At 72.0% G+C, this 55,952-nt stretch carries 55 protein-coding genes (1 of these 55 only partly in view); 21 read left to right on the forward strand and 34 right to left on the reverse strand.

All coding sequences use genetic code 11. From position 1 onward, the window contains the following. Nucleotides 1–106: 106 nt before the first annotated feature. Nucleotides 107–868 carry an isoprenyl transferase gene (locus AC07FT_RS03430; protein WP_254738713.1) on the reverse strand — a complete coding sequence of 254 codons (762 nt, stop codon included), beginning with the start codon at nt 866–868 and terminating at the stop codon, nt 107–109. Between the two features lie 238 nt (nt 869–1,106). Here AC07FT_RS03430 and mgrA point away from each other — a divergent pair, with 238 nt between their 5' ends. Beyond that, the gene (mgrA, locus tag AC07FT_RS03435; protein ID WP_479173957.1) at nt 1,107–2,102 is read left to right on the forward strand and encodes an L-glyceraldehyde 3-phosphate reductase; all 996 of its coding nucleotides are present in this window, start codon (nt 1,107–1,109) and stop codon (nt 2,100–2,102) included. A 189-nt stretch (nt 2,103–2,291) separates the two neighbouring features. On the opposite strand, the gene AC07FT_RS03440 is transcribed toward mgrA, so the two are convergent. Further along, nucleotides 2,292–3,038: a prepilin peptidase gene (locus AC07FT_RS03440; RefSeq protein WP_479173622.1), complete on the reverse strand. Its 747-nt coding sequence runs from the start codon at nt 3,036–3,038 to the stop codon at nt 2,292–2,294. A 66-nt stretch (nt 3,039–3,104) separates the two neighbouring features. On the opposite strand from AC07FT_RS03440, the gene AC07FT_RS03445 reads away from it, so the two are divergent. After that, entirely contained in the window at nt 3,105–3,521 is a 417-nt protein-coding gene (locus AC07FT_RS03445; RefSeq protein ID WP_479173624.1) for a DUF192 domain-containing protein, read from the forward strand. A 90-nt stretch (nt 3,522–3,611) separates the two neighbouring features. Beyond that, a complete protein-coding gene (locus tag AC07FT_RS03450) occupies nt 3,612–4,022 on the forward strand; it encodes a cold-shock protein (RefSeq protein ID WP_471194166.1) in 411 nt (136 codons plus the stop codon). A gap of 92 nt (nt 4,023–4,114) precedes the next feature. On the opposite strand, the gene AC07FT_RS03455 is transcribed toward AC07FT_RS03450, so the two are convergent. The 13 genes from AC07FT_RS03455 to AC07FT_RS03515 all read right to left on the reverse strand — a co-directional run bounded on the left by AC07FT_RS03455 (nt 4,115) and on the right by AC07FT_RS03515 (nt 15,947). Continuing rightward, nucleotides 4,115–4,618 (reverse strand): universal stress protein, encoded by a 504-nt coding sequence (locus AC07FT_RS03455; RefSeq protein ID WP_479173626.1) that lies wholly within the window; start codon nt 4,616–4,618, stop codon nt 4,115–4,117. Nucleotides 4,619–4,625: 7 nt separating this feature from the next. Then, nucleotides 4,626–5,876, reverse strand: a complete 1,251-nt coding sequence (locus AC07FT_RS03460; RefSeq protein WP_479173627.1) for an SLC13 family permease — start codon at nt 5,874–5,876, stop codon at nt 4,626–4,628. Between the two features lie 146 nt (nt 5,877–6,022). Continuing rightward, nucleotides 6,023–6,667: an OmpA family protein gene (locus tag AC07FT_RS03465; protein ID WP_479173629.1), complete on the reverse strand. Its 645-nt coding sequence runs from the start codon at nt 6,665–6,667 to the stop codon at nt 6,023–6,025. Further along, a complete protein-coding gene (locus AC07FT_RS03470; RefSeq protein WP_432010554.1) occupies nt 6,664–7,254 on the reverse strand; it encodes a hypothetical protein in 591 nt (196 codons plus the stop codon). Before AC07FT_RS03470 ends, AC07FT_RS03465 begins: the two co-directional genes overlap by 4 nt. A gap of 47 nt (nt 7,255–7,301) precedes the next feature. Beyond that, entirely contained in the window at nt 7,302–7,997 is a 696-nt protein-coding gene (locus AC07FT_RS03475; protein ID WP_479173631.1) for a pilus assembly protein TadG-related protein, read from the reverse strand. 8 nt (nt 7,998–8,005) lie between these two features. After that, the gene (locus AC07FT_RS03480) at nt 8,006–8,170 is read right to left on the reverse strand and encodes a hypothetical protein (protein ID WP_432010552.1); all 165 of its coding nucleotides are present in this window, start codon (nt 8,168–8,170) and stop codon (nt 8,006–8,008) included. Between the two features lie 273 nt (nt 8,171–8,443). Beyond that, a complete protein-coding gene (locus AC07FT_RS03485) occupies nt 8,444–9,337 on the reverse strand; it encodes a DUF5936 domain-containing protein (RefSeq protein WP_432010551.1) in 894 nt (297 codons plus the stop codon). A 29-nt stretch (nt 9,338–9,366) separates the two neighbouring features. Then, on the reverse strand, nt 9,367–10,305 hold the full coding sequence (locus AC07FT_RS03490) for a type II secretion system F family protein (RefSeq protein WP_479173633.1): 939 nt from the start codon (nt 10,303–10,305) through the stop codon (nt 9,367–9,369). A 6-nt stretch (nt 10,306–10,311) separates the two neighbouring features. After that, on the reverse strand, nt 10,312–11,691 hold the full coding sequence (locus AC07FT_RS03495) for a TadA family conjugal transfer-associated ATPase (protein WP_432039668.1): 1,380 nt from the start codon (nt 11,689–11,691) through the stop codon (nt 10,312–10,314). Beyond that, nucleotides 11,688–12,113 (reverse strand): TadE/TadG family type IV pilus assembly protein, encoded by a 426-nt coding sequence (locus AC07FT_RS03500; protein WP_479173635.1) that lies wholly within the window; start codon nt 12,111–12,113, stop codon nt 11,688–11,690. Before AC07FT_RS03500 ends, AC07FT_RS03495 begins: the two co-directional genes overlap by 4 nt. Nucleotides 12,114–12,486: 373 nt before the next feature. After that, a complete protein-coding gene (locus AC07FT_RS03505) occupies nt 12,487–14,268 on the reverse strand; it encodes a CpaE/TadZ family protein (RefSeq protein ID WP_479173636.1) in 1,782 nt (593 codons plus the stop codon). Nucleotides 14,269–14,288: 20 nt separating this feature from the next. Then, nucleotides 14,289–14,993 (reverse strand): Flp pilus assembly protein CpaB, encoded by a 705-nt coding sequence (cpaB, locus tag AC07FT_RS03510; RefSeq protein ID WP_479173638.1) that lies wholly within the window; start codon nt 14,991–14,993, stop codon nt 14,289–14,291. 42 nt (nt 14,994–15,035) lie between these two features. Beyond that, entirely contained in the window at nt 15,036–15,947 is a 912-nt protein-coding gene (locus tag AC07FT_RS03515) for a hypothetical protein (protein ID WP_471194186.1), read from the reverse strand. Nucleotides 15,948–16,192: 245 nt separating this feature from the next. On the opposite strand from AC07FT_RS03515, the gene AC07FT_RS03520 reads away from it, so the two are divergent. Further along, nucleotides 16,193–17,200, forward strand: a complete 1,008-nt coding sequence (locus AC07FT_RS03520) for a chitinase (RefSeq protein WP_479173640.1) — start codon at nt 16,193–16,195, stop codon at nt 17,198–17,200. 26 nt (nt 17,201–17,226) lie between these two features. Here AC07FT_RS03520 and AC07FT_RS03525 read toward each other — a convergent pair whose 3' ends face one another. Both AC07FT_RS03525 and AC07FT_RS03530 read right to left on the reverse strand, forming a co-directional pair. Beyond that, the gene (locus AC07FT_RS03525; RefSeq protein ID WP_479173642.1) at nt 17,227–18,510 is read right to left on the reverse strand and encodes a lipase; all 1,284 of its coding nucleotides are present in this window, start codon (nt 18,508–18,510) and stop codon (nt 17,227–17,229) included. 117 nt (nt 18,511–18,627) lie between these two features. Next, nucleotides 18,628–19,491 carry a S1 family peptidase gene (locus AC07FT_RS03530; RefSeq protein ID WP_479173644.1) on the reverse strand — a complete coding sequence of 288 codons (864 nt, stop codon included), beginning with the start codon at nt 19,489–19,491 and terminating at the stop codon, nt 18,628–18,630. Nucleotides 19,492–19,635: 144 nt separating this feature from the next. Between AC07FT_RS03530 and AC07FT_RS03535 the strand changes: the two genes are divergently transcribed. Then, nucleotides 19,636–20,988, forward strand: coding sequence for a M14 family metallopeptidase (locus AC07FT_RS03535; RefSeq protein ID WP_479173645.1), 1,353 nt, complete (start codon nt 19,636–19,638; stop codon nt 20,986–20,988). Between the two features lie 87 nt (nt 20,989–21,075). Here the strand turns inward: AC07FT_RS03535 and AC07FT_RS03540 are convergent, their stop codons facing one another. The 4 genes from AC07FT_RS03540 to AC07FT_RS03555 all read right to left on the reverse strand — a co-directional run bounded on the left by AC07FT_RS03540 (nt 21,076) and on the right by AC07FT_RS03555 (nt 25,099). Next, entirely contained in the window at nt 21,076–22,548 is a 1,473-nt protein-coding gene (locus AC07FT_RS03540) for a GntP family permease (protein ID WP_479173647.1), read from the reverse strand. 231 nt (nt 22,549–22,779) lie between these two features. Continuing rightward, on the reverse strand, nt 22,780–23,193 hold the full coding sequence (locus AC07FT_RS03545; RefSeq protein WP_254738014.1) for a RidA family protein: 414 nt from the start codon (nt 23,191–23,193) through the stop codon (nt 22,780–22,782). Beyond that, nucleotides 23,190–24,029, reverse strand: coding sequence for an IclR family transcriptional regulator (locus tag AC07FT_RS03550; protein ID WP_471194199.1), 840 nt, complete (start codon nt 24,027–24,029; stop codon nt 23,190–23,192). The genes AC07FT_RS03545 and AC07FT_RS03550 overlap by 4 nt, the downstream gene beginning before the upstream one ends. After that, entirely contained in the window at nt 24,026–25,099 is a 1,074-nt protein-coding gene (locus tag AC07FT_RS03555) for a sugar kinase (protein WP_479173959.1), read from the reverse strand. The genes AC07FT_RS03550 and AC07FT_RS03555 overlap by 4 nt, the downstream gene beginning before the upstream one ends. A gap of 181 nt (nt 25,100–25,280) precedes the next feature. Here AC07FT_RS03555 and AC07FT_RS03560 point away from each other — a divergent pair, with 181 nt between their 5' ends. The 4 genes from AC07FT_RS03560 to AC07FT_RS03575 all read left to right on the forward strand — a co-directional run bounded on the left by AC07FT_RS03560 (nt 25,281) and on the right by AC07FT_RS03575 (nt 30,645). Next, nucleotides 25,281–26,582 (forward strand): amino acid deaminase, encoded by a 1,302-nt coding sequence (locus AC07FT_RS03560; protein WP_479173649.1) that lies wholly within the window; start codon nt 25,281–25,283, stop codon nt 26,580–26,582. Nucleotides 26,583–27,172: 590 nt separating this feature from the next. Next, nucleotides 27,173–28,786 (forward strand): N-acyl-D-amino-acid deacylase family protein, encoded by a 1,614-nt coding sequence (locus tag AC07FT_RS03565; RefSeq protein ID WP_479173650.1) that lies wholly within the window; start codon nt 27,173–27,175, stop codon nt 28,784–28,786. Between the two features lie 141 nt (nt 28,787–28,927). Next, nucleotides 28,928–30,139, forward strand: a complete 1,212-nt coding sequence (locus AC07FT_RS03570; protein ID WP_479173652.1) for a pyridoxal phosphate-dependent aminotransferase — start codon at nt 28,928–28,930, stop codon at nt 30,137–30,139. 95 nt (nt 30,140–30,234) lie between these two features. After that, nucleotides 30,235–30,645: an SCO4983 family protein gene (locus AC07FT_RS03575; RefSeq protein WP_479173653.1), complete on the forward strand. Its 411-nt coding sequence runs from the start codon at nt 30,235–30,237 to the stop codon at nt 30,643–30,645. 75 nt (nt 30,646–30,720) lie between these two features. On the opposite strand, the gene AC07FT_RS03580 is transcribed toward AC07FT_RS03575, so the two are convergent. After that, nucleotides 30,721–32,562, reverse strand: a complete 1,842-nt coding sequence (locus AC07FT_RS03580) for a phosphoenolpyruvate carboxykinase (GTP) (protein ID WP_479173655.1) — start codon at nt 32,560–32,562, stop codon at nt 30,721–30,723. Between the two features lie 255 nt (nt 32,563–32,817). Here AC07FT_RS03580 and trhA point away from each other — a divergent pair, with 255 nt between their 5' ends. Next, entirely contained in the window at nt 32,818–33,519 is a 702-nt protein-coding gene (gene trhA / locus AC07FT_RS03585; RefSeq protein WP_479173656.1) for a PAQR family membrane homeostasis protein TrhA, read from the forward strand. Between the two features lie 69 nt (nt 33,520–33,588). Then, nucleotides 33,589–34,215, forward strand: coding sequence for a TetR/AcrR family transcriptional regulator (locus tag AC07FT_RS03590; protein ID WP_471194213.1), 627 nt, complete (start codon nt 33,589–33,591; stop codon nt 34,213–34,215). 696 nt (nt 34,216–34,911) lie between these two features. Here the strand turns inward: AC07FT_RS03590 and AC07FT_RS03595 are convergent. Further along, nucleotides 34,912–36,948 carry a thioredoxin domain-containing protein gene (locus AC07FT_RS03595; RefSeq protein ID WP_479173658.1) on the reverse strand — a complete coding sequence of 679 codons (2,037 nt, stop codon included), beginning with the start codon at nt 36,946–36,948 and terminating at the stop codon, nt 34,912–34,914. Nucleotides 36,949–37,103: 155 nt separating this feature from the next. Between AC07FT_RS03595 and AC07FT_RS03600 the strand changes: the two genes are divergently transcribed. Continuing rightward, entirely contained in the window at nt 37,104–40,379 is a 3,276-nt protein-coding gene (locus AC07FT_RS03600) for a tetratricopeptide repeat protein (protein ID WP_479173660.1), read from the forward strand. A 91-nt stretch (nt 40,380–40,470) separates the two neighbouring features. Here AC07FT_RS03600 and AC07FT_RS03605 read toward each other — a convergent pair whose 3' ends face one another. Further along, the gene (locus AC07FT_RS03605) at nt 40,471–40,743 is read right to left on the reverse strand and encodes a hypothetical protein (protein WP_471194687.1); all 273 of its coding nucleotides are present in this window, start codon (nt 40,741–40,743) and stop codon (nt 40,471–40,473) included. Between the two features lie 7 nt (nt 40,744–40,750). After that, complete coding sequence (mca, locus tag AC07FT_RS03610) at nt 40,751–41,623, reverse strand: mycothiol conjugate amidase Mca (RefSeq protein WP_471194219.1); 873 nt, start codon at nt 41,621–41,623, stop codon at nt 40,751–40,753. 95 nt (nt 41,624–41,718) lie between these two features. Between mca and AC07FT_RS03615 the strand changes: the two genes are divergently transcribed. After that, entirely contained in the window at nt 41,719–42,129 is a 411-nt protein-coding gene (locus tag AC07FT_RS03615; protein WP_471194221.1) for a DUF4307 domain-containing protein, read from the forward strand. Between the two features lie 238 nt (nt 42,130–42,367). Continuing rightward, a complete protein-coding gene (gene greA, locus AC07FT_RS03620) occupies nt 42,368–42,865 on the forward strand; it encodes a transcription elongation factor GreA (protein ID WP_254737979.1) in 498 nt (165 codons plus the stop codon). A 130-nt stretch (nt 42,866–42,995) separates the two neighbouring features. Here greA and AC07FT_RS03625 read toward each other — a convergent pair whose 3' ends face one another. The 3 genes from AC07FT_RS03625 to ilvA form a co-directional block, all read right to left on the reverse strand. Then, a complete protein-coding gene (locus tag AC07FT_RS03625; protein WP_471194223.1) occupies nt 42,996–43,859 on the reverse strand; it encodes an ABC transporter permease in 864 nt (287 codons plus the stop codon). Continuing rightward, nucleotides 43,859–44,905, reverse strand: coding sequence for an ATP-binding cassette domain-containing protein (locus AC07FT_RS03630; RefSeq protein ID WP_479173664.1), 1,047 nt, complete (start codon nt 44,903–44,905; stop codon nt 43,859–43,861). The genes AC07FT_RS03625 and AC07FT_RS03630 overlap by 1 nt, the downstream gene beginning before the upstream one ends. A 236-nt stretch (nt 44,906–45,141) precedes the next feature. Next, nucleotides 45,142–46,305, reverse strand: coding sequence for a threonine ammonia-lyase (gene ilvA, locus AC07FT_RS03635; RefSeq protein WP_479173961.1), 1,164 nt, complete (start codon nt 46,303–46,305; stop codon nt 45,142–45,144). Between the two features lie 500 nt (nt 46,306–46,805). On the opposite strand from ilvA, the gene AC07FT_RS03640 reads away from it, so the two are divergent. From AC07FT_RS03640 to AC07FT_RS03650, 3 genes are all read left to right on the forward strand, one after another. After that, nucleotides 46,806–47,354, forward strand: coding sequence for a MarR family winged helix-turn-helix transcriptional regulator (locus AC07FT_RS03640; protein WP_471194227.1), 549 nt, complete (start codon nt 46,806–46,808; stop codon nt 47,352–47,354). Between the two features lie 113 nt (nt 47,355–47,467). Next, nucleotides 47,468–47,983: a sigma factor-like helix-turn-helix DNA-binding protein gene (locus AC07FT_RS03645; protein ID WP_432010529.1), complete on the forward strand. Its 516-nt coding sequence runs from the start codon at nt 47,468–47,470 to the stop codon at nt 47,981–47,983. Continuing rightward, nucleotides 47,980–48,231, forward strand: coding sequence for a hypothetical protein (locus tag AC07FT_RS03650; protein WP_254737969.1), 252 nt, complete (start codon nt 47,980–47,982; stop codon nt 48,229–48,231). Before AC07FT_RS03645 ends, AC07FT_RS03650 begins: the two co-directional genes overlap by 4 nt. 55 nt (nt 48,232–48,286) lie before the next feature. Here the strand turns inward: AC07FT_RS03650 and AC07FT_RS03655 are convergent, their stop codons facing one another. Next, the gene (locus tag AC07FT_RS03655) at nt 48,287–49,444 is read right to left on the reverse strand and encodes a cystathionine gamma-synthase (RefSeq protein WP_479173667.1); all 1,158 of its coding nucleotides are present in this window, start codon (nt 49,442–49,444) and stop codon (nt 48,287–48,289) included. 117 nt (nt 49,445–49,561) lie between these two features. Between AC07FT_RS03655 and AC07FT_RS03660 the strand changes: the two genes are divergently transcribed. Both AC07FT_RS03660 and msrA read left to right on the forward strand, forming a co-directional pair. Beyond that, nucleotides 49,562–50,659 carry a hypothetical protein gene (locus AC07FT_RS03660; protein ID WP_479173669.1) on the forward strand — a complete coding sequence of 366 codons (1,098 nt, stop codon included), beginning with the start codon at nt 49,562–49,564 and terminating at the stop codon, nt 50,657–50,659. Nucleotides 50,660–50,745: 86 nt separating this feature from the next. Beyond that, nucleotides 50,746–51,405, forward strand: a complete 660-nt coding sequence (gene msrA / locus AC07FT_RS03665) for a peptide-methionine (S)-S-oxide reductase MsrA (RefSeq protein WP_479173671.1) — start codon at nt 50,746–50,748, stop codon at nt 51,403–51,405. Nucleotides 51,406–51,875: 470 nt separating this feature from the next. Here the strand turns inward: msrA and AC07FT_RS03670 are convergent, their stop codons facing one another. The 3 genes from AC07FT_RS03670 to AC07FT_RS03680 all read right to left on the reverse strand — a co-directional run bounded on the left by AC07FT_RS03670 (nt 51,876) and on the right by AC07FT_RS03680 (nt 53,513). Further along, nucleotides 51,876–52,712, reverse strand: coding sequence for a poly-gamma-glutamate hydrolase family protein (locus tag AC07FT_RS03670; protein ID WP_479173673.1), 837 nt, complete (start codon nt 52,710–52,712; stop codon nt 51,876–51,878). A gap of 142 nt (nt 52,713–52,854) precedes the next feature. Then, nucleotides 52,855–53,169, reverse strand: a complete 315-nt coding sequence (locus AC07FT_RS03675; RefSeq protein ID WP_479173675.1) for a hypothetical protein — start codon at nt 53,167–53,169, stop codon at nt 52,855–52,857. Further along, nucleotides 53,166–53,513 carry a hypothetical protein gene (locus AC07FT_RS03680; RefSeq protein ID WP_479173677.1) on the reverse strand — a complete coding sequence of 116 codons (348 nt, stop codon included), beginning with the start codon at nt 53,511–53,513 and terminating at the stop codon, nt 53,166–53,168. Before AC07FT_RS03680 ends, AC07FT_RS03675 begins: the two co-directional genes overlap by 4 nt. A gap of 254 nt (nt 53,514–53,767) precedes the next feature. On the opposite strand from AC07FT_RS03680, the gene AC07FT_RS03685 reads away from it, so the two are divergent. Then, complete coding sequence (locus AC07FT_RS03685) at nt 53,768–54,118, forward strand: hypothetical protein (protein WP_479173962.1); 351 nt, start codon at nt 53,768–53,770, stop codon at nt 54,116–54,118. A 30-nt stretch (nt 54,119–54,148) separates the two neighbouring features. Here the strand turns inward: AC07FT_RS03685 and AC07FT_RS03690 are convergent, their stop codons facing one another. Both AC07FT_RS03690 and AC07FT_RS03695 read right to left on the reverse strand, forming a co-directional pair. Further along, nucleotides 54,149–54,454 (reverse strand): hypothetical protein, encoded by a 306-nt coding sequence (locus AC07FT_RS03690; RefSeq protein WP_479173678.1) that lies wholly within the window; start codon nt 54,452–54,454, stop codon nt 54,149–54,151. A gap of 59 nt (nt 54,455–54,513) precedes the next feature. Beyond that, on the reverse strand, nt 54,514–55,518 hold the full coding sequence (locus AC07FT_RS03695) for a right-handed parallel beta-helix repeat-containing protein (protein ID WP_479173680.1): 1,005 nt from the start codon (nt 55,516–55,518) through the stop codon (nt 54,514–54,516). 333 nt (nt 55,519–55,851) lie between these two features. Here AC07FT_RS03695 and AC07FT_RS03700 point away from each other — a divergent pair, with 333 nt between their 5' ends. Further along, nucleotides 55,852–55,952 carry the beginning of a hypothetical protein gene (locus tag AC07FT_RS03700; protein ID WP_479173682.1) on the forward strand. Its footprint extends 988 nt past the window's final position, so 101 of the gene's 1,089 nt are visible here — the first part of the coding sequence; it begins with the start codon at nt 55,852–55,854; the stop codon falls past the right edge of the window.

The raw sequence follows: 55,952 nt of genomic DNA on the forward strand, positions 1-55,952 counted from the left end.
ACCCCCCACCCACCCGCCCCCCCCCCCCTCCCCCCCCCCCCCCCCCCCCCCCCCCCCCCCCCCCCCCCCCCCCCCGGCCGGTGAACTGCGGTGGGGGTGAAGGGGACTAGAAGCCGTACCTGCGGTGCCGGGCCGCGTAGTCGCGCAGCGCCCGCAGGAAGTCCACCTTGCGGAAGGCGGGCCAGAAAACCTCGCAGAAGTAGTACTCCGAATGTGCGCTCTGCCAGAGCATGAAGCCGGAGAGCCGCTGCTCACCGCTGGTGCGGATGACGAGGTCCGGGTCGGGCTGGCCGCGGGTGTACAGATGTTCGGAGATGAGGTCGATATCGACGACCTCGGCGAGCTCCTCGAAGCTGGTGCCCCGGCTGGCGTGCTCCAGCAGCAGCGAGCGCACCGCGTCGGCGATCTCCTGCCGACCGCCGTAGCCGATGGCGACGTTGACCATTATTCCGTCGATGTGCTCGGTGGCGTCCTCGGCCTCCTTCAGCACCGTCTGGGTGCGGGAGGGGAGCAGATCGCGGTTGCCCACGTGGTGGACCCGCCAGCGGCCGTCGGCCGCGAGGTCGCGCACCGCGCCCTCGATGATGCCGAGCAGCGGTACCAGTTCTTCCTCGGGGCGGTCCAGATTGTCGGTGGAGAGCATCCAGAGCGTGACGACTTCCACGTCCGTCTCGTTGCACCAGCCGAGCAGCTCCTGGATCTTGCTGGCTCCGGCCTTGTGGCCCTGCTCGGTGGTCCCGCCCGCCGCGCGGGCCCAGCGGCGGTTTCCGTCGAGGATGACGCCGATGTGCTTGGGCACCTGGGCATGGTCGAGGCGGCCTTCCACCCGGCGTGCGTAGAGCCCGTACACCAGGTCGCGCAACTTCACGTCTTCCAGCCCCTCAGTGCCTCGCATGGCTCGCCATGGCAGTCCGCCCCAAGGCCGACACATTACTGCGGGGCGGCTGGGCTGGCTAACCGGGCGGCCGGACAGCGTCGCGTCCGGCCGCCGCGTCCCTCCGGGGCGAGCGGTATAGGGTCACCTGTTCCCACCCCCGGACCTGGGACGACGCCCTGTGAACGACATCCACGCCCCGTACCGCGCCGCCGAGAGCCGCTACGACACCATGAGCTACCGGCGGACCGGACGCAGCGGGCTGCTGCTGCCCGCCCTCTCGCTCGGCCTGTGGCACAACTTCGGTGACGACACCCCGCGCGAGACCCAGCGCGCCATCCTGCGCCGCGCCTTCGACCTCGGGGTGACCCACTTCGACCTGGCCAACAACTACGGGCCGCCCGCCGGATCGGCGGAGACGAACTTCGGCGAGATCTTCGCGCGCGACTTCCGCCCGTACCGCGACGAGCTCATCCTCTCCACCAAGGCCGGCTACCGGATGCAGCCCGGTCCGTACGGCGAATGGGGCTCGCGCAAGTACCTGCTGTCCTCCCTCGACGCCTCGCTGCGCCGGATGGGCGTCGACTACGTGGACATCTTCTACTCCCACCGCTTCGACGCGAACACCCCGCTCGAGGAGACGATGGGCGCGCTGGCCGACGCGGTCCGGCAGGGCAAGGCGCTCTACGTGGGCGTCTCCTCCTACAGCGCCGCCCGCACCCGCGAGGCCGCCCGGATCCTGCGTGAGCTGAAGGTGCCCGCCCTGATCCACCAGCCCTCGTACTCGATGATCAACCGCTGGACGGAGGACGACGGACTGCTGGACACCCTCCAGGACGAGGGCATGGGCTGCATCTGCTTCGCGCCGCTCGCCCAGGGACTGCTGACCGACAAGTACCTGGCGGGCGTCCCCGAGGGGTCGCGCGCCGCTCAGGGCAAGTCGCTCGACCCGGCACTGCTCACCGAGGACACCGTGCGGCGGCTGCGCGGACTGGACGCGATCGCCCGGCGGCGCGGCCAGACGCTGGCCCAGCTCGCCCTGACCTGGGTACTGCGCGATCCGCGGATGACCTCGGCGCTCAGCGGGGCGTCCAGTGTGCGGCAGTTGGAGGCGAATGTCGCCGCCCTGGAGGGCCCCGCCCTCACCACGGAAGAGCTGGCCGAAATCGATTCCCTCGCACAGACCACCGAGGGTGTGAACATCTGGGCGGCCCGCAGCGAGTCGTAACGCTCAGTGATCAACTTTGTGGGTTCCGTCAACCGGGCGACCGCCCGCCGGACCCCGCGAGCCCCGTAATAGAGCGGGCCGGTCCGTGGGGGGGGAGTACGGACCGGCCCGAGGGGGGGTTTCCACCATAACCCTTTGTGAGGGGATGTCCATGCATCGGCGAGGGTGACAATCAGCGCGGCGCTGACGTCATCCAGCCCCCAGGGCCCCCAGTACCAACCCGGCGCACGCCCCCAGGATCATGCAGGGGCCGAACGCCATGGCCGTTTCGCGCCGCGCCCGCCGGGTCATGACCAGGGCCGCCGCCGCGAGCGAGCCCAGCAGCAGCCCGGCGAGGGCGCCCATCAGGAGCACGTCCCAGCCGTACCAGCCGAGCGCGATCCCCAGCGTCAGCGCCAGTTTGACGTCGCCGAACCCCATACCGCTCGGACTGATCAGGAACAGCACCAGATACGCCCCGCCCAGTACCGCACCGCCCAGCAGCGCCCGCGGCCACGACCCGGCGCTGTGCGGCAGCAGCGCCGCCGCGCCGAGCAGCGCCGCGGCCCCCGCCGCCATCGGCAGGGTCAGGACGTCCGGCAGCCGGTGCACCGCCAGGTCCACCCCGGCGAGCAGCACTCCCAGCGGGGTGAGCAGCAGCCACACCGCCAGCTCCGGCCGGGCGCCGACCGCCGCCGCCAGGGCCGCGCACACCACGGCGGTGAAGACCACCGCGACCGCGGTACCGCGACCGCCGTCCCATATGCCGCCCCCGCAGTCCGGGCAGCGGGCCGGGCCGAGCCAGCCGCGGAGCGGACCGGTGAGCGCGTGCCCGCGCGGGCACACCGCGCGCCAGGGCTCGTCCGGTTCGACGGCCAGCCGGTGGAGGGGCCGGGGCAGCAGTGCCCCGGCGGCCGCGCCGTACGCGGCGGCGAAGGCGGTCAGCAGCGGATGCACGGCCCGAGCCTACGGAAGGCCGACCCGGGTGGAACACTGCACCGGAGGGGCGGAAAGGGGCGCGGCATGGGGCACGAACCGCACGGGGCGGACGGGGCGGGCCCGTTGCGGGACGGCACCGGGAGCCTGCGGGTGGCCGGGGGCGCCGACGGCGTCCCGCTGCTGATCGCCGCCTCCTGGCGGGCCCGCTCCCGCGGTCTGCTCGGCCGGGACGGGCTGACCGGCGCGATCCTGCTCACCCCCGCCGGCGGGGTGCACACCTTCCGGATGCGGTTCGCCATCGACGTCGCCTATCTGGACCGGCGGTTCACCGTGCTGGCCGTGCACACCCTGCGGCCCGGCCGGCTGGGGCGGCCCCGGCTGCGCGCCCGCCACGTCCTGGAGGCCGAGGCGGGCGCGATGGAGCGCTGGGGGCTGCGCCCGGGAGTGCGGGTGAGCGTACTGCCCGGATCTTCTCCGGCCCACCCGCCTTCGCTACGCTGAGTCCCGGTGTCATGGTGAGGGCACATCCCCCGGCCGAGGCCGGGGGCGACGCGTTGGACGAGGTAGAGGTACAGGGGTAGGGGTAGCACGTTGACGACGACGGGCAAGATTCTGCGGTTCGACGAGTTTCGCGGCTACGGCTTCATCGCGCCGGACGACGGCGGCGAGGACGTCTTCATGCACGCCAACGACCTCCTGGACGAGAAGCACCTGTTCCAGCCCGGATCCAAGGTGCAGTTCGTCCCGGAGTACGGGGACAAGGGCCCCAAGGCGTCCGAGGTCCGCATCGTCGAGCGCGCCGCCGGTCCTTCCGTGGCACGGCCGGTGGGCCCGGACACCGGTGACGACACCATGTGCGACGTGCTGTCCGCCGCCGAGTTCCGCGCCGAGCTGACCGAGGCCCTGGTCGAGGTGGGCGGCAATCTGACCGCCGACCAGATCAAGCAGGTCCGGCGGAGGATCATCGAACTGGCCCAGGCCCACAACTGGATCGAGTCCTGACCGACCGGTCACCGGCCCGTGTCGGACCCGCTGTCACCGCCGCCCCGGCTCCGCCCGGCGCGGCGGTTCGGCTTTCCGGGCGCGGGCGCCGGTCAGTGCTGAGGTGGGGGCGGGGGCGGCAGGGAGCCCAGACCGGGCGCCGGGGCGGGCCACACCAGCAGTACGGCGCAGGGCGCGTGGTCCACCACGAACCGGGTGGCATGTCCCAGACTGTGCGGCCCCAGCCGGTCGCGGTCCCCGTCCCGGGCACAGACCAGCAGATCGACGCCCTCGGCCGCGCGGACCACCTCGTGCTCGACCCGGCCGTGACGGTGCAGCCGGACGGCGGGGCGGTCCAGCCGCGCGGCGGCGGCCTCCAGCAGATCGGCCGCCGCGGTCCGGGCGAGCTCCTCCATCCGGTCACCGGGGTCGCGCTCGGGGTGCCCGCGGCCGAGCAGCCCGGCGAAGGCGGCGTGGGCGGCGCCCGCGATCTGGTCATCGGTGACATGGAGCAGCCGGACCTCGACCTCCCCGGTCCCGCCCGGGGGCAGCTGCGCACGGGCGGCGTCCACCGTGGACCGCCAGGTCCCCTCGGTGATCCAGATCAGCGCGATCACGGTTCGCTCAGCCTCCGGTGCTCATCAGCATCGCCCACAGGGCCACGGTCGCGGCCACCACCGTGGCGGGCACGGTGAGCAGCCCGAGACGGGTGAACTCGCCCAGACCCGCGTCGGCGTCCGCGTCGTGGTGGCGGACGATACGCCGCCACAGCAGGGTGGCCAAGGAACCCACATAGGTGAGGTTGGGGCCGAGGTTCACCCCGATCAGCACCGCGAGCACCGGACCCGGTCCGCTCTCGGCGGCGATCGGCAGCAGGGCCAGCACCGCGGGCAGATTGTTGATCAGGTTGGCCAGCACCGCCGCCACCGCGGCGACGCCGAGCAGCGCGGGCAGCCCCGTGCCGCCGGGCAGCAGCCGGGCCAGCCAGTCCTCCAGACCGCCCGCCAGCACGGCCTGGACCACCACCCCCAGTGCCAGTACGAACAGGCAGAACAGCGGCCCGGCCGCGTCGATCAGCCCCCGCACCGTGGCGGTGCGCCGCCGCAGCGCCCGCACCGCCAGGACCAGCGCGCCCGCCCATGCCGCCCACGCGGGGTCGAGGCCGACGAGGGAGGTGCCGACGAATCCGGCCAGCGTCAGCAGCAGCACGGTCAGGGCGAACCGCGGCACCCGCGGCCAGCGGTCCGGCGGCGGCTGGGAGGTCCCGGCCGCCAGATCGGCGGCGAAGAAGCGGCGGAAGACGAGGTACTCGATGGCGATGGTCAGCAGCCAGGCGGGCGCCATCAGCACCGCGAACCGGGTGAAGGACAGTCCGCTGGCCTCCAGGGCCAGCAGATTGGTGAGGTTGGAGACCGGCAGCAGCAGGGAGGCGGAGTTCGCCAGATGGGTGCAGGCGTACACATGCGGCCGGGACCGGGCGCCCAGCCGGGTCGCCGTCGCGAACACCACCGGGGTCAGCAGCACCACCGTGGCGTCCAGGCTGAGCACCGCGGTGACCACGGCCGCGACCGCGAACACCCCGCCCAGCAGCCGGTCGGTGCGGCCGGCGCAGGCGCGGGCCACCGCCTGGCCCGCCGCGTCGAACAACCCCTCGTCCGCGCAGATCTGGGCCAGCAGCAGTACGGCCGCCAGGAAGCCGACGACGGGCAGCAGACTGCGGGTCTCCGCCCACGCCTGCGCCGGTGAGACCGCCCCGACGGCCACCACCAGCGCGGCGGCGGGGACGGCGGCGACGGCCTCGGGCCGGCCCCGGGGCCGCACCACGGCGAACGCCAGCACACCCAGCAGCAGGACGGCGGCGAGGCAGGTGGACACGACGGTGCTCAGGGCGGACTCCCCGCATGGCTCCTGACGGACTGCGCACGGGCGGCGGCGGGCCCCCGCGGGCGGTGATGGACGCCCCCATCATGCGCCACGGCCGGGCCGCACCGCCGGGGACGGGTCGACGGCCCGGTGACCGGTCAGCCCGTACGGGGGAAGCTCACCTCGACCCGCCGGTTCTTCTTGCGGCCTTCCTCGGTGGCGTTGTCGGCGATCGGGTACTGCTCGCCGTAGCCGCGGATCTCGTAGTTGACGGAGGTGTCCAGACTGCCGGAGAGCTTGCGCTGCACCGCGTTGGCCCGCTTCTTCGACAGGGTGTCACCGTGGGCCGAGGAGCCGAGGTTGTCGGTGAAGCCGAAGACCCGGACGGTCTTCGCCTTCTGCTTCTCGATCTCCCCGGCGATCTCCCTGATCCGGGCGGTGGCCGCACCGCTCAGCTTGGCGCTGTCCTTGCCGAACAGCACCTCGGCCTGGAGGGCGAACTTCACCTTCGCGTTGGTGTCCTCGCGCCGCTCGTCGCCGTTGTCCGTCTCCACCACGGACTTGATGTCCAGCACCCGGCCTGGGGCCAGCCGGGCCCCCTCCGGCATCCGCAGATCGGGGTCCGAGCTGTTGATCTTGACCGGGGGCGTGGTGTCCGCGGGAGCGCCGGGGCCGGTGTCGGCCCGGGCCGCGGGAACGGGCGCGGCGGTCACCCACAGCGCGGCCGAGGCCAGGACGGCGAGGGCGGGACCGAGGCGCACGGCGACGGGCCGGGGCGGACGGGACGTCACGGCGGGGCTCATCCGGAGAGCTCGATGCTGACGGACGGCATCGTGGGGATCTGGAAGTCGACTTCCTTGACGTCCTTGGGCGGAGCGGGGAACTGGGCGAACACCGGGCGGCTCTCATTGGGCTTGATACCGGAGAGTCCGGTGGTGCACAGGCACTGGCCGTCGGTGTCCCGGAGCACCAGATAGCGCTTCTTGCCCGCCTCGTCGACGAGGGAGGCACCGGAGAGGGAGGAGCGGGACGTGGCCAGCTCCGCCTCGGTCGAGCGCCAGTCGACCGGGGTGAACAGCATGTCCCCGTGGTTGGTCACGGTGCCGCTCACCGTGACGAAGCCGCCGCCGTCGCGCACCGCGGAGTGCAGGGTGACGACGATGTCCTTCGGCCCCTTCATCTCGCCGATGGACTTCGACGAGTCGGCCGCGGGCTCCTGCTCACGTCCCTCGTCCTCGGAGGCGGTGGGCTTCTGTGGGGAGCCGTCGTCCGGCTTCTTCCCGCTGTCGCCGTCACCGCTGCCGCATCCGGCCACGGCGAGGGCCAAGCCCGCGACGAGCGCCGCCGCGGCAGCCCCCCTCCGGGCCTTCGTCGTGTGCCGCATGCTCATCGCTCGCTGTCCTTCACTCGGCTACTCGGGGTCGCGTGGTGTGCTCGTCAATCGGCAAGGTGCACGGAGAAGAGGTCTTTGGCGTCGGGGAAGAGGTCAGGGTGGGCCGGATCGATCGTCAGGTCCGCGCCGTCACAGCGGAGATCGACGGCGGGCTTGTCGTCCTCCCCGTCCTCCCCGTGCCCGTCACCGCCCTCGCCGCCCTCGTCACCGTCGTCGCCCTCGTCGTCTTCGGCGGGCGGTTCGGTCGTGGGCGTGGGACCGGGGGTGGGTGAGACGGCGCACCGCGGGCTGACCACCGCCTTGGCCCTGGCCTTCGCGTGCTGTCGCTCGGTACCGGGGATGACGGTGTCGCCCACCGGCTCACGCGTCCTGACCGTGACGGTGAAGGAGGTGGGCAGATAGCCCGGGGTGCATCCGGTGACCTCCGCGTCGTTCTTCCCCGCGAACCACCCGGCCTGCTCACAGGCGTTCCCGGCGCCGAGTCCCCGGCCGTTCAGCAGATCGTCCCAGGCGCCGCCGTCCACGATCGCCTTCAGCAGTTCCTCGCGCAGCCGGTCGCGGTAGTCCTGGCCCGCGGCGAGTGCCGCCGCATCGGCGGCGGTCTGACCGCCGTTGCGCGTCGCACCGGCCTGGCCCACCGCGAAGAGGGCGAGTGCCAGGAAGAGCAGGCCCGCCACCGCGGTGATGTAGAGGGGGAACGCCTGCCCGGCGTCGCTCCTGAGGTCTCTGCGGGCTGTCACGGGGCCGGTCAGATGCCGACGACCTGAGCGATCTTGTCGGAGATCGCATTCGCGATCATGCTGCCGAAGTCCGTGGTCGACAGGACCAGGACGATGGCCACCACCACGGCGATGATTCCCAGGTATTCGATCGAGGTCTGCCCCCGGTCGTTCCCCACAGCACGCTTCCCCATCGTGTTCCCCTCCATGGGCTGCCGTCCCACTCTGGTCCGGCGACTCAACCCCCGTGGCGTCGCTCGCGACAGGAGCAAAGTACGCCGAAACACCGGCCGGGGAACAGTGCCTCACGCTCCGTTGCCTTCCCGATGCCCCGCGTTCGAATCGCGCCCGCGCGCCGCGGCCGCCACGGCTCATCCGTCTCACCCCCTCCCGGCCCGGGGAGCCGTCACCCGACGACTGTCCCACACCCGATTGCAACCGCGAAGGGCATTCATCCAATTGTGCGGTCAGTCCCCGGTGACCGAGCCGAAGTCCGTGCCGGAGCCGATGAAGAACCCGGCCACGAGCAGCACCATCGTCCCCGGCACCATGAAGGTGGTGATGACCATGGTCGCCTTCGGCACCGCCCGGGCCGCCCGGCGGCGGGCGTTCTGGGCATCGGTACGGCGCATGTCGTTCGCGATGGCGATCAGTGTCTCGACGATCGGAGCGCCCAGTTCCTCGCCCTGCTGAAGCGCCGTGACGAACTGCGCGACCTGCTCCGAGTCATTGCGTTTGCGCAGTTCCTCGAATGCCTGGCGGCGACTGACGCCCATGTCCATCTGACGCAGGGTGATGCGGAGTTCATCCGCCCACGGGCCCTCGTACTTCTCCGCCACCCGGTCCAGCGCCTGACGGAAGCTCAGCCCGGCGCTCACCACGACCGCCAGGACGTCCAGGAAGTCCGGCAGGGTCCGCTCGATCGCGTCCCTGCGCTCGCGGACCGCCGCCCAGATGCCGACCTCGATCCAGAACAGCCCGAACGCCACCAGCACCAGCGCCAGCAGAAGCTGTCCCTTCATCAGCATCACCAGCGCGCCACCGAAGCCGAGCGCGCCGTAGACGGCCCGGCGGGCGGCGTAGCGGTCCACCGTCAGACCGCCCGGATTGCCCGCCAGATCGATCCGGCGGCGTACCCTCGCCACCCGCTTCTCGCCCATCAGACGCAGCACCAGCGGCGCGTAGCGCATACCGAGCCGGTCGACGGCCGAGCCGACGGCCGTGGTGCGCGTCGCGCCGACCTCCAGCGCCACCGCGAGGTCGGCGGGCAGTTTCGCCTCGCTGCGGTACAGCGCGACGCCGTAGGCGGCACCCGCCACCGAGAGCCCGGCCGCCAGCGCCAGCAGCAGTCCGATTGCCATGATCCGGTCCGCTCCTCTTCCTTCCGTCCTCAGACGTCGATCTTCGACATACGACGGATGAGGAAGAAGCCGATCCCATAGAGGGCGAAGGCCACGACCACCGCGGCCTGGCCCCAGAAGGACGAGGTCATCCGGTCCAGCGAACCCGCCGAGATCCTGTTCATCAGCAGCAGCGTCCCGATGCCCATCAGCGGGACGACATAGGCGGTCACGGTCACCTGGGAGAGCTGGGTGCGGACCTCGCGCCGGGTCTCCTTCCGCTCCTCCAGTGTCTGGGTGAGGTTGCGCAGCGAGGTGACCACCGCGCCGCCCGCGCGGTTGGACAGCACCAGGGTGGTGACCAGCACCACCAGTTCCCGGGACGGCAGCCGCCGGGCCAGCTCCTCCAGCGCGTCCTCGATCGAGTGACCGACGGCCAGTTTGGCGGCCACCTTGGCCAGCTCCTCGCCCGCCGGGGCCTCCATCTCGTCCGCCGCCATCGCCAGCGCGGTGCGCAGCGCCAGCCCGGCCTGGGTGGCGTTGGCCAGGATCCGGGACAGCTCGGGCAGCTGGTTGATGAACCGTTCGATACGCTTCTGGCGCTGCCAGTTGAGGTAGGCGAAGGCGGCCCAGACCGCGATCACCGCGGCGATCGGTCCGAAGAACGCGGCCAGGAGCGAGGCCGCGACCACCCACAGTCCGGCCGCCGCGGCGGCCGTGTAGACCACGAACTCCGCGGGTGTCAGCTCCAGACCGGTCGCCGCGAGCCGCAGCTCCAGCCGGCTCCCGGCCGAGGTGGTGCGCAGCCGCCGGTCCAGCCCGGCGAAGCGGCGCGCACGGCCGGAGGGAGCCTCGGGTCCCGCGTCCGACAGCCGGTCGATCAGGGCGCGCTGCTGCTCCTTGCCCCGGGCGTACGCATGCGCCCCCGCGACCCCCAGCGCGCCGCACACCAGCGTCGCGCCGAGCGCCACCGTGGCCAGACGGTCCATGCCCGGCTACCTCCGTTCCCTCGGGTCGTACGCGGAGCGGTCGAACACGGCGCCGCGGGTGGTGAGCTGGGCCGGGAAGGCGGCCACCCCGAACGCGGGCGGCACCGACTCGTTCGCCATCCGCAGCCGCTCCGCGATCCGCTCCGGCAGCGGGTAGTACCCGAACCTGCCGTGCACCACGCGGTCCGCGGCCATCGGCTCGGCGTCGAACCGGCAGACCGTGGCGATGCGGTACTCCTCGTGGCCGTGGCTGTCGAGCAGCGCGATCTCACTGATCCGCCGTGATCCGTCGGCGTGCCGGACGAGCTGGACGATACAGTCCACGGCGCTGTTGATCTGGTCGCGCAGCGCCTCGTACGGAATGGCCACCTCCGACATCGAGGCGAGGGTCTGGAGCCGCATCAGCGCGTCCTCGGCGCTGTTGGCGTGGACGGTGGCCAGCGAGCCGTCATGTCCGGTGGACATGGCCTGGAGCATGTCCAGCGTCTCACCGCCGCGCACCTCGCCGACGATGATCCGGTCCGGGCGCATCCGCAGTGAGTTGCGGACCAGGTCGCGGATGGTGATCCGGCCCTTGCCCTCGACATTCGGCGGCCGGGACTCCAGCCGGATCACATGCGCCTGCTGGAGCTGGAGTTCGGCGGCGTCCTCGACGGTGATGATGCGCTCGCCCTCCGGGATCAGCCCGGAGAGCGCGTTGAGCAGCGTGGTCTTCCCGGAGCCGGTCGGTCCGGAGACCACCACGTTGCATTTGGCCCGCACCAGCGCTGACAGCAGGAGCAGCATCTGCTCGTCCAGCGTCCCCATCCCGATCAGCTCGTGCAGGGTGTAGGCGCGGGGGAAGCGGCGGATGGTGAGGGTCGCGCCGGTGAGCGCGAGCGGCGGGATGATCACGTTGACCCGCTCCCCGGACGGCAGCCGGGCGTCGACCATCGGGTTCGACTCGTCCACCCGGCGGTTGACCGTGGAGACGATCCGCTCGATGGTCTGCATCAGCTGCTCTTCCGAGGCGAACCGGACCGGCACCTGTTCCACCCGGCCCGCCCGCTCGACGAAGATCTGGTCCGGTCCGTTGACCATGATCTCGGTGATGGAGGCGTCCTCCAGGAGCGGTTCGAGCACCCCGAGCCCGAGCGCCTCGTCCACCACCCGGCGGATCAGCTGCGCCCGTTCGCCGGTGGACAGCACCGGGCCCTCACGGCTGATGATGTGCCCGAGCACCCGCTCCAGCCGGGTACGGCGCTCGGCCGCGGCGAGCGAGGACATCTCCGCGAGGTCGATCTCCTCCAGCAGCTTGGCGCGGTAGACGGGGACGAGGTGCCCGTCCTGGCGCCCCTCTCCCTCACCGGGCCGCTCGGGCACGGTGATACGGGCCCGCAGGCTCATCGGTCCCCTCCCCCGGCCACCGCGCCGCCGATGTCGTCCGACCCGTCGTCGCAGGGCATCGTGGCGCTCCTCCTGGCACTGCCGAAGTCGAACCCGGGGATCACGGAGGGGATCTCCACGGTGGCGGTGGCCGATGCCTGACCGCCTCCGCAGCCACCGCTGCTGACGTCCGCGCCATCGGCCAGCCAGCCGCTCATCGCCGCCTGTCCGGCCGCGGCCGGACTGGTCCGCGAGGTGTCCAGCGACGCGGTCCGCGCCGCCGCCCGCGCCGCGGTCCCGGCCTGCTGCGCGGTGTACGCGGCGAGCCCGAGCTGCACGGCGGCCAGCGCGACGATGAGCAGCACCGGCAGGAACCCGAGGAACTCGATGGACGCCGATCCCTCGTCCCGCCGCCGTGTGCCGCTGAGGCGGTGGCTGGGCACGCCACGGATGCGCCCGGCCGCGCCGCCGGCCGCCCGGCCAGGCGGGCGGGACGGCTGCGCCGACGGCCCGGCGGCCGACGGGCGCGGACCGTCCGCGGGCCGTGGCGCGGCGGCGCGCCGGGCGCCCTCCCACGGTCCGCTCTCCGCCGCCGGGCCCGCGGAACCCACGACTCCACCGGGCGCGGGACCGACGGACAGGGGCGCAGCCACACGGTCACACATCGCCGCCGCGCCGTGCGCGGGACCTGCCACCAGCGCCCCCGACGCGCGGTCACCTACCGCCGCCCGCACCGCCCCCAGGCTCCCGGAACCCACGGCGCCACCGTGCCCCGCACCATCGGCGGGGCATACCACCGGCCCGGCGGGCGCGCGGCTACTCATCGCCGCCGGCCAGGGTGGATTCGTCGGTCGCGCCCGCCGTGCCGGTGACCGTCCAGGGGAAGTCGGCGGCGCCGGGGAAGAGGACGGGGACCTTCAGGCTGACCGTGGAGGTGAACAGGCCGTCGGCCCCGGCGCCGCAGGAGATCGAGGAGCCACCCCGCCAGGCGCCCGGAAGGTCCTTCTCGGCGGCGGACCGGCAGGCGGCCGCGCCGCCGCCGTCGGCGGCGCCCGCGCGGGCGCCCTTGTCGGCGGAGTTGCCCGCCAGCGAGTAGGTGTAGCCGACGAGGACGAACTGCCAGATCACCGCGAGCACGATGAGGGCCAGCGGGAGGACACCGAGGAACTCGACGGTGACCTGGCCGCGGTCACCGCGCTTACGAAGGAAGGATCCGGTCGTGGACGAGGACGGCGGGACCTCGCCCAGCGCCTCCGGACCGGTGTCCGATCCGGCACCGGCGCCCGGACCGCCCGCCCCGCCCGCCCCTATGGCACGGCGGCGCCGGAGCCCCGGCAGGGTGCGCTCACCGGACCCGGCCGCGTGGCCGCCCCGGTGGGCGCCGCGGCGGCCGCCACCGCCGCTCCCTCCCGGGGCCGCGGACGCCGCGTCGACCAGGCCGAGTTCCCCGGCCAGCCCCCACAGCGCCTGTCTGACGGCCGACTTGGCGTCCAGATCCTGCATCCGGCCCGAGTCCACGGCGGGCTGGAGTTCCTTGAACCCGGCGGGGATCGCGGTACGCGCCACCGTGGTACCGGTGGCCCGCGCGACCAGCTGCGGCTGGATCTCGGCCTGCCGGGTGTGCCGGTTGACGACGGTGACCGTCTCCTCCGCCTTCCGCACCTGGAGCCGGTCCCACAGCCGCACCATGCGCTTGGCCGCGCGGACCGCGACCACATCCGGGGTGGTGACCAGCAGCGCGACATCGGCGGTCTCGACGACGGCCGCGCCCGCCGAGGTCATCTGGGTGCCGCAGTCCACCACCACCAGCTCGAACCGGGACCGCAGCGCCGCGATGACCTGCCGGGCGGTGCGGTCGGTCACCTCCTCGCCGCGCTCCCCCTCGGCGGGGGCCAGCAGCAGCCCCAGACCGGTCGGGTGGGTGAAGACCGCGTCCTGGAGCACCCGTGGGGAGATGTCGGTGATCTGCGCCAGGTCGGCGATCGACCGGCGGAACTGGACGTCGAGGTAGGAGGCGATGTCGCCGGACTGGAGGTCGAGGTCGACGAGCGCGACCGTACGGCCCGCGGCCCGCGCGGCCAGCGCCAGCTGCACGGCGGTCACCGTGGTGCCGACGCCGCCCTTGGCGCCCGTCACCGCGACCAGCCGTCCGCCGGGGCCGGTGGCCAGGGTGTCCCCGCCGCCGCCGAGGTGGCGCCGGACCCCACCGGCCCACTGGGCGGCGCCGTGCACCCGCGCCGCGAGTTCGTCGTAGGACAGGGGTATCCCGGCGATACCGCGGGCCCCGGCGTCCATCGCGGCCGAGTACAGCGCGGGTCCGGCGTCCGCCGTCACCAGCACCACACCCACCGCGGGGAAGCGGAGCGCGATCTCCCGGATCACCTCCAGCGCGGGGGCCGGGCCGATGCGCTCATGGACGAGGACGACCTCCGGCAGCTCCTCCAGGGAGGCGGCGGCCAGCGCGGCGAGGGTGTCGAGCAACCGGGTCGAGTCGTCCACCGGCGCCGACGGCTCGACACCGGGCAACTGGCCGAGCAGCCCGCCGAGGGAGCGGGCGGCGTCGGGGTCGCCGACGGCCGGCAGAATTCTGATCGTCACCGCGGCACCTCCTCACTTACTCATTTGTCGCCGTCGAGGGTGTAGCTGCGGTCGCCGGGCGCTATCGGACCGTCCCCGCCGGGGGCGACCAGCGCGAGCCGCACATGCGAGGCGAAGGACTCGGCGTAGGCGACCCGCTGCGCGTTCTTGGTGTCGAGCGCGAAGGTGATCGGTACGGCCTTGTCGACACGCCGTTCGTCGTCCTGGTCCGGCTCCAGCGCGGTGAGTTCACCGACGTCGATGACCCGGGCGCCCGCGACGATGAGCTTGGAGACCGGTTCGTCGCGCTGTCCCTTGCCCTCGAAGGTGGCGTAGATGTTCACCTTCGCCCCCGGGTTGATCTTTCCCGCGACACCCGTCGCCGCGTCGATCATGATGGCGATCTCCTGCTGCCCGGCCTTGAGGGCGGGACGGTTCACGATCATGTCGTCCTGGAGCAGCGACCCCTTGTGCAGCGGAGTCACGGCTATCTTGCCGCGGATGTCGTCGAGGTCGGTGACGGCGGTGGACGGCACCCATCGCTCCGGCATGGAGACCTTCTCGAACTGCCCGGTGTCCAGGGTCTGGTAGGCGGGAACGTCCGAGGTCAGCTTGTACGCGGTGGTCTCGGGCCCGACCTTGGACTCCACGTCGTCGATGACGGAGAGCACCCCGGCGAACGCGCCGACGGCGCACAGGACCGACAGGAGCAGCAGAACGACTCCGCGGCGCTGGCGTGAATTCATGGGACGGACAACCTCGTTCGGGGACGCGGGGACGCGGGGACGTTAGCTGCTGGTCAGGGCGGGCCGGTGGGCCGGGATCAGGGCGGCGGGGATGTCATCGCCGCGTGCCACCGGCGCGGAGCAGAACGCACAGCGGTCCCCGATGAGTTCGAAACCGCACCAGTGGCACTCCTCCCGGCGCACCGACGCCACGAGCTGGTAGAGGACGGACAGGTCGGGGATGGCCGCCGCGAACTCGATCAGCTTCGGGGTGCCCCACCAGCGGGCGGCGTCCGGGGAGGGCTCCACCAGCTCCACGTCCCGGATGCCCCAGGCGGGTGCGAGGGCGCCGGTGACCCAGTCCTCCCGCCCCGCCACCGAACCGTCCCGGTGCCCATGGCTGTTGAGTGTCCCGGGGGCGACCGTCATCCGGGTGCCGTACGAGGGGGCGGGCAGCACCCCGTCCGCCCCGGCCTTCACCAGCCGTGGGGTGGGGTGGGCGAGCACCGCGAAATGGGTGCCGGGCAGCCAGGACTTGACGTGCGAGGTGAGCCCGACCGGCACCCGGTCCAGCCGGGCGACGCTGCCGAGCAGCGCACCGGCGTGGATGTAGTGGGCCAGCAGCCGGGCCGCGCAGGCGAGCACTCCGGGGCTGAAATCGGAGAGCGAGAGCTGGCGGAGCTGACGGGCCAGCACGGCCACGGCCAGCGGCGGGAGTTCGAGGGGAACCAGCGCCATCCGGTCGCTCTCCAGGACGGCGCGCAGGGTGTGCAGTCTGCGGATGACGGGCGGCGGGGTCGCGGCGGGATAGAGCACGACCAGATGGCCCTGCCGGTCCAGCAGCGCGGTGACCTCGGCGAGCGCGTCGTCGAGCGGCTGCTCCCGCGGCGGGCGGAGCACAACGGCCGACGGGGTCTGCCCGTCGGGCGGCGGAAGCACCAGCTCGCGGCCGGTGACTGCTATCGCGGTGGGCACGTCGGCTACCCCGTCTCACATCGGCACCGAGCGGCCGCGGCCGCAGGTCGTTACGCCGGTCCTGGTGCATCGTCACTTTATCCACGAAAGCCGCGTGAGAGAACAGTTCCTCTGCGTTACGGCCACCTGGTTCGGTGGTGTGCCGCGCATTCCCTTGACAACCCAATTGGTCTGAACCAACTTGTACGGCACGCCTCAGGGGCCCCTGGACGCGCACTCGCACCACCTCCCCCCATCCCCCACGTATGGAGGCTGTCGTGATACGCGCACGGTTCGGGAAGAGGCTGATCGGCGCGGCGGCCGCGGTCGCCCTCGGCGCCGGAGGACTACTGGCGTCCGGCACCGCCGAGGCGGCCGGGGCACATCACGCGGCGGCCGTTCCCGCCCACGCCGTCACCGGCTACTGGCAGAACTTCGACAACGGCGCGACCGTGCAGAAGCTGGCGGACGTGCCCGGCGACTACGACATCATCGCGGTCGCCTTCGCGGACGCCACCGGCTCGCCCGGCGCCGTGGACTTCCGTCTCGACCCGGCCGTCGGTTATGGCAGCGAGCAGGAGTTCAAGGACGACATCAAGGCCGAGCAGGCGGCCGGGAAGTCGGTCGTCCTCTCCGTCGGCGGCCAGAACGGCACCGTCTCGGTCAGCGACGACGCCTCGGCGAACGCCTTCGCCTCCTCGATCACCGGACTGATGGACGAATACGGCTTCGACGGTGTGGACATCGACCTGGAGAACGGGCTCGACGCCACCTATATGACCCAGGCGCTCCGGGCGATCCACGACAAGAAGAGCGATGTCGTGGTCACGATGGCACCCCAGACGATCGACATGCAGTCTCCGTCGAACGCCTACTTCAAGACCGCCCTGGGCATCAAGGACTTCCTGACGGTGGTCAACATGCAGTACTACAACAGCGGTTCGATGGTGGGCTGCGACGGCAAGGTGTACTCCCAGGGCTCGGTGGACTTCCTCACCGCCCTCGCCTGCGTCCAGCTGGAGAACGGACTCGACCCGTCACAGGTCGGCCTGGGCGTCCCCGCCTCCCCGCGCGGCGCGGGCTCCGGCTATGTGGAACCGGGCGTGGTCAACGCGGCGCTGGACTGCCTCACCAAGGGCACGGGCTGCGGCAGCTTCAAGCCCTCCCGGGCCTACCCGGGGATCCGGGGCGCGATGACCTGGTCCACCAACTGGGACGCGGCGAACGGGAACGCCTGGTCGAAGGCGGTCGGCCCGCACGTCCACGGGCTGTAGCCCCGGTCCGGTCCGAGGTGGTCCGGCTACCGCAGGGTGAGCAGCCAACGGACGATATCGGCGGTCGCGGCGACGTTGGAGCCCAGGTGCCGTGAGCGTGCGTAGTCGACGGCCCCGAGGTCGATGACCGGAGCGTCCACTCCCTGGCGGCGCAGGGCGGCCCGGCAGACCGCGGTGTTCTCCACCGCAGCCTGCTCGTCGCCCCGCGCCAGGTACAGCCGGGTGGGCACCCGCGGCGCCCAGTCGGCGCAGACACCGTCGGTGGCACGCAGCGCGGCGGCCATCCCCGCGTTGGGCTCGCGGAGGATCCGCCGGCCGTGCGGGGTCAGCAGCTCGTCGAGAGTCTCGGGGGTGCCCTCCATGATCTGCCGCCCTGTGTGGGCGCCGTCGAACAGCGACTCCACGGTCTTCGCGTAGCGCGCCTGGAACACCTCGTCGGGGCTGCCGTACACGGCGTGCAGCCGGTTGAAGGCGACCAGGGCGTACGCCGCGTAGATCACGCTCGACTTGGGCTCGAGCCTGCCGTCGAGCACCGCCCGCAGCTCGGTGCCGCCGAAGTCGTACGCCCCGCTGACCGGGGCCAGCGCGCCCAGCCGGAACCAGCGGTCCTCCCCCGCCTGGAGGGAACGGGCGAGGCCGAGCGCGGCCGAGGCGCCCTGCGAGAAGCCGGTGACCGCCACCTCGCGGTCCAGGGCGTGGCCGGTGCGCGGCGCGAAGGCACGGGCGGCGCGGAGCATGTCCAGGGAGGCGGTGGTCTCCGAGGGAACGTCCATCCAGGGGTGGAGGCCGGGGCCGGTGCCCAGCCCGAGGTAGTCGGGGGCCACCGCGGCGAACCCGGCGGCGGCGTAGGTCACGGGCGGGCCGGTCAGGAAGGCGCGCCGCTGCATCGAAGGGGCGTCGCCCTTGTGGGCGCCGGTGCCATGGGCGAACGACACCGGGCGCAGCCTGCCGTCGGCACCGCGCGGGAGGACCAGCAGCCCGCTGGCGGTGGTCGGCCGTCCCTGGGGGTCGACGGTGCGGTAGACCAGCCGGTAGGCATCGACGCCGTAGCGGGCGGTGCGGGCGTCGAATCCGGCGGAGGTCAGCTCGGCGGCGACATCCTTCGGCCCGGCCAGGGTGTAGAGCCGCTCGGCCGACACCAGCGCCCCCCGGCCGTGCGACTGCCGCTGTCCGCCGGGCCCGGAGGCCGGGGCCCCGGCGGCGGGGGCGGCGGCCGTGGCCGCGGCTGGGACGGCGGTGCCCGCCAGCAGCAGCGCGGCACAGAGGGCGGCCGCGCGGGCCGTGGTGCGGCGGTTCACATGGATGTGCATGGGGTCCCCGTTTCTGACGCGGTGTGACGAGGACCCCAGCCTTCCGTGCGGTACCCCGGGGGCGCACTGGTGGCCGCCCCCGGGCCGGGGTGTTGCCGGCACCCCTGTTCCGTTCGGTCAGGGCTTGGGCAGCTCACACTCCGGGAGTCCCAGGTCGATCTTGTTGCCGGTGGTCAGACAGCGGGTGATGCCGTAGGTCTGCTGGGCGTAGTTGATCCCCTGGCGGACCGTCACGGTGCCGTTCTCGTCGACCTCGCAGGGGTTGTTCAGGGTGCACCGCCCGCCGCTCTCGTTACCGGTGTTGTTCACGGCCACGACCTTGCCGGACGCGGTGTCCACGACGGGCGAGCCGGAGGTTCCGCCGATCGTGTGACAGGCCGGGGTGTAACGGACCGAATCCTTCCAGGTCCACTCGCCTTCCTTGAGACGGTACGCAAATCCGTCGATATTGCAGGAGTAGATCCTCTTCCAGTAGCCGGAGACCACATTGATGCTGGTGCCCTGGACCGGGTGGCTGTCGGACAGCTGCAGGGCCTTGATGCCGTACCGCTGTTCGATCTGGGCGTACGTCGAGCTCAGCTGGTACAGCGAGATGTCGGTGTCGGTCATCGTCGCGTACGCGACCTTGGTGGCCCGCAGTGTGCCCGCACTGGCACCGGAGCTCTTCAGCAGGGTGAAGCTGCGGGTTGACGGCAGGTCGACGATGACCTCACCCGCGGCGGGAAAGCCGCTGGACAGACAGTGTCCGTTGGAGAGCACGAGCGCCGGATCGGTGTCGGCGGAGCCCGGGGCCCGGACGACCGAGCCCGAGCAGTTGCTGAGGGCCACCGTGCCCGCGAAGCCCACCGCGCGGGCCGCCTTCGCCGCCGGAGCGGCGGAGTGGGTGGGGGTCGCGGCCACCGTGGGGGTGGCGCCGGTGCCCAGGACGGCCGCCCCGGCGAGTAAGAGGGCCGACAGCGCACCGGCGAGAGGTCTGTTCATGGGGGGTTTCCTTCCCTCGGTGAGGAGTTCTTTCCCCGACGACCATTTCCCACCCTTGACCGTGTCATGCACATGGCCGAACACTGGCGCAGCAGTCGCTCGCCTTTCACCCCCACAGGAGAAACACACCCCCCAGGAGAACTCATGCGACTACGCATTCGCGGCAGACGGGTCTCCGCCCTCGCCGCACTGCTGGCCCTCGCCCTCGCCGCCCCCATCGCCGCCGAGGCCGACGACCCGCCGTCCGGACGCACGTCCGGTGCCGCCGCCGGTGCCCGGGCATCGGCCGATGAGCAGGTGACCCAGTACCAGGTCGCGGGTCCGGCCACCCGTAAGGAACGGTCCGCGGTCGCCGCCACCGGTGTCTCCATCGACGAGGTGGACGCCCGCTCCCTCGTGATCACCGCCGACGCCGCGCAGGCCAAGAAGGTGCGGGCGCTGGGCTACCGGCTCACCGCACTGGACGGTCCGCCCGACCGCTCCGGGGCCGGCGCGGCCCGGCCCTTCGACTTCCCCTCCTCCGATGCGCGGTACCACAACTACGCCGAAACCAACGCCGAGATCGACAAGGCGATCGCCGCGTATCCGGCCATCCTGAGCAAGCGCGTCATCGGAAAGTCGTACGAGGGACGGGATATCGTCGCCCTCAAGATCAGCGACAACGTGGCCGCCGACGAGGACGAGCCCGAGGTGCTGTTCACCGCTCACCAGCACGCGCGCGAACACCTCACCGTGGAGATGGCGCTGTATCTGGTGCATGAGCTGACGGCCGGCTACGGCAGCGACTCCCGGATCACCAAGGCCATCGACGGCCGTGAGATCTGGATCGTCCCGGACCTCAACCCGGACGGCGGCGAGTACGACATCGCCACCGGCCGGTACCGCAGCTGGCGTAAGAACCGCCAGCCCAACTCCGGCTCCTCGTCGGTCGGCACCGACCTCAACCGCAACTGGGACTTCAAATGGGGCTGCTGCGGCGGCTCCTCGGGATCCCCCGGCTCCGAGACCTACCGCGGCGCGCGCGCCGAGTCCGCCCCCGAGGTCAAGGTGGTCGCGGACTTCGCCCGCAGCCGGGTCGTGGGCGGCAAGCAGCAGCTCAAGGCCGCCATCGACTTCCACACCTACAGCGAACTGGTGCTGTGGCCGTTCGGCTGGACGACCAGTGACACCACCACCGGGATGACGAAGGACGACCGCGACGCCTTCGCGGCCATCGGCAAGAAGATGGCCGCCAGCAACGGTTACACCCCCGAGCAGTCGAGCGACCTCTACATCACCGACGGTTCCATCGACGACTGGCTGTGGGGCGCCGAGAAGGTCTTCGCCTACACCTTCGAGATGTACCCCTCGTCCTTCATCGGCGGCGGCTTCTACCCGCCCGACGAGGTGATCGAGCGCGAGACCGAGCGCAACCGGGACGCCGTGCTCCAACTCCTGGAGAACGCTGACTGCATGTACCGGTCCATCGGCAAGGAACAGCAGTACTGCACCGGCTGACCCGGTGAGGTGGCCGCGGGCCGCCCGGCGCACCCCGCCGGGACGGCCCGCGGGTCCGAACTCCTCCCGGGAAGAACGGAGTCGGGGCTAGATCACCAGGCTGAGCAGACCGGCGACCACGAAGCCCGCCACCGACAGCACCGATTCCAGCACCGTCCATGACTTCAGGGTGTCCCGCTCGGATATCCCGAAGTACTTGGCGACCATCCAGAACCCGCCGTCGTTGACATGCGAGGCGAAGATCGAGCCCGCCGATATCGCCATGATGACCAGCGCCAGATGAGCCTGGGAGTAGTCGCCCCCGGCCAGCATCGGGGAGACGATCCCGGCCGTGGTGACGATCGCGACCGTCGCCGACCCCTGCGCCACCCGCAGCACCAGTGCGATCAGCCAGGACAGCAGGATCACCGGCAGCCCCGCGCTGTCGAAGGCGTCCGCCAGCGCCTGGGCCACCCCGCTCCCCTTGAGCACCGCGCCGAACACCCCGCCCGCGCCCACCACCAGCAGGATGTTGCCCACCGGCTTGAGCGAGGCGGTGCACACCGACTCCAGCGAGTTCCGCGACCAGCCGCGCCGGATGCCCAGCAGGTAGAAGGCGAGGAAGAGCGCGATGGTCAGCGCCACGAAGGGATGGCCGAAGAACTCGATCACCGAGCGTCCGGTGCTCGGGTCCAGCGCGACGGAGGAGAACGTGGCGCAGAGGATGAGGACCAGCGGGGTACCGATGATCGCCAGCACCATGCCCACCGGTACCGGCCGCTCCACCGGAACGGCACCCGCCGCCCGCTGTTCGGCCTCGACCGCGGCCCGTGCCTCCTCGGCCGCCTCCACCATGTCCTGAGGTACGGGGACGAAGAGCCGTCGGCCGATCCACGCCGCGTAGACCCAGGCGGCCAGCACCGAAGGCACCCCGACCAGCACGCCCATCAGGATGACCCAGCCCAGGTCGACATGGAGCAAGCCGGCCGCGGCAGCCGGGCCCGGATGCGGCGGCAGGAAGGCATGGGTCATGGACAGCCCCGCGAGCAGCGGCATGGCGTAGAGCACGATCGACTTTCCGCTGCGCCGGGCGGCCGCGTAGACGATGGGCGCCAGGACGAAGATGCCGACGTCGAAGAAGACGGGTATGCCGAAGACGATCCCGGTCAGACCCATCGCCAGCGGGGCCCGCCGCTCGCCGAACAGACCGAGCAGCCGCGAGCTGAGCGCCTCGGCGCCGCCGGAGACCTCCAGGATCGCCCCCAGCATGGTGCCGAGGCCGATGATGATGGCGATGTGACCGAGGATGCCGCCCATCCCGGTCTCGATGAGCGAGACGGCGTCGGACTTCTGGACGGTGCCGAAGAGTTCGGTGACCGAGAGCCCGGCGGCCAGGCCCACCGCGATGGAGACGCCGAGCAGTGCCACGAAGGGCTGGAGGCGGACCTTGATGATCAGGTACAGCAGGAGCGCGATACCGAGGGCGGCGACGGTCAGCAGTCCTGCGGTGCCGGGGATGACCGTCAGCAACCCACCGGTGTGCGGTGGGGTCTGCGCAGCGGAAGCGGCCGCGAGCAGCATGGGGAACTCCCGAAAACGGGTAGGGGGCAGCGCCGCACGGCGGAGGACCGCGCGGTCGGGAAGCCGGGATGAGGTTGATCGGAACTCCGTGTCCTGCGGATGTGGGGGGTTGGCCGGAGGGGTCGGGGACGGAAGGGGGACCGCGACGGGCGGGGCGGGGGAAGCCCGGGTGCACTACGGGGGATGGGGCCTCACACACCCCCCGCCCGCCGCGGGGATCGGGGACGGGCGTCAGCCGAGGACGGCGAGCGCGTCGATCTCCACGAGCAGTCCGGCGGGGAGCCCGACGTAGATCGTGGTACGGGCCGAGGGCGCTTCCTTCAGGTCGGCGAAGAACTCGTCGTACAGGGCGTTGAACTCGGCGAAGTGGGCGGTGTCGGTGAGGTAGATACGGATCATCATCACGTCCTCCCAGCTCGCCCCGCCCTCCTCCAGGACGGCCTGCACATTGCGCAGGGTCTGGAGGGACTGCTCGCGCAGGGTCGGTCCGACCGGGGCCGGGGCCTGGCCCGGGACCGCCGGGCCGAAGCCGACCTGACCGGCGACCTGGAGGATGTTGCCCTTCTTCACGCCGTGCGAGAACTTGGCGGGCGGGGTGGTGTGACCGGCCGGGGTGATCGCGGTCTTCTGCAGCTTCTCGCTCATGAAAGGGGTTCCTTGGCTCTCTTGTCGGTTCTGACCGCCTGCGGGCCGAGGGTCCGCGGCGCTACCGACATCGCATCATGCGGCGCCGGTGCCGGGGCACTTCCGGAGTACTCCCGGCTGATCGCCTCCGCGGTCCGGCGCACCTGCGGGAGCAGGGTGAGGAGTTCGTCCGCGGTGACCACGACATTGGGCGCCGACACCGAGCACGCGGCGACCACCCGGCCGTCGGCTCCCCGGATGGGCGCCCCGACGCAGTTGATGGACTCCTCGTGGCCGCCGAGGTCGGTGGCCCAGCCCTGTTCCCGTACGAGGGCCAGCTCCTTGAGGAACGCGGCGGCGTTCGGGGTCGAACGGGCCGTGTACGCGGGGTAGGTGAGCCGCTCGGCCACCGCGCGCCGCTCCGGTTCCGGCAGATCGGCCAGCAGCAGCTTGGCGACGGCGGCGACGGTGATCGCGACGGGTTTGCCGATCCGCGAGTACATCCGCACCGGATAGCGGCTCTCCACCTTGTCGATGTAGAGGACCTCGTTCTCCTCGTGCACCGCGAGGTGCACCGTGTGGCCGCACCGTTCGTTGAGCGCAACCAGGTGGGGGTGGGCGATCTCGCGGACGTCCAGGTTCTCCACGGCCTGCTGCGCGAGGGCGAACAGCCGGGCGCCGAGCCGGTAGCGCTGGTCCTCCTGCCGGTAGACCATGCCGTGGCCGTGCAGGGTGCGCAGCAGCCGCAGCGCCGTCGACTTGTGCACCCCGAGGCGGGTGGCGACCTGTTCCAGATTGGCGGGCCCCTCCGCGAGCAGGGGCAGGATGCTCAGCGCTCGGTCGACGGTCTGGCTCATGGGTTGGATACCTCCACCGCTGCGGTCTCGTGCCCCGATCGCACCGGGACCGTCCCTCCGGGGCCGAATCGCAGTGTCCCCCACGCGGCGGCATCGAGTGCCACCCATCGGTCGGCCCGCTCCCGGGAGGGCGGGGTGGCCAGGTCGCCGGGGACGGTGAGCGCGGCGGCGGCCATCAGATGGCCGTGGCGGAGCCGTTCGGCGACCGGCAGCCCGCGCAGGGTGCCGGAGAGGAATCCGGCGGCGAAGGCGTCCCCGGCGCCGACGGACGCCACGACCTCGACCCGGGGTGCGGGTTCGGCGGTGACGGTGTCCGTCCCGCCGGGTCCGCGGGCGTAGGCGGTGGCCCCGGCGGCACCCCGTTTGACGACCAGCAGCGCCGGTTCGGGCAGCGCGGCCCGGATCGCGTCGGCGCCGCGCACCCCCCAGGCGGCCTCGGCCTCGTCCTCGCCGACGAAGACCAGATCGCAGCCGCGGGCCAGGTCGAGCAGGACGGCGGGGCCGTGCCCGTGCTCGTCCCGCCACAGCTCCAGGCGGTAGTTGACGTCGAAGGAGACCAGGGGGCGGCCGGGCGCGGGGGCGGTCAGCTCATGTGTCAGGGCGAGGCAGTCATCGGAGAGGGCGGGGGTGATCCCGGTCAGGTGGAGGATCCGGCCGGACCACAGCTCCTCGCGCGGCATCAGGGCGGGGGACATGGCCGCGGCGGCGGATCCGGCCCGGTAGTAGAGGACCTCGGCGAGCGGCTCCCCGGCGTGGCGCTCACCGGTGACGTCCGCGCCGGCCACGGGCGCGGGCTCCTGGCCGACGGCGCGCTCCCCCGCCGTGCGGAAATAGATACCGGTGGGGCGGCTGGGGTCCCGCCGCACCCGACTGACGTCCACCCCCGCGGCCGCGATCTCGGTCAGCAGATGATCGCCGAACCCGTCCGTACCGACCCTGCTGATCCAGCGCGCACGGTGACCGCAGCGGGCCAGACCGCAGGCGACATTGGACTCGGCCCCGCCGATACCGCGTGTGAAGGAGGGCACATCGGCGAGGCGGCCCGGCCGGGACGGCACGAAAGTCACCATCGACTCGCCGAGGCACACGACGTCGACGCTCACGGCAGGGGGCACGATCGATCCCGCTCCTCAGCTGTCGGGGCCCGGCACACACCGTTGACCGGGTGCTTGGCCGGATGTTAGACAGCGCTGAGCGTCATACGCAATGAATGTTGCACATGTTGCAATCGAACCAAATGGAGGCGCCTCCATGGCCACCGACCTCAGCGGCCCGTCGTCCCTCGATGAGCTCGCTCGGGAGCGTGTCGACCACCGTTTCAAGGGGCTGCCCCCGACCGCCGACGGGCTGACCGTGGGCGAACTGGCCGCCGAGCGCCGCTCCCTGTTCACCGGCGGATTCACCACCCCGGTACTGGCACTCTCCGCCGAGGCCCTGGAGCACAACCTGCTGGAGATGGAGCGCTACTCCACCGCACACCGGCTGGCCTTCGCCCCGCACGGCAAGACCTCGATGGCCCCGCGGCTCTTCGAGCGCCAACTCGACCACGGCGCCTGGGGGATCACCGCCGCCGTCCCCTCCCATGTGCGGATGTACCGGGTCTTCGGCATCCAGCGGATCTTCCTCGCCAACGAGGTCGTGGACGCCGCGGCGCTGCGCTGGCTCGCGGGTGAGCTGGACGCCGACCCCGACTTCCGGTTCATCGCCTACGTGGACTCCGTACGCGGGGTCGAGCTGATGGACGAGGCGCTGCGCGCGGCGGGCGCCCGCCGCGCGGTGGACGTGGTGGTCGAGCTGGGCGCGGGCGAGGGCGCGCGCACCGGGGTGCGCACCGAGGCCGAGTGCGCCGAGGTCGCCGACGCGGTCGCGGCCGCCCCCACCCTCCGGCTGGTCGGCGTCGCCGGGTACGAGGGCGAGGTGCCCCAGCCGGACACCGAGCGGGTCCGCGCATGGATGCGCAGGCTCACCGCGCTGGCGGCCGGGTTCGACGCGGAGGGCCGCTTCGCGGGGCTGGGCGAGGACGACGAGATCGTGGTGAGCGCGGGCGGCAGCGCGTGGTTCGACGTGGTGGCCGAGGTCCTCGCGGAACTGCCCGGACTGTCCCGGCCGGTGTTGAAGCTGCTGCGCTCGGGGGCGTACGTCTCCCACGACGACGGCCACTACCGCAAGCGGACCCCGTTCAACCGGATCCCGCAGGAGGGCGCACTGCACCCGGCCTTCCGGCTGTGGGCGCAGGTCGTCTCCCGTCCGGAGCCCGGCCAGGCGTTCCTCAACGCGGGCAAGCGGGACGCCGCGTACGACCTGGACCTGCCCGAACCCCAGGTCATCCGCTCCGCCCGGGACGGCTCCACCCGCCCGGCGACCGGCCTCACCGTCACCGGCCTCTCCGACCAGCACGCCTGGGTCGCGGTCACGGACGGCGCCGAGCTGGAGGTCGGCGACTGGGTGGGGCTCGGCCTCTCCCATCCGTGCACCAGCTTCGACAAGTGGCAGCTGATCCCGGTGGCGGAGGCGGACGGAACGGTGACGGACTACGTCCGCACCTTCTTCTAGGCCCTGTCCGGTCGGTCTTCGTGGACCAGGCCGCGGCGTCTGGTGCCGGGCATCACACGGCGGAGGGTCGTCCTCGTACCGGGCGTACCCGACCCCGACAACGCGGCGAGGCGCGATGCCAGGCGTCACGGGCCCGCGACGACCGGCAGAACAGGGCCTGGGGGCGCGTCGGCCGGGGTTCGCCCGGTGGCGACGCGGCCTGGTGCGGTCAGCCCGCACAGCGCCGGATCGGCCTCGCGGGAGCACCCCGGGCGGAACCTGAAGGGCGGTCCGCTCGGACGGTTCAGCCGCGCCGCGGAGGGGCACTTCCCAGCAGTGACCGGAGACGGCCGTACCGGGTCCGGCGAGCGGGGCGGCCCCTTGCTGACACGGCACCCTTCCCCCCGTCCCTCCCGGGACGGCGCCCCAGGGCCCCGAGGCGGGCCGAGGCCCGGGCGGCCCGAGGGCCGGGCGGGGCGGGTCCCGCCGGCTCCGGCCGGGCGGGGGTGTGGGGAACCCGCGGGTTTCCCCACGGGACCGAGGGCGGGTGGGCGGGAACGGCAGCGCGCCGCGGGCGCGACCGGCAGAGCGAGAGGGAGGCGGCACCGGCCATGGACCTGGTCATCCGTGACGCACATGTCATCGACGGCACCGGCGGCGCCGCCTTCCGGGCCGATGTGGCCGTGGCCGGCGGCCGGATCGCCGCCGTGGTCCGGGAGGGCACCGGCCCGCGGCCGGGCGCCCGTCGCGTGCTGGACGCCGACGGGCTGGCCCTCTCCCCCGGCTTCATCGATATGCACGCGCACAGCGATCTCGCGCTGCTCCGCGATCCCGACCACTCCGCGAAGGCCGCCCAGGGCGTGACCCTGGAGGTCATCGGGCAGGACGGCCTGTCCTACGCGCCGGTCGACGACCGTACGCTCGCCGAGATCCGCGCCGCCATCACCGGCTGGAACGGCGACGGCTCCGACATCGACTTCGACTGGCGCGACGTGGGCGGCTATCTGGACCGCCTCGACCGCGGGGTGGACGGCGAGGGCATCGCGGTCAACGCCGCGTACCTGGTGCCGCAGGGCACCGTACGGATGCTCGCGCTCGGCTGGGAGGACCGCGCCGCCGCACCCGCTGAACTGGCCCGGATGAAGCGGCTGGTGGCCGAGGGACTGGAACAGGGCGCGGTCGGGATGTCCTCGGGGCTCACCTACACCCCCGGGATGTACGCCCCGGACGCCGAACTCACCGAGCTGTGCCGGGTGGTCGCGGCGTACGACGGCTACTACTGCCCGCACCACCGCTCCTACGGCGCGGGAGCCCTGCGCGCGTACGCGGAGATGGTGGCGCTCACCCGCGAGGCGGGCTGTGCCCTGCACCTGGCCCACGCCACCTTGAACTTCGGCGTGAACGAGGGCCGCGCCCCCGAGCTGATCGCGCTGCTGGACGCGGCGCTCGACGGGGGCGCCGACATCACCCTGGACACCTATCCCTATCTCCCGGGCTGCACCACGCTCGCCGCGATGCTGCCGAGCTGGGCCGCCGAGGGCGGGCCGGAGGCGACACTCGCCCGGCTGCGGGACGACGTGACGGCGGAGCGGATCCGGCGGGTCATGGAGGTGGAGGGCGCGGACGGCTGCCACGGGGTGCCGATCGACTGGGACACCATCGAGATCTCCGGGGTGAACGACCCGGGTCTTGGCGGTCATATCGGCCGGACGGTCGCGGAGAGCGCACGGGAGCGCGGTGAGGCGCCCTGGACCGCCGCGCGCCGGCTGCTGCTGGCGGACCGGCTCGGCCCGACGATCCTCCAGCATGTGGGCCATGAGGAGAACGTGCGGGCGATCATGAAGCACCCGGTGCACACCGGCGGCAGCGACGGCATCCTGCACGGCGCCAAACCGCATCCGCGCGCGTACGGCACCTTCCCGCACTACCTGGGCCACTACGCGCGGGAGCTCGGGGTGCTCCCGCTGGAGGAGTGTGTGGCCCATCTGACCGGCCGCCCGGCGGCCCGGCTGCGGCTGCCGGACCGGGGTCTGGTGCACGAGGGATACCGGGCGGACCTGGTGCTCTTCGATCCGCGGACGGTGGCGGCGGGCTCGACCTTCGCGGCGCCGCGCACCCTTCCGGTGGGGATTCCGCACGTCCTGATCGACGGGCGCTTCGTGATGGAGGACGGCCGCCGGACGAGTGTGCTGGCAGGCCGCTCGGTACGCCGCCACACGGGCTGACCGGGACCCTTCCGGTATGCGTCCGGGCCGGTCGGCGGTGGTGTGCGCCCCGGCGCCCGTCGCCCCCGGGCGCTCCCGCGCAGCGTCCACGTGGTGAAAAACACCGAGCGTCCCCGGTGGCACCGCCGTAAGGTTGCCGACATGCAGGTGATCCAGTCCACGAAGCTCGCCAACGTCTGCTACGAAATCCGTGGCCCGGTGCTCGAGGAGGCGATGCGACTGGAGGCAGCAGGTCACCGCATCCTCAAGCTGAACACCGGCAACCCGGCGACCTTCGGCTTCGAGTGCCCGCCGGAGATCCTCGAGGACATGCTCCGCAACCTCGGCGACGCCCATGGCTACGGCGACGCCAAGGGCCTGCTGACCGCCCGCCGCGCGGTGATGCAGCACTACCAGACCCAGGGGATCGACCTCGACGTCGAGGACGTCTTCCTGGGGAACGGCGTCTCCGAGCTGATCCAGATGTCCATGCAGGCGCTGCTGGACGACGGGGACGAGGTCCTCGTCCCCTCCCCGGACTACCCGCTGTGGACCGCCGCGGTCTCGCTCTCCGGCGGCACCGCCGTGCACTACCGCTGCGATGAGCAGTCGGACTGGCTGCCGGACCTCGCCGACATCGAGCGCAAGGTGACCGACCGCACCAAGGCGATCGTGATCATCAACCCGAACAACCCCACCGGCGCGGTCTACGACGACGAGGTGCTGCGCGGGATCACCGACATCGCCCGGCGCCACCGGCTGATCGTCTGTTCCGACGAGATCTACGACAAGATCCTCTACGACGACGCCACCCACACCCCCACCACCACGATCGCCCCCGATCTGCTGACCCTGACCTTCAACGGGCTCTCCAAGGCCTACCGGGTCGCGGGCTACCGCAGCGGCTGGCTCGCGGTCTGCGGTCCGAAGGCCCACGCCGCCAGCTATCTGGAGGGGCTGACGATCCTGGCCAATATGCGGCTGTGCGCCAATATGCCCGCGCAGCACGCGGTGGCCACCGCCCTCGGCGGCCGTCAGTCGATCAACGATCTGGTGCTGCCCGGCGGGCGGCTGGTGGAGCAGCGTGATGTCGCCTATGAGCTGCTGACCCAGATCCCGGGTGTGACCTGTGTGAAGCCCAAGGGCGCGCTGTACGCGTTCCCCAAGCTGGACCCCAAGGTCTACAAGATCAAGGACGACCGGCAGATGGTGCTCGATCTGCTGCGCTCCGAGAAGATCATGATCGTCCACGGTACGGGCTTCAACTGGCCGGAGCCGGACCACTTCCGCATCGTCACGCTCCCGGCCAAGGAGGACCTGGCCGACGCGGTGACCCGGATCGGGAACTTCCTGGACGGCTACGGCCAGCCGTGAGCCGCGCCGGATCCGGGTGATCCGTTTTAGCGAAGACTCAACTTTAGACATCGTCTAAGTTAGGATGGCCTCCTGAGCATTTTTGGAGGCCATCCATGTACGAGCCGATCCGCACCAAGTCGGTCCACACCATGGCCGGACCCGAGCCCGACTTCCCCCATCGCTCCCGCGAGGAGGAGCTGGACATCCGGCTCGCCGGACATCTGACCGCGCTGCTGACCGTCACCGACGAACTGCGCGCCCTCGCCCCGGACCGGGCTCTGGACGACGCCGCCGAGCGGATCGCCGCCCAGGTCAAACGGCTCGGCGACGGCCGCGGCCCGCTGCGGGCCGCGCCCACGGTGAGCGCCGCCGCCCCGGCCCGGATAGCCGCGCTGCACCAGCGTGCGCACACCCTGGCCGGATGGGCCCTGGTCGTGGCCACCACCCGCGAGGACACCGCGGGCACCGCGCTGGCGGCCGAGCGCCTGGACGCCCATGCGGTGGCGCTGGGCCTGACCGGCTGAGGACGCCCCCTGCCGACCACGGGGCCGGGGCCCGCACCGTGCGGTGCGGGCCCGGCCCTCGGCGTTTCCCGTGGCTCAGCCCAGACGCTTCACCAGGGCGTGGTACTCGTCCCACATCTCCTTCGGCGTGTGGTCACCGAAGGTGTTGAGGTGGTCGGGGACGAGGGCCGCCTCCTCGCGCCACACGTCCTTGTCGACGGTGAGCAGCAGGTCGAGGTCGGCGTCGGCCATGCCCAGACCGTCGGTGTCGAGCGCCTCACGGGTCGGCAGCACACCGATCGGGGTCTCCACACCCTCGGCCTTGCCGTCCAGCCGGTCGACGATCCACTTCAGCACCCGGCTGTTCTCACCGAAGCCCGGCCACACGAAGCGGCCGCCGGCGTCCTTGCGGAACCAGTTGACGTAGTAGATCTTCGGCAGCTTGGCCGCCGCCTCCGCGTCGTCCTTCTTGCCGACCTTGACCCAGTGGGCCATGTAGTCGCCCATGTTGTAGCCGCAGAACGGCAGCATGGCGAACGGATCGCGGCGCAGCTCACCGACCTTGCCCTCGGCCGCGGCGGTCTTCTCGCTGGCCACGTTGGCACCCAGGAAGACACCGTGCTGCCAGTCGAAGGACTCGGTGACCAGCGGGACCGCGCTGGCGCGGCGGCCGCCGAAGAGGATCGCCGAGATCGGCACGCCCTTGGGGTCCTCCCACTCGGGCGCGATGATCGGGCACTGACCGGCGGGAACGGTGAAGCGGGCGTTGGGGTGGGCCGCGGGCGTCCCGCTGGCCGGGGTCCAGTCGTTGCCCTTCCAGTCGGTCAGATGAGCGGGCTCCTCCTCGGTCATGCCCTCCCACCACACATCGCCGTCGTCGGTGAGCGCGACGTTGGTGAAGACCGAGTTGCCCCACAGGGTCTTCATGGCGTTGGCGTTGGTGTGCTCACCGGTGCCGGGCGCGACACCGAAGAAGCCCGCCTCGGGGTTGATCGCGTAGAGCCTGCCGTCCTCGCCGAACCGCATCCAGGCGATGTCGTCGCCGATGGTCTCGACCGTCCAGCCGGGGATGGTCGGCTCCAGCATCGCGAGGTTGGTCTTGCCACAGGCGCTGGGGAAGGCGGCGGCGACGTACTTGGCCTCACCGCGCGGCGGGGTGAGCTTGAGGATCAGCATGTGCTCGGCGAGCCAGCCCTCGTCACGCGCCATGACCGAGGCGATACGCAGCGCGTAGCACTTCTTGCCGAGCAGGGCGTTCCCGCCGTAGCCGGAGCCGTAGGACCAGATCTCCCGCGCCTCGGGGAAGTGCGAGATGTACTTGGTGGAGTTGCAGGGCCACGGCACATCGGCCTGGCCGGGCTCCAGCGGGGCGCCGAGGGTGTGCACGGCCTTCACGAAGAAGCCCTCGTCACCGAGGACGTCCAGGACGTCCTGTCCCATGCGGGTCATGGTGCGCATGGAGACGGCCACGTAGGCGGAGTCGGTGATCTCGACGCCGATCGCGGACAGCGACGAGCCCAGGGGTCCCATGCAGAAGGGCACCACGTACATCGTGCGGCCGCGCATCGAGCCGCGGAAGATCCCCTGCTCACCCGAGAAGATCTCGCGCATCTCGGCGGGAGCCTTCCAGTGGTTCGTCGGGCCCGCGTCCGCCTCCTTCTCGGAGCAGATGTACGTGCGGTCCTCGACCCGGGCCACATCGCTGGGGTCGGAGGCCGCGTAGTACGAGTTCGGGCGCTTGATCGGATCCAGGCGTTTGAAGGTGCCCTTCTCTACGAGCTCGCCACACAACCGGTCGTACTCCGCCTCTGATCCGTCGCACCAGACCACCGCGTCGGGCTGGGTGAGGGCGGCGATCTCGCCGACCCAGGCGATGAGCTCCTGGTGGCTGGTCGGGGCCGGGCTGGTGAGGGAGGAAGCCACATTGCTGGGCGCCACGATCGCTCCATCCCGCCGGAACGGCATGGTCCGGCGTTATCGATTGAGGGTTTGTGCGGATATGTGCACGCACATCCGCTTTTATGGAGACAGCTACCCCTTGGGGGCTGCGACCCGGATGCTCAGCTCATCCGGTGCCGACCGCGCTCATTTGATCATCCGACGGTGTGAGCCATCTGTCCAGTGGGCACCTTGGTGACCATCACCACTCGACACGGGGCGGTAACTTACGGTGGCGTAGGTAGCATGAGCGCCATGACTGCCGCCTCGCCCGACGCCGCCGTTGACGAATCCCCAGGGCTCGGAGCAACCCCGCCGCTCCCCCTGAAGCCCCTGCTGCGCGGCTGGCTGCACGCCGGCATGTTCCCTGCCGCGCTGATCTCCGGCGTAGTCCTCACCGCACTCGCCGACAGCCCACGCGGCCGCCTGTCCTGCGCCATCTTCACGCTGACCGCGTGCGCGCTGTTCGGGGTCAGCGCGCTGTACCACCGCGGCAATTGGGGCCCACGCGCCACCGCGGTGCTGCGGCGGCTGGATCACGCCAATATCTTCCTGATCATCGCGGGCACCTACACGCCGTTCACGCTGCTGCTCCTGCCGGACGGCAAGCAGCAGTTGCTGCTGTGGCTGGTGTGGGCCGGAGCGCTCGCCGGGATCGCCTTCCGGGTGTTCTGGGTCGGCGCCCCGCGCTGGCTCTACACCCCGTGCTACATCGCGCTGGGCTGGGCGGCGGTCTTCTTCCTCCCCGACTTCATGCGGACCGGTGGAATCGCCGTGATGACGCTGATCATCGTCGGCGGACTGCTCTACAGCGCGGGCGCGGTGATCTACGGAACCAAGCGCCCCAACCCCTCGCCGCGCTGGTTCGGCTTCCACGAGGTGTTCCACTCGTTCACGCTGGCGGCGTTCGTGGTGCACTACGTGGGCATCTCACTGGTGGCCTATCAGCACCCCTGACACCCACCTCCGCCGGAAGTGGAGGCGGAATCGGCCGCGTTCCAAGGCCGATGCCGGACAATGAGAGACATGGCACGCACGATGTCCGCCGCCGAGCGGTCCGCGCCGCGGACCGCCCCCGGGCTCCGTGAGCGGAAGAAGATCAAGACCCGGCGGGCGATCCGGCAGGCGGCCTACCGGCTCTTCGTGGAACAGGGCTACGACGCCACCCCGGTGGACCGGATCGCCGAGGCGGCCGATGTCTCCCCCAGCACCGTCTTCCGCTACTTCCCCACCAAGGAAGACATCGTCCTCACGGACGAGTACGACGTGCTCATCGCGGCCGCGATCCGCGAACGCCCCCTGGACGAGTCCCCGGTCGCGGCGCTGCGCCGGGTGATCCTGGACCTGCTGGGGCAGTTCACCGCGGCCGAGCGCAAGGAACTGCTGACCCGGCTCACCCTGGTGCGCGGTATCCCGGCGCTGCGCGCCCGCCTGGGCGAGGGGCTGGCCACGACGAGCGCGACGCTGGGCGAGGCGATGGCCGAGCGCAGCGGCCGCTCACCGGACGACTTCGAGGTGCGCGTCACGGTCGGAGCGATCCTGGGTGTTCTCCAGGAGGCCATCTTCCACTGCCTGGACCACCGCCGGGTCGAGGACATGGAAGCCACCCTCGACCACGCCCTCGACCTCCTCTCCCGCGGCCTCCCTCTCTGACCCGCGGTCGGACCGACCGGCACTGACACACCCGGCAGCGGCTCACCCTGGCGGCGGCGCCACGCGCCCCGCAGCGGTTTGCCCGGCGGGGCTTGGCCGTCATGCGGACTGAGCCGCCTCCGGGACCGGCCGGGACACGGCGAGGCCGCGGGCCTGGACAGGCGGCACGCCCCTGCGCCCCGCAGCGTCAGCCACGCCGAGAGCCCGAGCGACACGACCCCGGCGAGGCAGCCCGGCGTGACCCGCGCGAGGTCAGCTCAGCCGCGCCGCGGGCCCAAGGACGACAGGACCCCGGTGGGCCGGGCCCGCCGCGCCTCCGGCGGGCCCGGCGAGGCAGCCCGGCGTGGGGCCCGCGGGGTGCCGCCGTCAGCCGCTGAGCATCGCGGCCGGCGGCCGCGTCGGCGGTGGGGAGCGCACCCCTCACACGGACGCACCGTGCGGCGCGACCGGACCGCCGTGGACCGGGCGGGATGTACGGCCCCGCGCGCGGCTGCGTCCGCTGTGCCGGGAGCCCGGGGCGACAAGACCCCTGTGGGGCTGAGCCGTCACGCCGAGGGGGACGCCTCCGGGCCCGCCGCGCCCCTGGCAGGCGCAGCGAGGCAGCCCGGTGTGGACCGGGGCACGCCGCACGGCCCGCGCGTCGCCGTACGAGCCGCCCCGGCGGGCCACGCGGCGTGGGGCCGTGGGGCGCCGGCGTCAGCCGTTGAGCTTCGCGGCCAGGGCGTCCGCGTCGGCGGTGGGGGCGTCGCAGGTGAAGTGGCGGCAGACGTAGGCCGCCGGGCGGCCCTCCAGCAGCGGGCGGTCCAGCAGCAGCGGGATCTCCTCGGAGCCGGGCTCGCCGACCGCTACCACCGCGCCGGGCGCGGTGCCCAGCAGGGCGGCCCGGTGCAGGGCGCGGGTCGCCGGGTCGCCGTCGGGGCCGACGACCGCGACCTCGCGCGGTCCGTCGAGCGCTGCCTCGGCCACCGCGAGCCCCCAGCCGATGAAGCGCGGAACGCGTGCGCCCAGCGCGCGCACCACGGCGAGCGCCCGCTCGGCGGCCTCCCGGTGCCGGGTGCTGCCCGTGACGGCGGCGTACGACAACAGGGCGCCCGCGGCCGCCGTCCAGCCCGAGGGCGCGGCGTTGTCCGTCGGGTCCTGGGGCCGCCGGATCAGCGCCTCCGCGTCATCGGCGGTGTCGAACAGCGTGCCGTCCTCGGCGGTGAAGTGGCGCAGCACCGTGTCCAGGAGCAGCCCGGCGAACTCGACCCACACCCCCTCGCCGGTGACGGCGGACAGGGCGAGGAAGCCCTCGGCCACATCGGCGTAGTCCTCCAGCACCCCGGCGTGGGCGCCGCGGGTGCCGTCCAGCGAGGTGCGCGCCAGCCGTCCGTGCTGGTCCATGTGGACGCGGACGAGCAGATCGGCGGCCTCGATGGCGGCGTCGACGAGATCGGGCCGGTCGAAGTACGCGCCGGTCTCGGCGAGGGCGGCGACGGCCAGTCCGTTCCAGGCGGCGACGATCTTGTCGTCGCGGCCGGGGCGGGCACGCCGCTCCCTGGCCGCCAACAGCCGCTGCCGTACCGAGGCGACCCGCTCGGCCTCCACCGGACGCGCGCCGTCGGGGAGCTGGAGCACCGAGGCGCCCTCTTCGAAGGTGCCCTCCTCGGTCACCCCGAAATACCCGGCGGCGAACTCGGCGTCGGCCTCGCCGAGGGCCTCGCGCAGCCGCTCGGGGGTCCAGACGTAGTACGCGCCCTCGACGTGCCGTCCGGTGCCGTCGTCGCTGTCGGCGTCCAGCGCGGAGGCGAATCCGCCCTGTCCGGTGCGCATCTCGCGGACCAGGAACTCGGCGGTCTCCAGGGCGACACGGCGGGCGAGGTCCGAGCCGGTGGCCCGCCACAGATGGGCGTAGACCCGGCCCAGCAGCGCGTTGTCGTAGAGCATCTTCTCGAAGTGCGGCACGGTCCAGGTGGTGTCGACCGCGTAGCGCGCGAATCCGCCGCCGAGCTGGTCGTAGATCCCGCCGCGGGCCATCGCCTCACAGGTGGCCGACACCATCTGGAGGGCGCCCTCGGAGCCGGTGCGGGCGTGGTGACGCAGCAGGAACTCCAGCGCCATGGAGGGCGGGAACTTGGGAGCGCCGCCGAACCCCCCGCGCACCGCGTCGAACTCACGGGTCAGCGCCATGAGCGCGGCATGCAGATCCTCGGTGCCGGGCGGCTGGGGCGCGCCGGACCCCAGCGCGATCCCGGTGCGCTCGGCCAGGTCCCGCACGATCCGCCCGGCGACGTCACGGACCTCCTCGCGGCGGTCCGTCCACGCCGCACGCACCCCCTCCAGCACCTGCCGGAAGGAGGGCATGCCGTGGCGCGGGGCGGGCGGGAAGTACGTACCGAAGTAGAAGGGCTCGGCGTCGGGGGTCAGGAACACCGTCATCGGCCAGCCGCCCTGACCGGTGGCGGCCTGCACCGCCTCCATGTACACCGCGTCGACGTCCGGCCGCTCCTCGCGGTCGACCTTGACGGAGACGAAGTGCTCGTTGAGGTAGGCGGCGGTCGCCTCGTCCTCGAACGACTCGTGCGCCATCACATGGCACCAGTGACAGCTGGAATAGCCGACGCTCAGCAGCACGGGCACCCCACGGCGGCGCGCCTCCTCGAACGCCTCGTCGGACCACGGCCGCCATGCGACCGGATTGTCGGCGTGCTGAAGGAGGTACGGGGACGTCTCGTGGGCCAGACGGTTCGGCATGCCCCCATCCTCTCCCAACTCCCGGATGACGCGAGTTGTCCACAGGGCGGCCCCCGAGGGAGTTATCCACAGGGCTGCCGGATAAGAGCCAGAAACGGAAGACTTGGGAGCAACACGCGGTCGACGCGTGGCACATGCGCGAGGAGGGGGATCCCATGCCGGGCTCGCTGGAGGCGCTTCGGGACAGTCATCGGACCGAGGTCGAGCGGTTGCTGTCGCGCGCCGTGGAGGAGGAGGTGCGCCGTTCGGGCGGGCGCACGGACGGCGGGGTGCTGCTCAGCCGGGCGCGCGGTGCGCTGGAGGGGATGGCGGCCAGCGCGGCCGACGAGTACGGCGCGTATGTGCGTGCTCTGGAGGAGTCGGAGGCGGGCAGCCGGCCGCTGTCCGCGCGGCTGTCGGGCGGACAGCTCGGCACCCCGGCGCTGGCGGTCGCGGTCGCGGCGGTCGCGGCGGTCGGCGCGGACCTCACCTTCGGAGTCCCGGTGGGCGCCGCGCTGGGCGCGGGCGTGACCGCGGCGCTGGCCGGATCGGCCGCCGCGGTCCTCAAGCTCACGGCGGGACACTGGCCCGCGGCCCACCGTCAGGCCGCGCTGCGCCATCAGCCGGGCGGGGCCGAGCAGCTGCGGCTGCAGTGGCTCACGGCGGTCGAGGTGCGCGGCATCCGTCCGTTCATCGACCAGCACCGGATGACCACGGCCGCCACCCGTCAGGGCGGCGGTTCGAAGCGGGTGTCGGCCGCCGCGGGACAGGCGCCGCGGCTGCGCGGCGCCGACCGCAGCCAGGCCGCCCGCAGACGCACCGTGCTGGAGCAGTCCTTCGCCCATCTCCCCGAGGCGGAGGGCCCGTTCGCCGGGCGCCGCGCCCAGATCACCCAGATCGCGCAGTGGGTGCGGCAGGCCCGGGCCAGCACCGAGACCAGGCCCACCGTGGTGCTGCTGGAGGGGCCGCCGGGCTCGGGCCGCACCATGCTGGCCGTGCGCGCGGCGCACCATCTGCGGGACCAGTTCCGCGGGGCGTGTCTGGTGGATCTGCGCGGGGACAGCGCCGGACAGGCCCCGCTGCCGACGCGGGACGCGTTGCTGCACCTGCTGAACCGGCTGGGCGCGCCCCGGGACCAGCTGCTGTTCCGGGAGCGCTCCAGCCAGGAGCAGCACGTCAAGCGGCTCACCGAGCTGTACCACCAGCATCTGACCGGGCTGCCCGTCACCATCGTGCTGGACGACGCCAGCGACGCGGAACAGGTGCGCACCCTGGTCCCCGAGCAGTCCGACAGTCTGATCCTGGTCACCTCGCGCACCCCGCTCACCCTGCCCGCGGACCTGGGCGCCTGGGTGCACCGGCTGGAGGTCGGGCCGCTGGACGAGCCGGGCGCCGAGGAGCTGCTGCGGGAGTCCGCCGAGGAGCCCGCGGGGGCCGGGCCCTATGACGCGCGGTCCGTCGAGCGGATCGCGGAGTTGTGCGGGCGGCTGCCGCTGGCGCTGCGGATCGCGGGCTCCTCGCTGGGTGTGCGCACCCCCGCCGCCCTGGTCACCGAGCTGGAGGCGTACGGCCCGGTGGGCGCCGTCGAGCGCACACTGTGGCTGCGCTACACCGACCAGCCGGAGGGCGCCCGGCGGCTGTTGCGGCGGCTGGCGCTGGCCGGGCGGGCCAGTCTGGGCACGGCCGCCGCGGCCGCGCTGCTGGCCACCGATGAGCAGGAGGCAGCCCGTCATCTGGAGGCGCTGGCCCGCGCCGGGCTGATCCAGCACGTCCGGGGCAGCCGCTACCGCCTGCATGACGTGCTGCGGACCTTCGCCCATGCCCGGCTGCTGGACGAGGAGGAGCCCGAGCAGCGCACCGCCGCCCAGGAGCGGCTGATCCGCAGCTACGCCGAGCTGGCGGACTCGGTGATCCGGCTGGTCGACGGCAAGACGTCCACCCGCGCCGATATCTTCGCCAAGGGCGCGGGCCACGGCTTCACCTCGCTGGAGTCCGCGCTGCGCTGGCTGGACGACGAGTCCAGCTTCATCACCGCGGCGCTGCGCCACGCGGAAGGCGTGGACCAGTCCGCGGTGCTGCATCTGCTGGGCGCCCTGTGCGACTACTGCCTGCTGCGCGGCGATCTCTACCGGCTGGGCGAGATCAGCGAGCTGACCCAGGCCGTCGACCAGGGGCTGCTGGTGCGGTCCGTGCAGTGGCGCACCGGTATCGCCGCCCGCCAGCTCGGTGAGCTGGACCAGGCCCGCACCACCCTGTCCTCGGTGGTGGACCTGTACTTCGAGGCGCAGCACGAGGCCGGGGCGGCCCGGGCGCTGTGCAGCCTGGGCATCACCCTGCACCACCAGGGCCAGCTCGCGGAGGCCGCGACGAAGCTGCGCGAGGCGCTGGGACTCCAGTCCGCCGAGGCGCTGCGCGGGGACCGCGCCTGGACGATGCACGCGCTGGCCGCCGTGGAGCGGGACCGGGGGCGGCTGGCCGAAGCGCTGGAGCTGCTGGCCGGTGCCCTGGAGCTGCACCGGGAGAGCGAGAGTCTGCACGGCCAGGCATGGGCCCACTTCCAGCTGGGCCAGGCATGTCTGCGGATGGGCGAGGTGGGGCGTGCGGAGGCCGAGCTGCGGGAGGCCCTGGGCGCCTACAGCACCACCCATGACCAGCGCGGCGAGGCATGGGCGCTGACCCAGCTGGCGCGGGCCCGGCTGGTGGACGGGGAGGCGTCGGTCGCCGTCGACCAGCTCCGCCAGGCCCTCTCCCGCCACCGGGAGAACGAGGACGCGCGCGGTGAGGCGTGGACGCTGTACTACCTGGGCCAGGCGCTGGAGGAGCGCGGCGACCACGATTCGGCGGTGCGCGAGCTGGAGCGGGCCCGCACCATGTTCAGCCGGATGCGGGACGCGTACGGGCTGGCCTGCGCCCGGCACCATTCGGCGCGGGTCACCCGGGACCTCAGGGCGGCCCAGACCGGTTCGCTGCGCAACAGCGGCTTCGCCCGTCAGCTGCTCCAGGACGCCCGGCAGGACTTCCACCGGGTGGGCGTGGCCCATGGCGAGGCGTGGTCCTGTGTGGAGCTGGCCGTGATCGACGCGGGGAACGGCAAGGCCGCCCAGGCGCTGGAGCTGGTCGACGAGGCGGCCGCGCTGTTCGTCGGGTACGAGGACCGGCGCGGCCGTTCCTGGGCCCGGTTCCTGCGCTGCACCCTGCTGCCGTTCGCCTCGGCGGGCGGTTCGGTGATCGGTACCGCGGTGGCCCAGGAGGAGCTGGCGGAGCTCCGCCGGGAGCTCCATGAGCAGAGCCCGCCCCGGGACACCCGGCTGGAGGGGTGCGCGGACGCGTTCGCGCTGGTGCTGGAGCGCGGTGTGGAGCCGGAGACGGGCTGGCAGGCGTGGCAGCTCGGGATGGTCCCGAGCCGCCACTCCCGTGAGGTCATGGCGGTGCTGCCGGACGACACGGCCTAGGCCCTGTCCGGTCGCCTGGGCCCGTTCCGCCGGGCTTCGTGGATCAGCTCGTGGGAGACGGCCCGGCGGGGCACCGGCCCGGCGGGGCGGGTCAGGCCGGGCTCTCGCCCTTGGGGCGGTCGGCGGGGGCGGTGGTGGCCGCGGCCCCGGCGGACGCCTCGGCGGACGCACCGGCGGGCTCGGGGCCCTCCTCGAAGTCCACCTTCTTCATGTGCTTGTTCATGGACTTCATCAGCAGCCACACCGCGCCGCCGATCAGTGCGAAGACGATGAAACCGAGGACGCCCGGAGTCACCTTGTTCTCGTCCAGCTCCTTGGCGAGCGGGACGAGGTGCGTTACGGCGAGGGTGCTGGTCGAGCTCATCATGAGGTCAATTGTTGCGGATGCCCGCGAAGAGGTCGTCCTCGGGGAGGGAGGTGTCCACGAGCGACTTGGCGAGCTCGTACTCCTCCGTGGGCCAGACGTCCCTCTGGACGTCCATCGGGACGCGGAACCAGCCGCCGTCGGGGTCGATCTGCGTACGGTGCGCGATCAGCGCCTTGTCGCGGATCTCGAAGAACTCGGCGCACGGCACATAGGTGGTCAGGGTGCGCTCGGGCCGTCCGAAGTCCTTCCAGCGCTCCAGCCACTCCCCGTACGGCGACTCCAGCCCGCGGGCCAGCAGCGCCTCATGCAGCGCGACCGTGCGCGGCCGGTTGAAGCCCTGGTTGTAGTAGAGCTTCTGCGGCTGCCACGGCTCCCCGGTCCCGGGGTAGCGCTCGGGGTCCCCCGCCGCCTCGAAGGCCACCATCGTGATCTTGTGGGTCATGATGTGGTCGGGGTGCGGATAGCCGCCGTTCTCGTCATAGGTGGTGATCACCTGCGGCTTGAAGGTGCGGATCAGCTCCACCAGCCGGCCCGCCGCCTCCTCCACGTCCTGGAGCGCGAAGCAGCCCTCCGGCAGCGGCGGCAGCGGGTCCCCCTCGGGCAGCCCGGAGTCCACGAACCCCAGCCACTCCTGCTTCACGCCGAGGATCTCGCGCGCCTCGTCCATCTCCTTGGCGCGGACCTCGTGGATGTGCTCCTCGATGTAGGGGTCACCCTGGAGCTTGGGGTTGAGGATGGAGCCGCGCTCACCGCCGGTGCAGGTCGCGACCAGCACGTCCACCCCCTCGGACACGTACTTGGCCATGGTGGCCGCGCCCTTGCTCGACTCGTCGTCAGGGTGCGCGTGCACGGCCATCAAACGCAGCTGCTCAGTCAAGTTCGATCCTCAGTGATTCGTCGCGGAAGACGGCTTCTATAGTGACCCACGGCGGGGTCGAATAATTCCGAGTCCCCCGAGCAGGAGGAAGGATCATGGCCGCGGTGCGCGACGGTCTGCCCGACGGGCGTTACGGCCGCTCTGCCGACGCACGTGCGGACCGGACGCTGAAGATCGTGGGAGCCGTGCTCGGTGCCGGGCTGCTCGCCCTGATCTCCTGGTTCGGATACGCGTACATCACCGGCGAGGACGTCAGCGGCCGGGTGCTCGGTTTCCAGGTGGTCGCGGAGGACGCCGTCGAGGTCCGGCTCGAGGTCATGAAGGACCAGGACACCACCGGTGTCTGCACGGTGCGTACGCTGGACAAGGACCACGCCGAGGTGGGCCGTAAGGACTTCACCTTCGCCCAGCGCGAGGACGAGCTCGTGAAGGTCGTCACGGTGCGCACCACGGGCCGTGCCACCGCCGCCGAACTGGTCGACTGCAAGGCCGCCTCGGGCCGCTGAGCCCCCTCGGGGAGGCGGTGGAGCCGTCCGCCGACCGGGCGTCCGATGAACGGACGGTACGTGTCGGTCAGCGGAGTGCGATCTGACCAGGGCTGACAGGTTTCCTCCGGGTTCCGCCCAGTTCCCTCCTCCCCGTTTCTTGCCGGAATTGTTAGGCTCGTGGTTTCGCCCGGCTTTGAAGGCGCACCCTTCTGAGTAGGGCGTTCATTTGTATTCCCAGTACCGACGAGGAGCACCTGTGACCCAGACCAGCGAGAACGTCACCTGGCTGACCCAGGAGGCGTACGACCAGCTCAAGGCCGAGCTGGAGTACCTGTCGGGTCCTGCACGTGTCGAGATCGCCAAGAAGATCGAGGCTGCCCGGGAGGAGGGTGACCTCCGCGAGAACGGGGGTTACCACGCCGCCAAGGAGGAGCAGGGCAAGCAGGAGCTCCGGGTGCGTCAGCTGACGCAGCTCCTGGAGCAGGCGAAGGTCGGAGAGGCACCCGCGGACACCGGCGTGGTCGCCCCCGGCATGGTGGTCACGATCGCCTTCGACGGCGACCCGGACGACACCCTGACCTTCCTGCTGGCCTCTCGTGAGTACGCGAGCGCGGACATCGAGACCTACTCGCCGCAGTCTCCGCTGGGCTCGGGTGTGACCGGCAAGAAGATCGGCCAGGACGCCGAGTACGAGCTGCCCAACGGCCGCACCGCGTCGGTGCGGATCCTGGAGGCCAAGCCGTACCAGGGCTGAGCGCCCCTCGCCCGCCGTACCTCGCGCGGAGCCCCGGCCGTCGCCACGGCCGGGGCTCCGCGCTGTCCGCGCTGTCCGCGGGGTTCGGGGTTCCGGGGCCCGGCCCTCCGAAGGGCCGGACCCGGTGGGCTCAGGCGGTCGCCGAACGGTACTTCCGGACCGACAGCGTCCGGAAGGCCAGGATGATCACGACCGACCAGAGCACCGACGCCGCCACCGGATGCTGCATCGGCCAGGCGTCCGACACCACGCCCTGCGGATTGCCGAACAGCTCACGGCAGGCCTGGACGGTGGCGCTGAACGGGTTCCAGTCGGCGATATGCCCCAGGAACGCGGGCATCTTGCTGGAGGGCACGAAGGCGTTGGAGATGAAGGTCAGCGGGAACAGCCAGATCAGCCCGCCGGACGTGGCCGCCTCGGGCGTCCGCACCGACAGCCCGATCAGCGCGCCGATCCAGGAGAACGCGTAACCGAGCAGAAGCAGCAGCCCGAAGGCGGCGAACGCGTTCAGGATCCCGTCGTGGACCCGCCAGCCCACGATGAGCGCGACGATCGCCAGCACCACCAGGGTGAGCGCCGTCTGCACCAGATCCGCGAGCGTACGGCCGGTGAGCACCGCACCGCGTGCCATCGGCAGTGAGCGGAAGCGGTCGATCAGCCCCTTGTGCATATCGTCGGCGATCCCGGCACCCGCGCCCGCGGTGGCGAAGGTCACCGTCTGCGCGAAGATCCCGGCCATCAGGAACTCGCGATATACCGTCGCGTCCGTGCTGCTCTGCCCGGGGATCATGATCGCGCCACCGAAGACATAGCTGAACAGCACCACGAACATGATCGGCTGGATCAGGCCGAAGATGACCACTTCCGGGATGCGCATCATCCGGATCAGATTCCGCTTGGCGACCACCAGGGAATCGCGTACGGACGCCAGCGGTCCGCCGCGCGGGCGGGGCGCCGCCGCGACGGTGGCACCGGTCTCCTCGACGACGGCCATCACTTTCCTCCCTTGCCGGCGGTGCCGGCGGTCCCGGTGGTCCCGGTGGTCCCGGTGGGCACCTGGTCCGCGTCCGCGGACGTACGGCCCGGATCCGCGCCGTCCTCCTCGGCACCGTGGCCGGTGAGGGAGATGAACACGTCGTCGAGGGTCGGGCGGCGCAGCCCGATGTCATCGATCTCGACGCCGCGGTTGTCCAGTTCCCGGATGACCTCGGCGAGCAGTTTGGCCCCGCCGACGACCGGGACGGTGACCTTGCGGGTGTGCTCCTGCACGGTGGTCTCGCCCTTGCCCAGGGCGCTCAGCACCTGCTCCGCGACCGCGATGTGGTCGCGCTCGTGCACCACGACCTCCACCCGCTCCCCGCCGGTGCGGGCCTTGAGCTGGTCGGAGGTGCCGCGCGCGATGACCCGGCCGCGGTCGATGACGCAGATGTCATGCGCCAGGTGGTCCGCCTCCTCCAGGTACTGCGTGGTCAGCAACAGGGTCGTACCGCCGGCCACCAGCTCCTGGATGACCTCCCACAGCGCCTGCCGGTTGCGCGGGTCGAGGCCGGTGGTCGGCTCGTCCATGAACATCACCGGCGGGCTGACGACCAGGGCCGCCGCGAGGTCCAGGCGGCGGCGCATACCGCCGGAGTAGGTCTTGGCGGTGCGGTCGGCGGCGTCCGCGAGGTTGAACCGTTCCAACAGCTCGCCCGCGCGGGCCTTGGCCGCCCGCGCGGGCATCTGGTAGAGCTGCCCGACCATCTCGAGGTTCTCGCGGCCGGTCAGATACTCGTCGACGGCCGCGAACTGGCCGGACAGCCCGATCGAGCGGCGGACCTCGTTGGGGTGTTTCAGGACGTCCACACCCGCGACCACCGCCCGTCCGCTGTCCGGGCGGAGCAGGGTGGTGAGGACACGCACCGCCGTGGTCTTGCCGGCGCCGTTCGGGCCGAGCAGTCCGAGCACGGTTCCTTCGGGTACGTCGAGGTCGACGCCGTCCAGAGCCCTTACGTCGCCGAAGGTTTTCACCAGACCCTCGGCATGAATAGCGCCTGGCATGTTGGCACTCCCAGGAGGTTGGGTCGTTCCACGGAGATCTTCTGACGCCGCGGTGAGCGACTGTTTTTCGCCACGGCGGATGCGCCTTCTCAATAAAGGCATATTTCCGCCGCTTTGTGCAGCGTGCGGCAGTAAGCAGATAGGAAGAGTAGCGTAGACGCGATACATCGCGACATGCGTTTCACCGATCTCACCGCGACAGTCGGTCCCGACCCGTCACTCCGGTTCCTGGAGCCTCAGGCCATCACGGTGTACCCCGCCGAGCTCAGTGCCTCGCGCACCTCGTCGCAGTGGTCCGGCCCCTTGGTCTCCAGGTGCAGCTCGACCTCCGCCTCACTGAGCCCCAGCCGCGGGTTGGTGCGCACATGGCTCACGTCCAGGACATTGGCGTCCACCACCGACAGCGCCCCCAGCAGCGAGGCCAGCGCCCCCGGCCGGTCGGTGAGCCGCAGCCGCAGCGACAGGTAGCGGCCCGCCGCGGCCATACCGTGCCGCAGGATCCGCTGCATCAGCAGCGGATCGACATTGCCGCCCGAGAGCACCGCGATCACCGGGCCCTCGAACGACTCCGGCGCCGAGAGCAGCGCGGCCACCGGACTCGCCCCCGCCGGTTCCACCACCAGCTTCGCCCGCTCCAGACAGAGCAGCAGCGCACTGGACAGCTCGTCCTCGGTGACGGTGCGGACCTCGTCGACCAGTTCGTCGATGATCGCGAACGGTACGTCGCCCGGCCGCGCGACCTTGATGCCATCGGCCATCGTCACCGGCGCGTCGATCGACACCGGACGCCCGGCGGCCAGCGACGGCGGATACGCCGCGGCGCCCTCCGCCTGCACCCCCACCAGCCGTACGTCCGGGCGCAGCGCCTTCACCGCGATCGCGACCCCGGCCGCCAGTCCGCCGCCGCCGATGCCCACCACCACGGTGCGCACCTCGGGGCACTGCTCCAGGATCTCCAGCCCCAGCGTGCCCTGGCCCGCGATGATGTCGGGGTGGTCGAAGGGGTGGATGAAGACCGCGCCGGTCCGCTCGGCGTACTCCTGCGCCGCCCGCATCGTCTCGTCCACGATCTGGCCGCGCAGCAGGACCTCGGCGCCGTAGTCACGGGTGGCCGCGATCTTCGGCAGCGGCGCCCCCTCCGGCATGAACACGGTCGAGCGCACACCCAGCAGCGAGGCGGCCAGCGCGACGCCCTGCGCGTGGTTCCCGGCGCTCGCCGCGACCACGCCCGCCGCCCGTTCCTCGGCGCTCAGGCCCGCGATCCGCACATAGGCGCCGCGCAGCTTGAAGGAACCGGTGCGCTGGAGGTTCTCGCATTTCAGCTGTACCGGTGCGCCGACCAGGGAGGAGAGGTGACGACTGCCTTCCAGGGCGGTGATCCGGGAGACCCCCGAAAGCATCTTCTGTGCCTTGCGCACATCGTCGAGCGTGATCGCGGAGGGTGCGGTGCGCGGGGCGGAATCGTTTCGCCCGCCTTCGTCGCCGGGTCGTGGAGCCATGGCCCCAGTCTTACAGCTCGTCGCCGCGAGAGGGGCCCGGGGCGGCGCCGAACCCCGGCAACCGGGCCTTCCGCCGGCCCCCGCCCCCGTGCCGTCGGACCATCACCACCGCCCCCACCCCGTCCCCGGCGTGACCGCATCGCGCCAACAGGGGCGTGTGCGGGGGCCGCGGGCCCGACCGGGGAGAACCTGCCGGAAAACCGTCGCCACTGGTTCAACCACCGCACCGTGACCCGACGACCCCCGTGCCACCAGGCATAACCCTCCGTCACGGCGCGGGGCGGCGGCCGATAGGGATGCACGGGTAACGGCAGGTTTCTGCAGCCCCCGTACGGGCAGGGCCCCGGCCGCGTACTCTGTGCCACATCCCACAGACCACCGCATGAAGTGAGCCCCAGGCCATGCCCACCCAATCGGACATGACGACTCAACTCCACACAGGCGTACTGGATTCCCTCCAGCATCAGGTCGCGGTCTTCGCGCGCCGCGCCGAACAGACCCGCCTCGGCGGTGTCGGACAGGCCCGCAACTCCATGGACCGAGCCGCCTATCTGCTGCTCAACCGGCTTGACCAGGAAGGTCCGATGGGGGTCAAGGCGCTTGCGTGCGGTATGGGCATCGACTCCTCCACCGTGACCCGTCAGGTCGCCCCGCTGGTCGACTCCGGCATGGTCAAGCGCACCTCGCACCCCGAGGACGGCCGCGCGGTCGTCCTCCAGCTCTCGCCCCGGGGCAAGGCCCGGCTGGAGGAGGTCCGCTCCTCCCGGCGCGAGCTGATGGCCCAGGTGACCGAGGGCTGGACGGCGGAGGAGCGCGATATCTTCTGCGAGCTGCTGACCCGTTTCAACGGCGCCCTGTCCGTCGCGCACAACACCCTGGTCCAGAACCCGAACGGCGCCCTGCCCCAGACCGCGCACGACGCCGTACCGCAGGCCGCGCCCACCTCCTGACCGGACGCGCGGCCCGCGGCGCCCGCCGCCCGTATGTCACGGACCGGCGGCAGACCTCTTGACCGCGCGCCCGTACCTGCCGTGTCCTAAAGGAACGGGGAGGCGGAGGCGCGGTGCGAGATCGGCGGGCAGCACAGGAGAGCCGCCGGGCCCGGGAGTTCGAGGCGTTCGTCGCGGGCGCGGGTGGCAGGCTGCTGCATGCGGCCGCACTGCTCACGGGGGAACCACTGACGCGGGACACCGCGGACGCCCAGCGCCTGCTCAACACGGCGCTCGCCCGCACATACGCCCGCTGGGACCAGCTGCGCGGCGAGGATCCGTACGACCGCACCCGGATGGAACTGGCCGCCCTCTTCGCCCGCCGCGGCCATCACTACCGCCGTCCGCGCGGCGGCACCCTGGACCGGCTCACCCCGCGCGAGCGGCTGGTGCTGGTGCTGCGGCTCTACGAGGGCGTGGCCGAGGAGCAGACGGCCGCCGCGCTCGGGCTCCCGGTCGAACGGGTGCGGGCGATCTGCACCCGCGCGGTGTCCGTGATGCGCAGCGGGGTGCCGCGGCAGCCGTCGCCCCCGCGCCGCGGCGGCACGGCGGCGAGCACCCCCGCGGGCGCGGCGGGAGCGGTCCCATGAGCTCCTGGGACCGCAAGGAGGACGAGGTCCGCCGGTTGATGGAGGGCCCGCATCCGCTGCTGCCCCCGGACCTGGCGGACCGGGCGGCGGGCCGGGGACAGCGGATCCTCCGCCGCCGGCGCGCCGTACGGGCCGTCGGCTGGGTGCTGCTGTTCGCCGCGGTGGTCGCGTTCGGCGTGTGGGCGGCGATCGTCGAGCCGTGGACGCTGCCGCCGACCGACACCACCCCTCCGCTGGAGGGGTGGTGAGGGCCGGAGCCCCGCGTGGGCCGGCCCGGGGACCTGGGCCAGCCCAGGGCCTGGGTCAGCCCAGGGCCTGGGTCAGATCGGCCACCAGGTCGTCGACCGACTCGATGCCGACCGACAGCCGGACGAGGTCGGCGGGCACCTCCAGGGCCGAGCCCGCGGTGGAGGCGTGCGTCATCCGGCCCGGGTGCTCGATCAGCGACTCCACACCGCCCAGCGACTCCCCCAGCGTGAAGAGCCGTGCCCGGTTGCAGACCTCGACCGCCGCCTCCTCGCCGCCCGCGACCCGGAACGACACCATGCCGCCGAAGGCCCGCATCTGCTTGGCGGCGACCTCGTGCCCGGCGTGCTCCGGCAGCCCCGGGTAGTAGACCTGGGTCACCTTGGCGTGGGAGGCCAGCAGCTCCGCGATCCGCGCGGCGTTGGAGCTGTGCCGGTCCATCCGGACGGCGAGGGTCTTGATGCCCCGCAGCACCAGCCAGGAGTCGAAGGGCCCGGCGACGGCGCCCATCGCGTTCTGGTGGTAGGCCAGTTCCTCACCGAGACCGGGGTCGGCGACGACGAGCCCGCCGCCGACCACGTCCGAATGACCGCCCATGTACTTGGTGGTGGAGTGCACCACCACGTCCGCGCCCAGCGCCAGCGGCTGCTGGAGGTAGGGGCTGGCGAAGGTGTTGTCGACGACCAGACGGGCCCCGGCGCCGCGGGCGATGCCGGCGACGGCGGCGATGTCGGTGATGCCGAGCAGCGGGTTGCTGGGCGTCTCCACCCAGATCACCTTGGTGCGGGGGCGCAGCGCGGCCCGTACCGCGGCCGGGTCGGAGGTGTCGGCGACCGACCACTCCACGCCCCAGCGCTCGACGACCTTGGCGAACAGCCGGAACGTACCGCCGTAGGCGTCGTTCGGGATCACCACGTGGTCGCCCGGCACCAGCAGCGTGCGCAGCAGGCAGTCCTCGGCGGCCAGGCCGGAGGCGAAGGCGAGGCCGCGGCGGCCGCCTTCGAGCGCCGCCAGGTTCTCCTCCAGGGCGGTACGGGTGGGGTTGGCGGAACGGCTGTACTCATAACCGTTGCGCAGGCCGCCCACCCCGTCCTGCTTGTAGGTGGAGACCTGGTAGATCGGGGGCACGACGGCCCCGGTGAGCGGGTCCGCCTCCTGGCCGGCGTGGATGGCGAGCGTCTCGAAGCTCTGCGGGTGCTGATGCTGGTCGGTCATGGGCCGAGGGTAACGCCCGTCGGGGCGGTGCCGGGTCCCTCGTCCGGGTGGGCACATAGGCTGGAGTTCAGGCGTTAGCACCGTCGGAACCGTTCGCACCTTCTCACGGGGATCCTCATGGAGCTTCTGATCTTCCTCATCGCCCTCGTCATGGTGGGCGGGCTGATCATCCTGCCCGCGCTGCGGCGGATGCGCGGGGGCCGCGAGGCCATGCGGGGGGCCCTGCGCGCCGCGGACCCGGCGGAGTACGGCTTCGTCCCGCCGGAGCGGCTGGACGTCCGGCTGCCCGGCCCGGACCGCCCGCTCACCGACGCCCTGGAGGAGGTCCAGTCCGGACAGGACTGGCAGCCCGCAGCCCGGCTGCTCGCGCTGACCGAGGCGTCGTCGGAGCTGCGCTGGCAGCGGGTGCAGACGCTGGCCGGGGCGGCGGCCTACGAACTGGCGCGGACCCCGGGCCAGGGCGGTATGTGGCTGCGCACCTGGCGGGTGGCGGCGCCCAAGGACGCGGGAGCGGCCCAGGTGCACGCCGAGTTCCTGGTCCGGCAGGCCCTGCTGGACCCGTCCTCGCCCGACTTCCGGATGATCCTCGAGGAGGCCCGGAGCGTCTGCCAGGAGGCGGCGCTGCTGGCCCCCGGCGACCCGGTGCCGTACATCATCGAGCTCGGCGTCGCCCGTGGTCTGGGCTACCGGCAGGCCGACTTCGAGGAGCTGTGGTCCAAGGTCACCGAGCGCGCCCCGCACCACATGGGCGCGCATCTGGCCGCGCTGCACTACTGGTGCGGCAAGTGGCACGGCTCCCAGGAGCTCGCCGACGCCTTCACCCACGCGGCCGCCGCCTCCGCCCCGGAGAAGAGCCTGCTGCCCGCTCTGCCGCTGTTCGGCGTCTTCGAGCACCTGCCCGACGTCAATCTGGTGCGCGGCCTCTACCAGGGCGAAGTGATCACCAAGGCGATCGAGGGCGCCCTCTTCGCGGCCCGGCAGGCCCCCGCCGACCACCCGGTCCTCCCCCACGTCCGCCATCTTCTGGTGTGGTTCCTGGTACGGGCGGAGCGGTACGCGGAGGCGATGGAGCAGCTGCGGTACGTGGACGGCCATGTGGGCGCGGTGCCGTGGTCCTACGGCGCGGACCCGGCGGCCGAGTACGCGGTCTACCGGGCGCTCGCGGTCGCGGGCTGGGAGGGCCACGGCGGCTCCCCGGCGACGCTGCCGCGCTGACGCCGCCTTACGACGGATGGCGGCCCGGAATTCTCCCGCGCCGGCATCCGTTGTACGGGACGCGCCGCGTACCCGAAGGAGCCCGCATGCTGTTCAGCCGCCACAAGAACCACCTCCCGACCTCCGAGGAGGCGCTGAAGGGCCGCCCCGACCCCGCGTTCTCCGTCCCCGCCCGCCACACCGTCCTCGGCAACCCGCTCACCGGTCCGTACCCGGACGGTCTGGTCGTCGCCGACTTCGGGCTCGGCTGTTTCTGGGGCGCGGAGCGGAAGTTCTGGCAGGCCCCGGGGGTGTGGACGACGCTCGTCGGCTACCAGGGCGGCCACACCAGGAACCCCTCCTACGAAGAGGTGTGCAGCGGCCTCACCGGCCACACCGAGGCCGTCCGCGTCGTCTTCGACCCGGCCGTCACCTCCTACGGTGCCCTGCTGAAGCTCTTCTGGGAGTCCCACGACCCCACGCAGGGCTTCCGCCAGGGCAACGACGTCGGCACCCAGTACCGTTCGGCGGTCTACACCCACTCCCCCGAGCAGCAGGCCGAGGCCGAGTCCTCGCGCGCCGCCTATCAATCGGTCCTGACCGGCTCGGGCTACGGCGACATCACCACGGAGATCCTCCCCGCGGGCCCCTTCTACCCGGCGGAGGGCGACCACCAGCAGTACCTGGACAAGAACCCCGCGGGCTACTGCGGCATCGGCGGGACTGGTGTGGCCTGTCCGATCGGGGTGGCCCCAACTGACGGATGAGCCGCGATCTCGACGCCGAGCCTCTGTCCATGCTGGAGGAAGTCAGCGTTCGATGGCCACGGGACCGCCACCACAAGCTGCCTACGGCGATAGCCTGGCGTGCTAGGACGACCTCATTGGCTCGAAGCGATGCCCGCTAATCGAATACGGACAGGCCGTGGTATCGACATGGCACTGGCTTTCACGGCTGGCACCACGGACTAGCGGAAACCGGTTTCAGAAAGCCTGGGCCGTCTCCCCTGCGGCGATGGGCGGCCTCACTGCCTTTCGTGATGAGTTGCGCTTCGGCCCGCTCAATGCCTGCGGCCAGATCGGTGCCACAGAAAAGCGGCATTCGATACGAATCCATCCAGGAAGGCTACAGCGCTGATCACGTCCCGGGCCCCTGAATTTCGCCGCTCTCAACGCCCCGCCGCCCGTGGCGGATTCACGATGCCGGACCGGGAGAGCCGCCGGACCGCGAGGACCGTTCAGCTCTCGTGGCTGTGGATCGCGCTGCGCACGGCCGTGCAGAACTCGCGGAACCAGGCGCCCGAGGCGTCGTAGGTCTCGCGCCGCCTCGCCGGACTCGACGCGTCGCCGAACATCGCCCGGCGCAGCTCGGTGGTCATTTCCAGCTGGACGCCGCGGCTCGTGGCGGTGCGGTTGACGATGTTCGCCGGGTCCCCGCCGTCCAGCCCAGGGACCTCGCTTCCGTCGAGGACCGTGATCTGCGCGGAGCTGAAGGACCCACGGATCGCCTGCTTCACCGCCGCCCCCAGCCGCGCGTCCCGCCCGCCGACGACCACGGCCCGGTTCCCGCTGCCGGCCAGGTCGGTCGCGGCGTCGGCCAGCTGGTCGGCGCGGCAGCCGTGCAGCGAGACCGCGAAGTCGCCGTTGCGCACCAGGGAGAGCGCGACCGGGTCGTCGCAGTGCGCCGAGGTCACATGGAGGACGGCATTCCCCGAGCTGCGCAGCCCCTCGAACATCCAGTAGCCGTAGGCCGCGCCCGAGAACAGCGGCCGACTCGGCCGCTCCGGCCGGCAGCCGGCGATGCCCAGGCACAACTCGCTCGTCCCGACCTCGATGCCGCCCCCGTGCGGAGCCAGGACGGCCGTACGGACGGAGCCGGACGGCCCCCGGGACCGCGTGGCCCAGTCGATGCCCTCCCGGTCGGCCAGCTTCCGGTAGAGCTCGGTATTGGAGCCATAGCGGTCGTCCGCCACCCCGGCGGCGTTTCCGCGATCCGCCATGGTGGTGAGGAAGGGCACACCCACGGCCGCGGCCGCAGCCGCGGTGAGGATCGATCGACGTCTGATGTTCGCCATGGATGAACCCTTACACCCCCTTCCCGGATGGTTCAAGATCGCACACCGATGTTGAGTACGCACTACTCCACCGCCGAAGGCGTCCCGGCCCGGCGGAAGATGGGCGCCCTGCCGGCCGTGGAGTCATACGGTCACGCATTCCTCATGTGCCCGGCCCCGGCGCCCCGTTAGCGTCCTGACACGTCGGACATGCCCAGCCCGGCCCGGTGCGGGCCGGGTGCCACGTCCGGCCGTCATCCGACTCAGCAGCCTTGACGGCGGCCTTCAGGGCGCCGCCACGACGCGTGGTCACCGTCTTGACGGTGGTGTAGGTGCTGGTGCCCTTCTTGCGGAACTGCAGTCTCACCGGCTGACCCGAGTAGCCGGAGTACCTGAAGGTCTCCCAGCTGGCGCGGGTCAGCTTCCAGGTTCCAGCCGTGGTGTTGTCCTGAGGGTCGATCCGTGGGTTCATCCTCATGATGAAGGTACAGGTGGTCGTTGTGACGTTGTGAGCCACACAGTCACCGGCGCCATTGTCTGGAGCACGAGCCCATACGGGTCGTCAGGCTCTATCGGGCCGGGCCCGTACCACAGCGCGGGAACGTTGTTGTCCTCTTTGATCCCCGAGTCGTCGGTGGCGGTCACCGCGATGGTGAAGGTTTTCGTTTTTGTGGTGCCCAGGGCAATGTCGGCCCCCCCGTTGATGACCACCTCCATCGTGGTGTCGCCCACGACTTCGTCCGCCTGGGCGGCCCCCGGAACAGCGAAGGCGGACAGCGCCAGGGCGCTGGCAACGGTAGCCATGGTGACGCGCTTACGCATCAGTGTGTCTCCCCCACCTCTGGTGGCCCCGGGTAGCCCCGGGGCCAAAGCTGGCAAGACGCGTCCGGTGCGAGGGAGATCGCGTCACCCGGGTCAGGGCGGCGCGCTCCGCCGGAGCGGCGCGGACGGCACCGGAGACGACTGCCGAAGGTCCAGGACAGCTGCACCGCAGAGAGATCCTGTCTGAAAGCACGTGCTGCAACAGATGAAGGTGATGAGGCAGCAAGGTCAGAATCTCGCCCATGGGAGCAGCGATCACCACCTGCAGCGCCGGGCAGCCACTCATCGCTCAGCCGCCCGCCACTGTCACGGCGCTTCGCCAGACCGTCGCGCAGATCGCACCCGTCGCCCTGCCCGCCTTCACCCGGGAACTGGATCAGGCTGCCGCCCAGTCACGTCAGACCTCCGGCCTGGCCCCCCTCCAGCGCTTCATCGCCCAGTGGGCCGTCTCCATCCAGATCCAGCGGCAGCCGAATCTCGCGAAAGAGTTCCGTCGCTGGGAGGACACCGCCGGGACCGGCGACGCGGCGCAAGCCCGACGCGCCGCGTGCGCGATCGGAAGGATCCTGGACGACGCACGCGTCGCGCTCGGCCTTCCGCTGTGAGCGCCGGGTGAACGGCCGCTCCCCGCGCGCTCAGCGGGTCGGGCTCGGTGAGGGGGTCGGACTGGTGGAACGGGTCGGGCTGGTGGAAGGGGTCGGGCTCCGTTCCCACGAGAAGGTGGGGTTCTCCTCGGCCGGCGGGCTCCAGGGCGTCTCCTTCGGGGGCTCGAAGGGGCCCTTCCGCTCCTCCATCAGGAACATCATCACGCCCGCGAAGACGAGGCTGAGGATGATCAGGGCCATCCCCACGGGGTTGGCCGGGTTGTAGGTGTACCGGTTCGTGCCCCACTTGCTCTTCTTGAAGACCGGCTCATAGCCGTCGTCGTCAGGCTGCGGCATGAAACCCCCCGGTGTCCGCTCCGTGACGGAGATCGTCGCACACCGGGGGCCGGTGGCGGCTATGTGCCCGCCGGGGTGGACGGGCAGCCGGGGACGGACGTCTCGGGGGCGCAGTTGTCCGGGGCGTTGTGGGTGACCTTGCTGGCGTCGAGCGTGACCGAGCTGTCGTTCTCGTTGAAGATGCCGCCGCCCGCGCTGATCGCCGTATTGCGGGTGATCCGACTCCGTACCAGCGTCGCGGTACTGAAGGAATTCCTGAGTCCGCCGCCGGTCACGGCGATGTTCTCGCTGAGGGTGGTCGACGTCAGGTGCAGGGTGCCCGCGAACTGGTTGATGCCGCCGCCGCGCGGAGCGGTGTTCCCCTTGACCGAGACCGAGGTCAGCTCCGCGGTGCTGCGCAGGTTCTCCAGGCCGCCGCCCCCGTCGTTGAGTGCCCGGTTCCTGAGCAGTGAACCGCCGTGCATGGTCAGCGTGCCGGGGCGGCCCAGGAGCTGGTTGCGTCCGTTGAGGATGCCTCCGCCGTTGAGGGTCGCGGTGTTGCGCTCGACCGTGCTGTCGACGAGGTCGAGCCGTCCACCGACGTTGTGGATACCGCCGCTGGTCTCGGCGTGGTTGCCCTTGATGGCCGTGCGCTTCAGGTTCAGGGTGCCGCTGTTCCAGATGCCGCCGCCGGCGAACGCGGGAAGGCTGCCGCCGCTGATGGTGAGCGCCTTCAGGCTGAGCGTTCCGTCGAGCGCCACATGGAGGATGCGGAAGTCCTGGGTCGCGGCCGGGTCGCGTCGGATCGTGGTGTCGCGACCGGTGATCGTCACGTTCCCGGTGATCTCCGGCAGCCCGTCATCCGCGTTGTCGGCCGCGGTGAGGGTGTAGGCGCAGTGGGCCGCGAGGGTGATGGTGCCACCGCTGGTGTTGGCCTGGTTGATCGCGTCGACCAGACCGGTGATGTCGCCGCACCGCACACGGATCGCCGCGGCGGCGTCCGCCGGTCCGGCGGGCAGGACGGTGAGGGACAGTCCCAGGCCGGCCACGGCGGTCACCGCACCGGACCGCACGACGTTCTTCATCGGTACGCCTTTCGCAGTGCTGGGAGGACCCGGCGCAGCGCGCCGTCGTCCCTCGGCCGGGCCGCCGACCAGCGGGTGGGTGAAGCGGGCCTCTCCTTTCATAGCCGTCGGCCCGGGCGGCCTCACCTGATGTACCGCCGAACGGTCCTGGTCCGCGCGGCGCGCCCGGAGGAAACCGTCCGGGGCGGTACGCCCGAACGGCTTGTCCGAGGTGCACCGAATGCCTGGTTCGTATAGGTCTGCGCGATGATCGGGGGCGCCCAGGGGGCTCGGCCGCCGGGCGCCGCCCGGATCCCGCCCAGCCCCTCCCCCCCCACAGCCAAGGGAAGCCGCATGACTGACACGCTCAGACGCGCCACCATCACCGCCGTCACCGGCCTCGGCCTGTGTCTGACCCTCCTGCCCACCGGAGCAGCGCAGGCACGGGCGGCGAT

The sequence above is a fragment of the Streptomyces sp. NPDC045899 genome (assembly GCF_056431485.1).

Coding starts and splice junctions, on each gene's coding strand:
- mgrA (WP_479173957.1), top strand. CDS start 1,107: ATGAGCTACCGGCGGACCGGACGCAGCGGGCTGCTGCTGCCCGCCCTC.
- AC07FT_RS03445 (WP_479173624.1), top strand. CDS start 3,105: ATGGGGCACGAACCGCACGGGGCGGACGGGGCGGGCCCGTTGCGGGAC.
- AC07FT_RS03465 (WP_479173629.1), bottom strand. CDS start 6,667: ATGAGCCCCGCCGTGACGTCCCGTCCGCCCCGGCCCGTCGCCGTGCGC.
- AC07FT_RS03470 (WP_432010554.1), bottom strand. CDS start 7,254: ATGAGCATGCGGCACACGACGAAGGCCCGGAGGGGGGCTGCCGCGGCG.
- AC07FT_RS03480 (WP_432010552.1), bottom strand. CDS start 8,170: ATGGGGAAGCGTGCTGTGGGGAACGACCGGGGGCAGACCTCGATCGAA.
- AC07FT_RS03485 (WP_432010551.1), bottom strand. CDS start 9,337: ATGGCAATCGGACTGCTGCTGGCGCTGGCGGCCGGGCTCTCGGTGGCG.
- AC07FT_RS03490 (WP_479173633.1), bottom strand. CDS start 10,305: ATGGACCGTCTGGCCACGGTGGCGCTCGGCGCGACGCTGGTGTGCGGC.
- AC07FT_RS03495 (WP_432039668.1), bottom strand. CDS start 11,691: ATGAGCCTGCGGGCCCGTATCACCGTGCCCGAGCGGCCCGGTGAGGGA.
- cpaB (WP_479173638.1), bottom strand. CDS start 14,993: ATGAATTCACGCCAGCGCCGCGGAGTCGTTCTGCTGCTCCTGTCGGTC.
- AC07FT_RS03520 (WP_479173640.1), top strand. CDS start 16,193: ATGGAGGCTGTCGTGATACGCGCACGGTTCGGGAAGAGGCTGATCGGC.
- AC07FT_RS03525 (WP_479173642.1), bottom strand. CDS start 18,510: ATGCACATCCATGTGAACCGCCGCACCACGGCCCGCGCGGCCGCCCTC.
- AC07FT_RS03530 (WP_479173644.1), bottom strand. CDS start 19,491: ATGAACAGACCTCTCGCCGGTGCGCTGTCGGCCCTCTTACTCGCCGGG.
- AC07FT_RS03535 (WP_479173645.1), top strand. CDS start 19,636: ATGCGACTACGCATTCGCGGCAGACGGGTCTCCGCCCTCGCCGCACTG.
- AC07FT_RS03540 (WP_479173647.1), bottom strand. CDS start 22,548: ATGCTGCTCGCGGCCGCTTCCGCTGCGCAGACCCCACCGCACACCGGT.
- AC07FT_RS03545 (WP_254738014.1), bottom strand. CDS start 23,193: ATGAGCGAGAAGCTGCAGAAGACCGCGATCACCCCGGCCGGTCACACC.
- AC07FT_RS03550 (WP_471194199.1), bottom strand. CDS start 24,029: ATGAGCCAGACCGTCGACCGAGCGCTGAGCATCCTGCCCCTGCTCGCG.
- AC07FT_RS03555 (WP_479173959.1), bottom strand. CDS start 25,099: ATGGTGACTTTCGTGCCGTCCCGGCCGGGCCGCCTCGCCGATGTGCCC.
- AC07FT_RS03560 (WP_479173649.1), top strand. CDS start 25,281: ATGGCCACCGACCTCAGCGGCCCGTCGTCCCTCGATGAGCTCGCTCGG.
- AC07FT_RS03565 (WP_479173650.1), top strand. CDS start 27,173: ATGGACCTGGTCATCCGTGACGCACATGTCATCGACGGCACCGGCGGC.
- AC07FT_RS03570 (WP_479173652.1), top strand. CDS start 28,928: ATGCAGGTGATCCAGTCCACGAAGCTCGCCAACGTCTGCTACGAAATC.
- AC07FT_RS03575 (WP_479173653.1), top strand. CDS start 30,235: ATGTACGAGCCGATCCGCACCAAGTCGGTCCACACCATGGCCGGACCC.
- trhA (WP_479173656.1), top strand. CDS start 32,818: ATGACTGCCGCCTCGCCCGACGCCGCCGTTGACGAATCCCCAGGGCTC.
- AC07FT_RS03590 (WP_471194213.1), top strand. CDS start 33,589: ATGGCACGCACGATGTCCGCCGCCGAGCGGTCCGCGCCGCGGACCGCC.
- AC07FT_RS03595 (WP_479173658.1), bottom strand. CDS start 36,948: ATGCCGAACCGTCTGGCCCACGAGACGTCCCCGTACCTCCTTCAGCAC.
- AC07FT_RS03600 (WP_479173660.1), top strand. CDS start 37,104: ATGCCGGGCTCGCTGGAGGCGCTTCGGGACAGTCATCGGACCGAGGTC.
- AC07FT_RS03605 (WP_471194687.1), bottom strand. CDS start 40,743: ATGAGCTCGACCAGCACCCTCGCCGTAACGCACCTCGTCCCGCTCGCC.
- AC07FT_RS03615 (WP_471194221.1), top strand. CDS start 41,719: ATGGCCGCGGTGCGCGACGGTCTGCCCGACGGGCGTTACGGCCGCTCT.
- AC07FT_RS03625 (WP_471194223.1), bottom strand. CDS start 43,859: ATGGCCGTCGTCGAGGAGACCGGTGCCACCGTCGCGGCGGCGCCCCGC.
- AC07FT_RS03630 (WP_479173664.1), bottom strand. CDS start 44,905: ATGCCAGGCGCTATTCATGCCGAGGGTCTGGTGAAAACCTTCGGCGAC.
- ilvA (WP_479173961.1), bottom strand. CDS start 46,305: ATGCTTTCGGGGGTCTCCCGGATCACCGCCCTGGAAGGCAGTCGTCAC.
- AC07FT_RS03640 (WP_471194227.1), top strand. CDS start 46,806: ATGCCCACCCAATCGGACATGACGACTCAACTCCACACAGGCGTACTG.
- AC07FT_RS03650 (WP_254737969.1), top strand. CDS start 47,980: ATGAGCTCCTGGGACCGCAAGGAGGACGAGGTCCGCCGGTTGATGGAG.
- AC07FT_RS03655 (WP_479173667.1), bottom strand. CDS start 49,444: ATGACCGACCAGCATCAGCACCCGCAGAGCTTCGAGACGCTCGCCATC.
- AC07FT_RS03660 (WP_479173669.1), top strand. CDS start 49,562: ATGGAGCTTCTGATCTTCCTCATCGCCCTCGTCATGGTGGGCGGGCTG.
- msrA (WP_479173671.1), top strand. CDS start 50,746: ATGCTGTTCAGCCGCCACAAGAACCACCTCCCGACCTCCGAGGAGGCG.
- AC07FT_RS03670 (WP_479173673.1), bottom strand. CDS start 52,712: ATGGCGAACATCAGACGTCGATCGATCCTCACCGCGGCTGCGGCCGCG.
- AC07FT_RS03675 (WP_479173675.1), bottom strand. CDS start 53,169: ATGAGGATGAACCCACGGATCGACCCTCAGGACAACACCACGGCTGGA.
- AC07FT_RS03680 (WP_479173677.1), bottom strand. CDS start 53,513: ATGCGTAAGCGCGTCACCATGGCTACCGTTGCCAGCGCCCTGGCGCTG.
- AC07FT_RS03690 (WP_479173678.1), bottom strand. CDS start 54,454: ATGCCGCAGCCTGACGACGACGGCTATGAGCCGGTCTTCAAGAAGAGC.
- AC07FT_RS03695 (WP_479173680.1), bottom strand. CDS start 55,518: ATGAAGAACGTCGTGCGGTCCGGTGCGGTGACCGCCGTGGCCGGCCTG.